The following is a 56,178-nucleotide window of genomic DNA, read 5'->3' on the forward strand; positions in this document are numbered from 1 at the left end:
GTTTGAGTTCGTCCAGCGTCAGCACGCGTTCGGCGACATAGGCGGCGTCGTTCCAGTACGGCGCCATCGGCCAGCCTTCTTCTTCGGCGGGCCGCGCCGTGTCCAGCGGGCCGCCCGCCCGCAGCAACTGGTCCAGCGCTTCGACATACTGGCCGCGCGACAGGGTCAGCACGCCCTGTTCGGCCCGCAGGCGTCCCGCGCTGTCGGCGTCGAGACTGCCATCGGCGCGCGGGAACGCGGCGGCGGCACGGGCATAGGCCTGCGCTGCCTGGACCGAGTCGCCCTGGCGCAGCGCCAGCTTGGCACGCACCCACCAGGCCAGCGCCGTGTCCAGCCGGCTGGCCAGCGATTGCGCCAGGTCGTAGCGGCCGATGCGATAGGCCAGGGCGGCGACGCGGTCGGCGTTCGCCACCTGCCGCACGTCCAGCGCCTGCAGCGCCGAGACCAGGGACTTGAGCGTGGGATTGGGTTCGACATTGGGCGCGCCGCGCGCCGAATCGGCCAAGCCGGGCTGGCCGGTGGCGTCGAAGTTGGCGTAGGCATCGAAAGCGCTGTCGGGCTGGCCGTCGACGATGTCGCCGAGCCGCGCCAGCGCATAGGACACCAGCAGCCCTTGCGCGACGGGATCGTCGATCAAGGCGCGGGCGCGTTCGGACGTGCCCAGCGCCCAGCTGGCCAGCAGGCGCAGCGACGCATGGCCGCTGGACGAGCCGCGCGCTGCCTGTTCGGCGTACAGGCGGATGGCCTGCTTGAGCGCGGCTGCGGGAACCGCGTCCATGCAGGGGGTGTCGTTCAGGAGATCAACATAGCTGCACTCGCCTTGAGCGCCGGTCAGCAGCAGGCGCGCCTGCTGGCCGTAGCTGGCGACGGCCAGGCCCAGCGGATCCGGTGCGCCGGCGCGCGCCAGTGCGCGGGCGTGTTCGTAGGCCTTGGCGGTTTGTGCCCGCGCGGCGGCATCGTCGTGGATGGCACTGGAGATGTCCCCGATATCAGCCAGCATGTACGACGCCCACACGCTGCGTGCGACAGCCTGCGCGGCCGGCAGCGCGAGGATGGCCTGGAAGCGTTGCTGCGCCCGCGCCAGCCGCTGTTCGCCGAGCTCGCCCGGTTCGCGCTGTGCCAGCAGGTAGTCCACCGCGCCGGCGGCATACAGGCGCGCGGCTTCCGGGACGCCGGCGCCGGCGGCGTAGGCCGCGTCGCCGTCGGCCTGCGCGCGCATCTTGCGGATGGCGTCGCGCTGGGCGGCGTTCAGTTCTGGATCGTCGTCTTCCGGTATGTACGCCTGCGGCGGCTGATAGTACGGATCGGTGTCGCGGGCCCGCAGCGCGTCGGTGGCTGGCGTCAGCCGCGCCGCCTCGTAGCGGAACGAGTTGGACGGCGTGGCGTGCAGCGTGCCGCCGCGGTCGTCCAGCAGTTGCGCGGGGAAGTCGGGGCCGCAGGCAATGACCACGCCGGCGCCGATGAGGCCGGCAAGCAGGAGCGCTTTTGCGAGTTTCTTAGGGTTGGACATGGAGGTTGGTCGGTTCGTGTTCACAGCGTATCCAGCCGATGTTGCGTTGGGCGCCGGCGTGCAGCAGGCCTTCCTGCGCGCGACGCAGGTAGATGCCTAGTCCGTCGCGTTCCAGCGTGTAGCCGTTGATGCCGTCGGCGGCGGCGCAGGCGCCGTCCAGCCGCACGGCGAAGGGGAGTGCGGCGTCGGCATCGCCGGCGTTCGCGAGTATGAGGTCGCGCGCGCCGCCGGCGGCGGCCTGCGCGCTGACGGACAGCGCCGGACGCAGCGGTTGGCGCGCCAGCACGGCGCGCCACGTCGGCAGGCTCCAGGCGCGAGCGTCGACGCGGGTCGGCAGCCGGAACCAGACTATGCCGGCCAGGCCGGGCGGGCGCCGGTCTTCGATGCGGGAGACGAAGGCCGCCATTTCGGCGGGCGTCACGAGCAGCTCCGCCGAGCGTCCGCCAGGCATGAGCGCGGGCTGCTCGCTTTCGACCGCTGCGATCCTGCCCTCGTCGTCCCAGGCGACGCGGCTGCCGTAGGCGGGCAGGGCCACGCGCCAGGGCTTGCGGGTCTGCACCGCATAGGCGTCCAGCCAGGCCTGCGCGCGCTTGGCATCGAACAGTCCGCGCGTCGGACTGAGCACGGCATGGACCTGCAGCACGCTTTCGTCGGGGATGGCGAGCAGGGCGGCGAGCGCGGGACTGTCCAGCCAGGTCGGCAGGGCGGTGATGGACAGGGAGATGGACGGATCCAGGCGCGCGCGCAGGCCGGCAAGGAAGCGCGTGTACGCCGGCAGCTTGGAGGTGGCGCAGTCGTAGTCGATTTCCACGCCCGCCAGCGCGATGCCGGCCCGTTGCCATGAATCGCGCAAGGCCGCGATGCGCGCATGGATCTCGGCGTCGCGCAAACCGTCCACGCGGCCGTCGAAGCGCAGCACCATGATGGCCGGCCGGCCGGCGGCGGCCAGGGCCGGCAGGGCGGGCGCCGCGTCGGACCATTTACCGTCCGGGGCCACGTCGGCGGCCAGCACTCGCCAGGTCCGCACCAGATCGGCGCTGTCGGACATTGCCGCGGTCACGGCCGGCGTCCAGCGGCGTTGCCAGACATAGGCATCGTTGTCCAAGGCCGGATCGGTCTTGCCGCAAGCCGCCACGAGGACGCTGCACAGGACGACGGCAACGCGTCCACGCGCCGCGAGGGCGGAAGACAGGTACCGGCGAACCACGTTTCGCAGGCGGGACGGCATGGGTGGCGGATGCGGCTTCGGAGGTGGGCGCGATTGCGCAAAGCCGTGATTCTAGCGCCGCAAGCAACCCTTGCGCGTGGCATGGGTATTAGCACTCCATCGGGCCGGCTGCCAGATGTCCGCGAATCATTCAGCATCCGCGCGCCTTGCATTTCTGACGCGTGCTTGAAGTGTTCTTGACGTGCTTTTCGCAGACGGCGTTTTATATTTTTTGCAGACTCGCGGCAAATGAATTGCCACAAAACGGTCAATTGGGCTTAGCATAGGTGCATGACTTGGCGCTACGCCCGCGGTTCGTACCGTTCTCAGCCACGCGCCCTCGTCACACCTAGGATTCGCGTGCTGTCTGGCTGGCGCTTTTTCACGCCGCATCAGCACGCCGCTGAACGAAGCCGCAGCGCGACGTTCAGGCCGCTCGCCGCGATCGCATGGCGAGCCTTGCGGGACCGACATCTCCCGCGCATAAGAATCCATGGGATATCGCTCATCCCTTCAAATCATTGCCGACCATTTCGTATACGGCCGCATTTTGCGCGCTCACTACGGCGATATGCTGAAGTCGATCGAGCGAACTTATTCACCGAAGTTGCATTCCCTGACGGAACTAGTGTCCAAAGGGTGCAGCCTAATTGGAAAGGACCCCGATACGCCTTATGGCCGATGTGTGGCGAAAGCAACATACGGCTACGCTGAAAATGCTTATCGCGAGTTTGTATTGCAATACGGAAGTATTGCGATGGCACTGAGGCACAATGGGGACAAGTCGGGACGTAATGGCTTTTTCGCGTGTTGTAGGAGGTTTCCGTGCAAAACATCGTCGAAGGCTTCAAGTCGCAGTATGCAAGAGAGCAGGAGTCAGAGCTTTCCCTTGAGGAATATCTGAGCCTGGCCAAGAGCGATCCCATGGCATACGCCAGTCCCGCCGAGCGCATGCTCGCGGCGATCGGCGAGCCCGAGGTCGTGGATACGCGCAACGACCCGCGCCTTTCCCGCTTGTTTTCCAACCGGACCATCCGGCGCTATCCAGCGTTCCAGGAGTTCTACGGCATGGAGGACGTGATCGGGCAGATCGTCGCGTTCTTCAAGCATGCCGCGCAGGGACTGGAAGAGCGCAAGCAGATCCTCTATCTGCTGGGCCCCGTGGGCGGCGGCAAGTCGTCCATCGCCGAACGGCTCAAGGTGCTGATGGAGCGTTTCCCCATCTACGCGCTCAAGGGCTCGCCCGTCAACGAATCGCCGCTGGGCCTGTTCCATCCGGAACGCTTCGGCGAGACGCTGGAAAAGGAATACGGCATTCCGCGCCGCTACCTCACCGGCATCATGTCGCCGTGGGCCATCAAGCGCCTGAAGGAATTCGACGGCGACATCTCGCAGTTCCGCGTCGTGCGCCTGAATCCCTCGGTGCTGCGCCAGGTGGCCATCGCCAAGACCGAGCCGGGCGACGAGAACAACCAGGACATCTCGTCCCTGGTCGGCAAGGTGGACATCCGCAAGCTCGATCGCCATTCGCAGGACGATCCCGACGCCTACAGCTACTCGGGCGGGTTGTGCCTGGCCAATCAGGGGCTGCTCGAGTTCGTGGAAATGTTCAAGGCGCCGATCAAGATGCTGCACCCGCTCTTGACCGCCACGCAGGAAGGCAACTTCAAGGGCACCGAGGGCTTTTCCGCGATTCCGTTCAACGGCAGCATCCTGGCGCACTCGAACGAATCGGAATGGCAGACCTTCCGCAACAACAAGCACAACGAGGCCTTCCTCGACCGTATCTACATCGTCAAGGTCCCGTACTGCCTGCAGGTGTCGGAAGAGGTTCGCATCTACGAGAAGCTGCTGCATCACAGCTCGCTGTCGACGGCGCCCTGCGCGCCGGGAACGCTGGACGTGATGGCGCAGTTCTCGGTGCTGACGCGCCTGAAGGAGCCGGAGAATTCCAGCATCTATTCGAAGCTGCGCGTCTATGACGGCGAGAGCCTGAAGGACGTGGATCCGAAGGCCAAGGCCTTGCAGGAATACAAGGACTACGCCGGCACCGACGAAGGCATGACCGGCGTGTCCACGCGCTTCGCCTACAAGATCCTGTCCAGCGTCTTCAACTACGACCAGACCGAGGTCGCCGCCAACCCGGTGCACCTGATGTATGTGCTCGAGCAGCGCATCGGCCGCGAGGACTATCCCGACGAGGTTCGCCGGCGCTATCTCGAATTCATCAAGGGCTACCTGGCGCCGCGCTACGCCGAGTTCATCGGCAAGGAGATCCAGACAGCGTACCTGGAGTCCTACTCCGAGTACGGCCAGAACATCTTCGACCGCTACGTGACCTTCGCCGACTGCTGGATCCAGGACGAGGAATTCCGCGACCCGGAAACCGGCGAGAGCTTCGATCGCAGCGCCTTGAACGATGAGCTGGAGAAGATCGAGAAGCCGGCCGGCATCGCCAACCCGAAGGACTTCCGCAACGAGATCGTCAACTTCGTGCTGCGCGCCCGCGCCAACAACAACGGTCGCAATCCGACCTGGACCAGCTATGAAAAGCTGCGCGAAGTGATCGAGAAGAAGATGTTCTCGAACACGGAAGATCTGCTGCCGGTGATCTCGTTCAACGCCAAGGCATCGGCCGAGGATAAGTCCAAGCACCAGAGTTTCGTCGACCGCATGGTCGAGAAGGGATACACGGAGAAGCAGGTCCGACTGCTGTGCGAGTGGTACCTCCGTGTAAGGAAGTCTTCCTGAGCGAGGTGAATCATGAATTCACTGATCGATCGCCGTCTTAACGGGCGCAACAAGAGCGCCGTCAACCGGGAACGTTTTCTCCGGCGCTACAAGGACCAGATCCGCAAGGCGGTGCATGGCATGATCCGCGACCGCTCGATCCAGGATATGGATCAGGGCGGTGAGGTCAACCTGCCCGCGCGCGACATCTCCGAGCCTACCTTCCATCACGGGCAGGGCGGCGACCGCGAGATGGTGCATCCCGGCAACCGCGAGTTTGCCAAGGGAGACACCTTCGACCGGCCGCAGGGAGGCGGGCAGGGGCAGGGCGGATCCGAGCCCGGCGAGGGCGAGGCGGTCGATCAGTTCACCTTCAGCCTGTCGCGCGCTGAATTCCTGAACCTGTTCTTCGAAGATCTGGAACTTCCCAACCTGGCGCGCAACCAATTGGGCGAGGTCAGCCAGCGCAAGTGGCAGCGCGCCGGCTACACCACCACGGGTTCGCCCAGCATGTTGAGCATCAGCCGCACGCTCAAGTCATCGCTGGCGCGCCGCGTGGCGCTGAGCGTCAAGGCGCGCGCGGACCTGGAAGACGCCGAGGAACGCCTGGCCAAGGCCCTGGCCGCCGGCGCGGGCGCCGACGAGATCCGCGCGCTGGAGCAGGACGTCGAGGACTGCCGCGAGCGCCTGGCGCGCGTGCCCTTCCTGGACGACCTGGATCTGCGCTACCGCAACCGGGTGTCGGTCTCCATCCCCATGGCGCGCGCCGTCATGTTCTGCCTGATGGACGTGTCCGGTTCGATGGACGAAGGCAAGAAGGACCTGGCCAAGCGTTTCTTCACGCTGCTGTACCTGTTCCTGTCGCGCAAGTACGAGCACGTCGATCTGGTGTTCATCCGCCATACCGACAACGCCGAGGAAGTGGACGAGCGCACCTTCTTCTACGACCCGAAGAGCGGCGGCACCATCGTGCTGTCGGCGCTGGAACTGATGCGGGAGATTCTGGAAAAGCGCTATCCGCCCAGCGCCTGGAACGTCTACGCGGCCCAGGCCAGCGACGGCGACTCGTTCGGCGCCGACGCGGGCAAGAGCGCGCGCTTCCTGGCCGAGCACCTGCTGCCGGCCACGCGCTACTTCGCCTACATCGAGGTGCCCGACTCGCAGGAGGCGCGCAAGAGCAGCCTGTGGGCCGAGTACGAACAGAAGCTGGAGCCGCATTTCGTGATGCGGCGGATCTGCGATCGCGGGGAGATCTACCCCGTGTTCCATGACCTGTTCAAGAAGGAAACGGTATGAATGCCATCGCGGGTGCACTCGTGGAGCCGGATGCGGCCGGAGGCTCTCGGCCGATCTCGCAGGGCTCCGAATGGACGTTCGAGTTGCTGCAGACCTACGACGACGCGATCTCGCAGGTCGCGCGCGAGTACGGGCTGGATACCTACCCGAACCAGATCGAGGTCATCACCTCGGAGCAGATGCTCGATGCCTATGCGTCGGCGGGCCTGCCTATCGGTTATCCGCACTGGTCCTACGGCAAGGAATTCATCCGCAACGAGCAGTTCTACCGGCGCGGCATGCAGGGGCTGGCCTACGAGATCGTGATCAACTCCAATCCCTGCATTTCGTATCTCATGGAAGAAAACTCCATGACGATGCAGGCGCTGGTGATCGCGCACGCCTGTTATGGCCACAACTCCTTCTTCAAGGGCAATTACCTGTTCCGCCAGTGGACCGACGCCGACGGCGTGCTGGACTACCTGGTGTTCGCGCGCAAGTACGTCATGTCCTGCGAGGACCGCTACGGCATCGATGCGGTCGAGGCCGTGCTGGACTCCTGCCATGCGCTGTCGCACCACGGGGTAGACCGCTACAAGCGGCCCACGCCGATCTCGTACAAGGAAGAGGCGGCGCGCCAGGCCGAGCGCCAGGAGCATGCGCGGCTGCAGTACAACGACCTCTGGCGCACGCTGCCGCGCCTGGAAGAGGGCAAGGACACGCACAGCCAGTCCTCGAACTTCCCGCCCGAGCCCGAAGAGAACCTGCTGTACTTCATCGAGAAGTACTCGCCCAAGCTCGCGCCGTGGCAGAAGGAGCTGGTGCGGATCGTGCGCAAGATCGCGCAGTACTTCTATCCGCAGACCCAGACCAAGGTCATGAACGAGGGCTGGGCCACGTTCTGGCACTACACCATCCTGAACCGCCTGCATGAGAAGGGGCTGGTCAACGACGGCTTCATGATGGAGTTCCTGCAGAGCCATACCAACGTGGTCAGCCAGCGCGGCTTCGACGAACGCGGCTACGGCGGCATCAATCCGTATGCGCTGGGATTCGCGATGATGTCGGACATCCGCCGCATCTGCGAGGCGCCCACGCCGGAAGACCGCCGCTGGTTCCCCGACATCGCCGGCGGCGACTGGCTGAAGACGCTGGACTTCGCCATGCGCAACTTCAAGGATGAGTCCTTCATCTCGCAGTACCTGTCGCCCAAGCTGATCCGCGAGTTCCGCTTCTTCGCCATCTCGGATCACCAGGCCAATCCCAAGCTGGAAGTGGCCGCGATCCATGACGACGAGGGCTACCGCGACATCCGCCGCCTGCTGGCCGCGCAGCACAACCGCGACAACCTGGTGCCCGATGTGCAGGTGGTGCGCTTCAACCGCGACACCGACCGCTCGCTGGTGTTGCGCCACCTGAAGAGCCGCGGCCGTCCCCTGGCCGGCGACGACGCGGAGCAGGTGATGAAGCACCTGGCCCGGCTGTGGGGTTTCAAGGTCAGGCTCGAAGAGACCGAGCCGGACGGCACGGTCAGCGCCTATCGCGAGCAGGAAGCGCCGCAAGCGGCGGCCTGAACCGGCTGGCCGGACGGGGGGACGCCTTTGGCGTCCCCTTTTTCTTTCCCGACGTGCGGCTTTCCCGGCAATCTGCTAGAATCGCGGATTCGCATTTTCAGCAATGCGGCGTCCCTAGGACGATCAGGACAGGTGGCCGAGTGGTTGAAGGCGCACGCCTGGAAAGCGTGTATACGTCAAAAGCGTATCGGGGGTTCGAATCCCCCTCTGTCCGCCAAGAATGCATCCCAAGCCCTTGAACTCAGCGCGAGTTCAGGGGCTTTTTGCTTGCGGCGCGCCTTGAAGGCCCGCATGAAAAATCCAGCGCCTGGGCGCAGGATCGACTCACGCCAGACCCATGCAAGCCCTATATTGGCGGGCAGGTCTGACCGTCAGGCTTGACCATCAACCTGACACAGACGCATCGGCGCTGCGGCCGGTTACCAGCCAACAGTTCCGCTTCCTCAGAACCCGGAGCCATCCTCATGCCCTTCACGCCCAAGCTCGCGCGCCTTGCCCTGTCGCTATGCGCCGCCGCCCTGACGGCCGGCTGCGTGACCAACCCCGCATCCCGCGCCTGCGCGCCCAACGAGACGAACATGGTCAACGACCAGATATTCCTGGGCACCGACACCCCGTCCGGCCCGGTGTCGCCGCAGGAATGGACGTCCTTCCTGGCCGAGTCCGTGACGCCGCGCTTTCCGCAGGGCCTGACGGTGTGGCAGGCCTCCGGCCAGTGGCGCGACAACGATGGCGCGATCGTGCGCGAGCCGTCCTATGTGCTGAACCTGGTGCATCCGGGCGACTCGGTCAGCGAGGCGGCGGTGCGCGATATCCGGACGGAGTATCAGACGCGTTTCCGGCAGGAGGCGACGTTGCGGGTGCGGCAGGCGGCCTGCGTGTCGTTCTGAGTTCCGGCGGTCCGCGTGGTGACAGGCCCGTGACGGCCTTGGCGCATGTCACGTCCGCGCAGCATGCGGCTGTCATCATCGCGGATCTCGTTCGATCTTCCTGTTGATACTCATGACCCCTACGCTGACTCGCCGGCTTTCCCTGTTTCCGTTTCCGGGCGCGCGCCTGATCGCCATGGCGTTGCTGCCGCTGGCCCTGGCCGCCTGCAATGGCAGCAGCGACGACGACGAACCGGTGGCGCAACCCGCGCCGGTGCCCGAGACGCCAGTGCCGCCCAAGCCGGAAACGCCGGCAAAGAACCAGGCGTACCTGAAGGCGAAGCCGGGCGATGTGATCAAGGTCCGCATCGAAGATCTGAATCCCACGCAGGCCGCCATCGGCTACGACCAGATCTACTACAAGCTGGGCCGTTGGCAAGGCGATTTCGCCCGTCCCACCTGGGCCGGCGATACCACCAACCAGATCGACTATCTGAACCGCACCGTCGGCAAGAAGTTCGACGACTATTGTGAGGACACCGGCGCGGGCAAGCGCGCGCAGCCGTTCGCCAGCATTGCCCAGGCGCAGGCGGCGCGGCTGGACAAGCCGGAGACCTTCAGCTGCCTGAACGCGCCGGGCGCGGACGCCACCGCGATGAAGACGGTGGTGGTGGGTTGGGACGGCAATCTGTATCTCACCGACGGCCATCACAGCTTTTCGGCGCTGCGCGAGATCTTCGATGGCGGGCCCAAGCTGCCGGTGTGGGTCAAGGTCGACGCCAACTACAGCGACATGGCCGACGCCAAGGCGTTCTGGCAGCGCCTGGTCGATGAGCGCAAGGCCTGGCTGCGCCGCGATGGCCAGAACCGTCCGATTACCGTGGAGCAGTTGCCGACGCGACTCGGGCTGGCGAATGCGACCGAGCCCGGGGGCATGGAGGAAGACCGGTATCGCTCACTGGTCTATTTCGCTCGCGACATCGCATACGACAACAGCAGGCTGCCCGAATTCGCGGAGTTCCTCTGGGGCGACTGGTTGCGCCGGCAAGTAAGCTCGGGGCAGCTGCGTTCGCTTGATTTCTATAAAATGGCAAAGCCCGCGCCGCTGCCGGAAATCCTGGCCGTGAGCACTCTGGACAAGGATCTTCAACCCAAGGGCTCCAGCGATGGCTATTCCGCAGCGGTGCGTGAAGCGGCGCTCAAGATGGCGGTGCTCGCAGATTCCGATGTTGTGTTCGACGACAAGACGGCGGTGCAGCTTGGTCGTATCAGGTTGGTTCCCAATGCGGGCAGCGGTACGCCGACCAAGAATGCGCGGGATGCACTGGAAGAACTATCGCGCAACGATCTCAAGGCTCCCGGTTCGCCGCCCCGCAATGGCGGAAAATTGTGGTATTCGGTGAAATATCGCGCATGTGGCGCGCCTGCCCCTCGGACGTGCTGGGATTGGTAAGACATCGGCGCGGCGGCTCCATGGCCTGACCGGCTGCGCGGCTGCAGTGCGCGAGTGCGCAAGATGTGCAGGGAATGTTTGCGATTGGTCGACGTAAGCAGAGGCTTCCGTCTGTGGGAAGACCCTGGTCCGATACTGGTTTTAGAGTAATATCATGGCCGCATCGGTCGGCCTCCATCTTGCTTTGTCGGCCCTGCGCTTTCATCTGATTTCCGGTTGCGGGCGCGATATGGCTGGACTGGACGATTCGGCGGATGACATTTCCTCGTCGGTATGTCCGGCATGGTTCGGAATCGCGCTCTCCAATCCATTCCACGAACGGGGGAAACATGAGCGAATACAATTTCGTTCGCTTGAATTCCGAGAATTTTTCCGACCTCATCGCGCTGATGGCGGTGGTGAACGGCAGTTCGCCAGATGTGCCGCGCATGAAGAAAAAATACGACACGGAAAGATTCGGCGCCCAGAACGTCGGATACCTGGCCTACAAGAATGGCGATACGACAGCCGCCGCCTACTATGGTGTTTTTCCCATGCGGTTGCTTGTCGAGGGCAGGCAGGTGCTGGCCGCACAGTCGGGGGATACCATGACGCATCCCGATCATAGAGGCAAGGGTCTTTTCATCGAGCTGGCAAAGAGGACCTATGCGCTCGCAAAGGACGAGGGTATTGCGTTCGTATTTGGATTTCCCAATGCGAATTCCTATCCCGGTTTTGTCAAGAAGCTCGCGTGGAAGCACCCCTACAGTACCGTGGCCATCAATATCTTTGCGGTCACGGCGCCAATCAACCTGCTTGCCAAGAAATCGGCCTTTGTCTCCCGCCTGCAGGAAAGGTGGCTATGGGTCATGTTTTCACTGTTCTTCAAGAAAGTGCAGTCTTGTCCGACTCGGGGATCTTCAGTGCTTGCCGCAGGAGCTTCAGGCGTGGTGCGGGATCAGGTTTTTTGGGACTACAAGGAAGGAAGTGGCGCGTTCTTTCAGTCCGGGAAGACCGTCATGTTCCTCAAGTATGACGGCGACGTTTGCATCGGTGACATTGTGAGCGATGGTTCCGATGGTGATCTGGCATCGGCGGTTCGCAAACTGCGTTGGGCGTCCGCGCTTGCCGGGGTGGCCAGAATAAAAACATATTGCTCCCCGGACTCGAAGCTGGCTGCCATGCTGGCCGGCCATGGGCATTCGCGGGAGAGCTCGGCCTATGGTTATGTAGCGTTTGGAGAAGGGAGCGGGGATTTGGACAAGCTTCAATTCACCTACGTTGACTATGACACTTTCTAGAAAATTCTTGCGGGACACGTTCCTGAGCGCCGTCGGGCCGCTCAAGCGGATCTCGCCCGCTGTCCATATCCTCAACGGACATATCATCGGCATGGACGAGCGGGCAGGCCAGGAGAAATTCCGATCGCTGCTGCGCAAACTCAGCAAGGTGGCGACCCTGGTGCGGGTGGAGGAGGCGTGCGACATGGTGCGGCAACGGCGCCAGCCTTCCCGGCCGATGATCGCGTTCACTTTCGATGACGGTTTTATTGACTGTTATCGGGATATCGCGCCTGTGCTGGAAGAGTTCGGAACGAACGCGCTTTTTTTCATCAATCCGAACTTCACCAACGGCAATAAGGAATACGTAGAGCGATTCCTAAAAAAGAATGTACCTGATCTGCCCCCGAGGCCGCCCATGAATGCGGCCATGGTCCGGGAGCTGGCGGATCGAGGGTTCGTCATCGGTGCGCACACAATGGACCACGAGCGAATGACGTCTGACGCGACGGATTTCCTGAAGGCGCAGATCGTCGATTGCAGGGCCGCCGTGGAAAACCTGTCCGGCAAGCCGTGCGACTATTTTGCCTGGACCTATGGCCGTTATTCCGACATTTCGGAAGCTGCAATCCAGGTTGCGACGCAGACATACAAATTCGTTTTCAGTTCGGAACGCTATGCGCAGTACACATCTCCCGACGGCAAAATTCTGAACCGGCGCCATTTCGAATGTGATTGGCCGTTTGCTCACTTGAAGTATTTCCTGTCGTCAGCCCGGCGCTTCTGTTAAGCCCGAGCGATGTCGCCCGCCTGCGTCATATTCTTGCGCCCGATACCGCCTTGACCGAATCCGTCGCGCGTTCCGTCCATGCCGAGCTAGTCGCCGTGCTGGTCGCCGTCACCAACGGCGAGCCCAGGGTGCTGACCACGGAAGACGCGCGCGCCTTGCCGGCCGGGCCGTTCGAGCTGTCGCACCGTTCGCTGCAGGCGGGGCTGCGGGCCTGGGTCGAGGCGCAGACGCATCATCCGCTAGGCTATGTCGAGCAGCTCTACACCTTCGCCGACGGCGACCGCTCCGACGAGTCGGGCGCGCGAGTCATGTCGGTGAGCTATCTGGGCCTGACGCGGGAGGCCGGCGAGACCGGCGTCGCGCAGGTCGGCTGGCAGGACTGGTATCGCTATTTCCCCTGGGAAGACCGGCGCGCCGGCGTGCCCGCGCTGCTGGACGAGGCCATCGCGCCGCGGCTGGCCGCCTGGTGCGAGGCGGGCGCGGATCAGGCCTCGCGCGCGCGTCGCCGCCAGCGAGCGGACATTACGTTCGGCCTGAATGGCGCGGCCTGGAACGAGGACATGGTGCTGCAGCGCTACGAACTGCTGTTCGAGGCGGGCCTGGTGCCCGAGGCCGCGCGGCGCGGGGCTGTCGGGGGCGAGGCCTTGCCGGGCGAGCCCATGCGCCATGACCATCGCCGCATCCTGGCCACCGGCATCGCGCGGCTGCGCGCCAAGATCAAGTACCGGCCCGTCGTGTTCGAGCTGATGCCGGCCCAGTTCACGCTGCTGCAATTGCAGCAGGCCGTGGAGGCGCTGGCGGGGCGCGGGCTGCACAAGCAGAATTTCCGGCGGCTGATCGAGCAGCAGGATCTGGTCGAGGAGACCGGCGACATGGCCTCGGGCACCGCCGGCAGGCCGGCCAAGCTGTTCCGGTTCCGCCGCGACGTGCTGCTGGAACGAGCCATCGCGGGCAGCAAGCTGCCGCTGTCCAGAGGGCCGCGCGAGGCTTGACAAAGATTATGCTCATGCTTAGCATAAGTGGCACGCGATCAGGCGTGCCTTTTTTTGACTCAAAAATACTCATTATGAGCATAAATACTGAAGCCCCCGCAGCGACCGACCGCCTGCCCGTTCCGCCGCTGCCGGACGTGATGCTGGAGCCTGTGGTGCGCGCCGCGCTGCTCGAGGACCTGGGCCGCGCGGGAGACTTGACGACGGATGCCATCGTGCCCGCCGACGCCCAGGCGGAAACCCGCCTGGTGGCGCGCCAGGAGGGCGTGCTGGCCGGGCTGGATCTGGCGCGGCTGGCGTTCCGCGCGCTGGATCCCGCGATCCGCTTCAGCGTGTCGCGAGCGGATGGCAGCCTGCTGGAACCCGGCGCGGAGATCGCGCGCATCCAGGGCGGCGCCCGCGCCATGCTGACGGCCGAACGCGTGGCGCTGAATTTCCTTTGCCACCTGAGCGGCGTCGCTACCGCCACCGCGTCGATCGCGCGGGCGGTGGCGCCCTATGGCGCGCGCGTGACCTGCACGCGCAAGACCATGCCGGGCCTGCGCGCCTTGCAGAAATACGCCGTGCGCGTGGGAGGCGGCAGCAATCATCGCTTCGGCCTGGACGACGCGGTGCTGATCAAGGACAACCACATTGCCTTCGCGGGTGGCATCCCCAATGCGGTGGCCCGGGCCCGAGCGGGCGTCGGCCACATGGTCAGGATCGAGCTGGAGGTCGACACGCTGGAGCAGCTGGAGATCGCGCTGGCGCTGGGCGTGGACGTGGTCCTACTGGACAACATGAGCCTGGATGATCTGCGCCGCGCCGTGGCGATGGCGCGGGGCCGGGCGGTCACGGAAGCCTCGGGCCGCATCACGCCCGAGACGGCCGCCGAGATCGCGGCGACCGGCGTGGACCAGATCGCCGTGGGCTGGCTGACGCACAGCGCCAAGGTGCTGGACATCGGCCTGGACGCTTGAGCGCGCAGGCGCCATTTACCTTTCCGCTTACCGGCCCGACATATTGCAGGCCCACACCATGATCCGCCTTCTCAGCCGCCTTTCCGCCCTGTCCGCGCTGGCCTTGGCCGCCTGCGGCAATTCGCCGTCAGGCGAACCGATGACCGATGCCTCGTACCCCGCGCACCCCATCACCATCGTGGTGACGTTTCCGCCGGGAGGCGGCACCGACCTGCTGGCCCGCCGTATCGGCGCCAGCCTGCAGGAACAGCTGGGTCAGCCCGTGGTCGTGGAAAACCGGCCCGGCGCCAGTGGCAATATCGGCGCGCGCGCCGTGGCCGAGGCCCCGCCGGACGGCTACACGCTGTTGATGGTGAACAGTTCCTTCGCCATCAATCCCGGCGTCTATCGCAACCTGGGTTTCGATCCCAAGCGCGATTTCGCCGCCGTCATCAACGTGGCCTTCGTGCCGTCGGTGTTCGTGACGCCGGCCGCGAGCGCGCTGCGCAACCTGGACGATGCGCTGGAGGCGGCGCAGCCGGGCAAGCCGCTGCCGTTCGCGTCCTGCGGCAACGGCACGCCGCAGCATCTGGCGGGCGAGATGCTGGCCCGGGCGACCGGCGCGGCCTTGCAGCAGGTGCCGTACAAGGGGTGTGGTCCGGCCTTGACCGATGTGATGGCGGGGCAGGTGCCGCTGGGCATCGTCACCGCGTCCAGCGCCGCGCCGTTGATCGCGGCGGGCAAGCTGCGGGCGCTGGCGGTGACCTCGCCCAAGCGTTCGCCGCTGTTGCAGCAAGTCGCCACGGTGGCCGAGCAGGGCGTGAAGGACTATGCGCTGGACCAGTGGCACGGCTTGCTGGCGCCCGCCGCCACGCCGCCGGCCGTGATTGACCGCATCAATGTCGCGGTGGCACGCATCATGCAGCGCCCGGACGTGCAGGTGGCATTGCGCGAACAGGGGTTCACGCCCGCCACCAGCACGCCGGCCGCCTTTCAGGCCATGATCCGCGCCGACATCGACCGCTACGCGGCGCTGACCGAGGCGATCGGCCTGCGCGCCGATTGACGCGCGGCCCCGGGCTTTACTTGAGGAAGCCCGTCGATATCCACGGCACGGTCGCGACGATCACGATGCCGACGGCGATCGAGGCCAGATAGCCCATGATCGGCCGCACGCCTTCCTCCGGCGCCACGCGGCCGATCGCGCAGGCCGCGTAGTAGCCCACGCCGAAGGGCGGCGCGAACAGGCCGATGCCCATGGACAGGATCACCACCATCGCATAGTGCACTTCGTGGATGCCCATCTGGTGCGCGATCGGAAAGAGCAGGGGGCCGAACAGCACGATGGCCGGGATGCCTTCCAGCACGCTGCCCAGGATGATGAAGGCGACGATGGATACCGCCATGAACGTCGTGGCGCCGCCGGGCAGGCCGGCCATGAGGGTCGCCAGCTGCGTCGAAAAGCCGGATTGCGTCAGGGCCCAGGCCATGGCGGTGGCCGTGCCAATGATCAGCAGGATGGCGCCCGACAGGCAGGCCGTGTCCACCAGCATGGGCATGAGCCGCTTCGCGTCGAAGCAGCGGTAGATCAGCAGCCCGACCAGCGTCGCGTAGACGATGCCGATGGTGGAGACCTCGGTGGCCGTGGCGATGCCCTCGACCACGGCGGCCCGGATCACGAAGGGCAGGGCCAGCGCGGGCAGGGCCACCACCAGCGCGCGACCGATCTCGCGGCCGGTGGCCTTGCGCGTGGCGAAGGGCGCGACATGGCGATGGCGCCACCACACCACCAGGCACAGCATCACGCCCAGCACCAGGCCGGGCAGCAGCCCGCCGATGAAGAGTGCCGTGATCGACACGCCGGTGACCGAGCCGATGGTGATCAGGACCAGGCTGGGCGGCACGGTTTCGGTCTGCGCGCCGGTGGCTGACAGCAGCGCCACCAGATCGCCGTCGCTGGCGCCACGCTTGCGCATTTCCGGGAACAGCACCGGCGCCACCGCGGCCATGTCGGCGGCCTTGGCGCCGGAGATGCCGGACACCACGTACATGGCGCCGATCAACACATAGGACAGGCCGCCGCGCACGTGTCCGAGCAGGCTGGCCAGGAACGCGACCATGCGCTGCGCCATGCCGGTCATTTCGATGAGCACGCCCAGGAACACGAACAGCGGCACGGCCAGCAGAATCAGGTGCGACATGCCTTCGTCCATGCGGCCCACCACCACCATCATGGGCAGGTCGGTGGTCAGCGACAGGTAGCCGAACGTCGCCAGGCCGAAGGCGAAGGCGATGGGCACGCCGGCGAACACGGACCCGGCGACGATGCCGACGAAGAAGATCAGCAGGTTGGCATTGCCCAGTCCGGCCAGCGCGGGCTGCAGCGCAAGCATCAGGGCGACCACACCGCCCACCAGCAGCAGCGCGAGGCCCGTGGTGCGCCACTGGCCATGCTCGACCAGCCGCAGCAGCGCGATCAGCATCATCAGCGCCGTGCCCACCGGCAGCGCGGCGGCGCGCCACACGTTGGGGATCTCCAGCGCGGCGGTGGTGACATAGCGTTCCTCGGACGCGTACTCGAAGCCCGGCCCTTGCAGCATCAGCAGGAAGGCCAGCGCCGCGGCCACCGCCACCATGTCCAGCATGGCCCGCGTCGCGGGCGAGGCGCGGTTGACCAGCGCGGCCATCCGCATGTGTTCGCCGCGCCGGAACGCAATGACCGAGCCCAGCATGGCCAGCCAGAGGAACAGGATGGACGCCAGTTCGTCGGACCACACCAGCGGCGTGTGCAGCACGTAACGGGCGACGATGCCGGAGAACAGGATGATGATCTCGGCGACCACCAGCAGGGCCGCCGGGATTTCGACCAGGTGGCCCAGCGCGCCGTCCAGCGCGACGGCCCAGGGCTGCCGGGCGCCGGCCGGCGGACTGTGGCCCGGCAGGTCCGCGGCGTGCGCCGCCGCTGCCTTCATGACAGCCTCCCGGCGGCCTGTTCGAGCAGGGCCCAGGCCTTGTCGCCGTACTTTTCCTTCCAGGATGCGTAGAAGCCGGCCTTGCGCAGCGCCTCGCGGATCGGTTCGGGCTGGGGCGTGTTGAAGGCCAGGCCCTGCTCCGCCAGCTTGGCCTGCAGCTGGTTGTTCAGCGCCAGCACGTCGGCGCGCTCGGCCATGCCGGCGGCGTTGATGTGCTTGGCCACGACCTCGCGGATGTCGGCCGGCAGCTTTTCCCAGGCACGGCGATTGCCCAGGAACCAGAAGCCGTCCCACATGTGGTTGGTCATGGAGCAGTACTTCTGCACCTCATACAGCTTGGCGGTCTGGATGATGGCCAGCGGGTTTTCCTGCGCGTCGACCACGCGGGTCTGCAGCGCGGAATAGGTTTCGTTGAAGTTGATGCTGGCCGGCGACGAGCCCAGCGCCTTGAACATCGAGGTCCACAGCGGGCTGACCGGCACGCGGATCTTCAGGTCGCGGAAATCGTCCGGACCCGCGATGGCGCGGTTGCTGGTCGTGACCTGGCGAAAGCCGCTGTCCCAGATGCGGTCCATCACGAACAGGCCCTTGCCGTTGATCTCGCGGCGCACGTGCGCGCCCAGTTCCCCGTCCATGGCCTTCCAGACGGCGTCGTAGTCTGGAAAGGCGAAGCCCACGCCGCTGATGGAGGCGGCGGGAACCAGCGTGGACAGGATCAGTCCGGACAAGGTGAAGAACTCGACGGCCCCCGCGCGCAGCTGGCTGAGGGTGTCCGTGTCGGAGCCCAGCTGGCTGCTGGGGAACACGGCCAGTTCGAAGCGTCCGCCCGTGTCGCGCGCGATGTTCTGCGCGGCTTCGTTGGCGCGCAGGTTCATGGGGTGCGACGGGGGCAGGTTGTTGGCGTACTTGTAGCGGAACTCAGGGGCCGCCAGCGCTTTCTGGAACGGCGCCAGCGCCAGCAGCGCGCCGCCTCCCGCGGCGCGCATCAGGTTGCGTCGAGTGGTATTCATGCTGTCTCCTTGGTTATGAGAGCCGGCCCGCTGTCGAGAGCGGGGCGGGTAAGGCGCCGTTTCCGGCTTCTTGCTTTATCTTTGCATGAGGTCCAAAATATGGACCTAGGTACAACTCTTAAATTCATTAAATCATATTGATTCTGCTGCGTAAACCAATAGAATGGGCGTGTGATGAAAAAGAAGACAGTTAATAATGGTCCACAAAATGGACCAAAGAATAATATCGAAGAACAAATCCACGGAGACGATGTGGCGGAAGTGTCGACCCAGGTGGGCGGAGCGCAGGCCATCGCGCGCGCCATGCAGGTGCTGCGCGGCGTGTCGCGCGCCCGTGGCGACGGCGCCGGCTTGCTGGCGCTGACGCGCGATACCGGCCTGAGCAAGCCCACCGTGCATCGCATCCTGGCCGCGCTCGCCGCCGAAGGCATGGTCGAGCAGGAGCCCGTCAGCCGGCGCTACTTCCTGGGACCGGAATGCCATGTGCTGGGCAATGTCGCCAGCGAGCGTTTCGGCATCAACCGCCTGGCGGCGCCGGTGGTGGCGCGGCTGGCGCATGAATGCGGTGATTCCGCCTTCTTTTCCATCCGGCGCGACGTGTTCGCCGTCTGCGTGCTGCGCGAGGACGGCGACTATCCGCTCAAGACCCACGTGCTGCTGCCGGGCGACCGCCATCCTCTGGGCGTGGGCGCGGGCAGCCTGGCGATCCTGGCCGCGCTGCCGGATGACGAGGTCGATGCCTGCCTGCAGGCCAACGCGGCGCTGATCGCGCGGCGCTATCCGCACTATTCGGTGCCGCTGATCCGCGCGCTGGTCGACGAGTCTCGCGAACGCGGCTACTCGTTGAACCAGGGGCTGGTGGTGCCCGGCTCCTGGGGCCTCGGCGTGCCGCTGCGCGACGAGCAGGGACAGGTGCTGGGCGCGCTCAGCATCGCCGCGGTGGAGTCGCGCATGGACGAGGAAAGACAGTTCCAGTTGGCCAAGCTGTTGTCGCGCGAGGCCCAACGCCTGCTGGCGCAGGCCAGTCCCGGGGGGAGGGAGGCGCGCGCGCGCCCGCCTGTCCCCAAGCCCAAGTCCTGATTCCGCCGCCGGCGGGAACGGGGCTGCATCCTGAGGAGACAGCAATGAGCAAGCGTGCCGTGATTGCGGGATGGTCGCACATCCCCTTCGGCAAACTCGACGATCCGGACACCGAGAGCCTGATGGCCCGGGTGTCCGGCGCGGCCCTGGACCATGCCGGCTTCGCCGCCGAGGAAGTCGACGGCATCTACGTCGGCGTCATGAACAGCGGCTTCCAGAAACAGGACTTCCAGGGCGCGCTGGTGGCGCTGGCGCATCCCGCCCTGGCGCACGTGCCGGCGACGCGGCTGGAGAACGCCTGCGCCACCGGATCCGCGGCCCTGTACACGGCCATGGATTTCATCGAATCGGGCCGTGGGCGCGTCGCCCTGGTGGTCGGCGCCGAGAAGATGAGCGCGCGCCCGACGTCCGAGGTTGGCGATATCCTGCTCAACGCCAGCTACCGCAAGGAGGAGGCCGACATCGAGGGCGGCTTCGCGGGCGTGTTCGGCCGCATCGCCTCTGCCTATTTCGAGCGCCATGGCGACCAGAGCGAGGCGCTGGCCCGCATCGCGGCGAAGAACCACCGCAACGGCGTGGACAACCCCTATGCGCAGATCCGCAAGGACCTGGGCTTTGAATTCTGCAACGCCGTGAGCGAGCGCAACCCCTACGTGGCCGCGCCGCTGCGCCGCACGGACTGCTCGCTGATTTCCGATGGCGCGGCCGCGCTGGTGCTGGCCGATGCGGATCTGCTGCCGGACTTGCGGCGCGCCATCGCGTTCCGCGCGCGGCAGCAAGTCAACGACATCCTGCCGCTCAGCCGCCGCGACCCCATCGCATTCGAGGGCGCGACGCGCGCGTGGCGCGCCGCGCTGGATCAGGCCGGGCTGGTGCTGGACGACCTGAGCCTGGTGGAAACGCACGACTGCTTCACCATCGCCGAACTTATCGAGTACGAGGCCATGGGCCTGACCCCGCGCGGGCAAGGCTACAAGGCGCTGCGCGAAGGCTGGGTGCAGAAGGATGGGCGCCTGCCGGTGAACCCGTCCGGCGGCCTCAAGGCCAAGGGGCATCCTGTGGGCGCCACGGGCGTGTCCATGCATGTGATGGCCTGCATGCAGCTGGCGGGCGAGGCCGCGGGCATGCAGATTCCCGGCGCGGCGCTGGCGGGCGTGTTCAACATGGGCGGCGCGGCCGTGGCCAACTACGTCAGCATCCTGGAGCGCGCCAAATGAGCGGACCTGCTGCACATCTGCCGGAAGGCGGCGTCGCGCCGGTGTCGCGCCGGGTGATGAACCTGGCCCATTTCCTGGTGCAGGCGGCGCGCCGGCATCCTGAGCGGCACGCGCTGATCTGCGGCGAGGCGACGCTCAGCTGGCGCGAGCTGGATGCCCGCAGCGCGGCGCTGGCCCGGGCGTTGGCAGCGCATGGCGTGGGCAAGGGCGACCGCGTATTGGTGCATTCGCGCAATAGCTTTGAATTCGTCGAGACGCTCTTTGCCACGCTGCGTCTGGGCGCCGTCTGGGTGCCGACGAACTTCCGCATCGCGCCGGACGAGGCAGCCTATCTGGCGCAGGCATCTGGCGCCAAGGTCTTCCTGTGTCAGGGCGACTATGCCGACCACGCCGAGGCCGTGGCGCGGGCCATGCCGCAGCTGGCGCTGCTGGCAAGGCTGGGGCCGGAAGGCTTCGCCGCGCCCGAGGTCGCGGACCTGATCGCGGCGCAGCGGGGCGCCGCGCCGGCCTGCGTCGATGTGGAGCATGACGATCCCTGCTGGTTCTTCTTCACGTCCGGCACCACCGGGCGGCCGAAAGCGGCGGTGCTGACGCATGGGCAGATGGCCTTCGTGGTCACCAATCATCTGTGCGACCTCATGCCGGGCACGACCGAGCAGGACGTCAGCCTGGCCGTGGCGCCGCTGTCGCACGGCGCCGGCATCCATCTGCTGACCCAGGTGGCGCGCGCCGCCTGCACCGTGCTGCCGGCGTCCACGCGCTTCGACGCCGAGGAGATCTGGCAGCTGGTGGAGCGCCATCGGGTGAGCAACATGTTCACCGTGCCCACCATCGTCAAGATGCTGGTCGAGCATCCGGCCGTCGACGCCTGGGATCACTCCAGCCTGCGCTACGTGATCTATGCCGGCGCGCCCATGTACCGCGAAGACCAGAAGCGCGCGCTGGAAAAGCTGGGGCCGGTGTTGGTGCAGTACTTCGGCCTGGGCGAGGTCACCGGCAATATCACCGTGCTGCCGCCGGCCCTGCATGAGGCGGCGGACGCGCCCGGCGCGCGCCTGGGCACGTGCGGCATCGAGCGCACGGGCATGCAGGTCAGCATCCAGGACGACAGCGGCCGGCAGCTGGAGCCCGGCCAGCCGGGCGAGATCTGCGTCTGCGGTCCGGCGGTGTTCGCGGGCTACTACGCCAATCCGCAGGCCAACGAAAAGGCCTTCCGCGATGGCTGGTTCCGCACCGGGGACCTGGGCTACATGGATGCGGAGGGCTTCGTCTACATCACCGGCCGGCAATCCGATATGTACATCTCGGGCGGCTCGAACATCTATCCGCGCGAGGTCGAGGAAAAGGTGCTGACACACCCGGCCGTTGCTGAAAGCGCGGTGCTGGGCGTGCCCGATCCGACCTGGGGCGAGGCCGGCGTCATGGTCTGCGTGCTGCGGGCCGGGCACGACCTGAGCGAGGACGAGCTGCTGGCCTGGATGGCGCCGCGCATGGCGCGCTACAAGCTGCCGCGCCACATCTTTTTCTGGGACGAGTTGCCGCGCTCGGGCTACGGCAAGGTCACGAAGAAGCTGGTGCGCGATGCGCTGTACGAGCGCGGCTGCCTGGACCGCGCGCCGGAGCTGGCGCGCTGATGCGTGGAAGTACGGACAAGGAATTACTACAGGCAAGGAAGTGCAGATAAAAAAAGCCCTCGCGGGCAAGGAGACGCAATCATGGAGACGACGCAGGAGGCAGTGCTGGTAACAGGAGGAGCGTCGGGCATCGGCCTGGCGGTGGTTCGGGGTCTGCTGGACGCCGGACGCAGGGTGCTGGCGGCCGACCTGTCGCAGGAGCGGCTGGACGGCATGGGCGATATCGCGCCGCCCGAGAAGTTGGCGCGCGTGCGCCTGGATGTGTCGGACGAAGCGCAGGTCGTGGATGCGCTGGCGCGGCAGGAGAGCGCTTTCGGACCGATAGGCGGGCTGGTCAACAGCGCCGGCATCGGCCAGGATCTGCCGTTCCTGGACACCGAGACCGCGGCGCTGCGCCGCATGCTGGAGGTGAACCTGGTGGGGTCCTTCGTCGTGGCGCGCGAGGTCGCGCGCCGCATGCGCAAGCGCGGCCATGGCTCCATCGTCAACATCACCTCGGTGTCGGGCATACGCGGCAATGCCGGACGCGCGGCCTACGGCGCGTCCAAGGGCGGGGTGGTGACGCTGACGCGGGTGATGGCGGTCGAACTGGCTGAATACGGCATCCGCGTCAACGCGGTGGCGCCGGGGCCGATCGAAACGCCGCTGGTGGGGCAGATGCATACCGAGCAGGCGCGCGCCGCCTGGCGCCGGGTGGTGCCACAGCATCGTTATGCCGCGCCCGAAGAGCTGAATGGGACCATCGGCTGGTTGCTCGACGAGTCCAAATCCAGCTATGTTACCGGGCAGGTCATCTGCGTGGACGGCGGCTTCACCGCGGCCGGCATGTTGCCCGCCATGCACTGAGTTTGTCATTGCCCAGGTTTCATTCATTGCGCCACAAGCGCACGGAGACCAGACCATGCGATACACCACCGTGGATCGTTCGTTGCGGGGAGTACAAGCGCCGCCCCGTCCCAGAACGCTGATACACCCGGGTGCCTTCAACCCGGTCCGCATACACAGCCGCTGCGCCGGACATGGCCGCCACGTGCGGCTGCTGCTCAGGCCGGGGGCTTCCCTGTTCGACGCCATGGTCGACACGCTGGCCGAGGCCGGCATCGCCAATGCGTCCATGACCATCCTGGGCGGGGGCTTCCGCCACCTGGACTATTGCACCGCGCCGCCCGATCCGCAGCACCGGATGGTGGTGGCCTATACCGCGCCCATCTCGGCCGGCGCCGCCTATCTCATTTTCGGCAACGCCACGCTGGGCAAGACCGATGCCGGCGCGCCGCTGGTGCATTGCCACGCGGCCTTCTGCGACGAGACGGGCGCGCCGCTGGGCGGACACATCGTGCCCCAGACCACCATCGTCGGCGAGCGGCCGGTGCCGGTGCTGGTGACGTCACTGGAAGGCTTCGAGCTGCGCGCCACCTATGACGCCGAAACCAATCTGCGGCTATTGCAGCCCCAAGGGACGGGTGACCATGGACATGCCTGATGTCGAAAGCGGCAGCATGGGCCGCGTGGCCTACGCCCGCATCGGACCCAACGAAGATCTGGTGCAGGGTGTGGAAAAACTCTGCCTGGCCGAGGGCTTTCGCAACGCCTTCGTGCGCGGCGCGCTGGGCAGCCTGGTGGATGCCTGCCTGTACACCCGCGATGGCGGATATCGCCATGTGTCCGGGCCGGCGGTCGAGATCGTCAGTCTCGCCGGCGAGGTGCGGGCGCAGCCGGACGGCTCGTTGACGGCGTCGCTGTCGGGCGTGGTCGCCGATCCGCAGGGGCAAGTGCACGGCGGGCCGTTCGTGCCGGGCGCCAATCCCATCTGCATGACCTTCGAGGTCACGCTCGAGGAATGGCTGCCGGCAGAGGATGCGGCGGCCTAGAACCAGTAACGCGCCGCGTAGATGATCGTCATCACGGCGCCTGTCACGATGACGAACAGGCGCACGGCCTGGGCGGGGAGCACGCGGATCAGGTAGCCGCCCAGGTATCCGCCCAGCAACGCGCCCGCCAGCATGCAGAGGGTAGCGGGCCAGTGGACCGATCCCTGCGCGATGAAGATGACGATGGCCGCCGCGGTGACGAAGGTGGCCAGCAGGTTCTTCAGTGACTTGATGGCGCGCAGGTTGCCGGGGTCGGTGATCGATATCACCGCGGTCAGGATGACGCCGAGCCCGGCGCCGAAGAAGCCTCCATACACCGATGCCAGCGCGATCGGCAGCACGCCGCGCGCGGCGCGCTCCTGCGCCTGCGCGCCGCGCCGGCGCGCGCTCCAGGCTTGTACTTGCGGCGCAAAGGCGAACAGCAGCGTGGCGAAGGCAATGAGCGCCGGCACGGGCAGGATGAAATAGGCCGGCGGGATCGCCAGCAGGACGAAGGCGCCCAGCGCGCCGCCCGCCGTCGTCGCCACGGACAGCAGCCAGAAGCGGCGATCGGGCGCGGGCAGGTTTTCGCGGTCGGCCAGCGCGGCCAGGATGTGGCCCGGCGATATCGCCACCGCGCTGGAGGCGTTGGCGATGACGGGCGGCAGTCCGGCCGCGACCATGGCGGGGAAGGTGATGAGGGTCGCGCCGCCCGCCAGCGCGTTGATGGCTCCGCCCAGTACGCCCGCGCCCGCCAGCAGCGCCGCCATGCTCCAGTCCATGCACGCCTCCTGTTCAAACAACGTATTGGTCCATGTAATGGACTTAAATATGTCATGTGAAATTTATTATTGCCTATTATCTGCGAGGGTATAGAATGCGATCAAACAAAATATAAATTAATGGTCCATAAAATGGACCTTATTAAAGAGACTCCGGCGACGCCTTTTAGTCGCCACCGCTGTATCGCTGTCACTCCCGGGACGGCGTTCGCGGCCCAATCTCTATCCGGCCTTCCGCGTTCGCGTCCTGACCACTGGCGCGCGGCTCGTACCCGAGCCGCCGCGTATTCATCCGCATGGCCTTACCGGCCGCCGTTGAATCAGGAGGGAATCGATGGATGTGAGTTTCATGGCGTTTTCCCGTTTGGCGTTCGGGCACTGGGAAGGACAGCCGCTCTATGCGCTGGCCGACTTGGGCATCCCGCAGCGCCTGGCCCAGGCGCGCAGCTGCGCCGATCTGGCCGCCGAGCTGGGATGTCCCGCCGAAGCCTTGGAGCGCTTGCTGGATTGCGCGGTTGCGCAGAAGCTGCTGGTTTGCGAAGCCGGCCGCTACGGCAACAGTGAACTGAGCGCGCGCTTCCTGACCGAGGACAGTTCCGAGTCGCTGCTCAGCTGGATCCGCATCATGGACCGCTGGAAACGGCCCTGGGCGCAGCTGGCCGAGGCGGTGCGGCAGGGGGCGGCGGTCGACAATCAGGCCAAGTGGCTGGGCGAGGATCCGCAGTTCATGCGCGACTTCATCCTGGGCATGCACCAATTCGCCGCGCGTTCCGGACCGCAATTCGCCGAGGCGCTGAAGGACCTGCCCGTGCGCCGGCTGATCGACGTGGGCGGCGGCGCGGGCACGTACTCGATCGCGCTGTGCGCCGCGCGTCCCGAGGCGCGGGCGGAGATCCTGGACCTGGCGCCGGTGGTGGACATCACGCGCGAGACGGCGCGCGCCGCCGGCCTGGCCGAGCGCGTCACGGCGCGGGTGGCGGACTACCGCCACGACGAGTTCGGCGCGGATGCCGACGCGCTGCTGTTCTCCAACGTGCTGCATCAGGAAAGCGCCGGGGTCTGCCGTTCGATGCTGGCGCGCGCGCTGCGGGCGCTGCGCGCCGGCGGCACGTTGCTGGTACAGGGCTACTTCCTGTCGGAAGACCGGCGCGCGCCGCAGTTCACCACCCTGCACAACCTGTCGGCGCTGGCGCTGTGGGACGGCGGCCGCAGCTGGACCGTGGGCGACATGCAGGCGCTGATCGCCGCGGCCGGCTTCGAGCGACAGGCCGTGCTGCGGCAGGAGAGCAGCGGCTTCTGCCTGCTGTCCGCCGCGAAGCTGTGACGCCGTTCCCATCCCCAAATCACGGAGCCAACATGTCCACGTTGACGCTGAACAATACCGAGTCCGAGGTGATCGCCTGGCTGAAGGAGAACCGCAATGCGGCCGTCGATGGCATCAAGGAAAAGAACCTGATCGAGGAACGCATCCTGGACAGCATGCAGTTTCTGGACTTCATCATGTTCCTGGGCGAGCTGACCGGGCGCGACGTGTCGGGCGCGATCACCGTGGACGACCTGAAGACGGTGGACGCGATCGTGCGCTTCGTCCACGCGCAGAGCTAGCCGGGAGCGTCATGCCATGGATATCGACTACGCCAGAATCGGCCGCCTCATGACGCTGTCCAAGGGGCGCACGCACGACCCCTACGAGCGTTTCACCTGGCCCGAGCGCATCCCCGAGGACCAGCCCTGGTGCAGCGAGGACCTGCTGACCACTTACGGCACGCCCTACCAGGACCAGCTGGACGCCGGCCAGCGGGTGCGCCTGAGCAAATGGGAGGCGGTCAATTTCTTCAGCCTCAATGTGCACGGCATCAAGGGCGTGCTGGGCTTCGTCAGCCGCTGCATCTACGAGCCGCGCTACGCCGACGTGTCGGAGTACCTGCACGTCTTCATGGGCGAAGAGAACTTCCACATGTGGTACTTCGCCAAGGCCTGCCTGGACTACGCGGGCAAGATCTATCCGGCGATCCAGCTGCAAGGACCGGAGCAGGCGGACAGCCCCGAGCTGGAGGACCTGTATATGTTCGCCAGCACGCTGATCTTCGAAGAATTCGTCGACTACTACAACCACAAGGTCGGCACCACCGAAGGCATCACCGACATCCTCAAGCAGGTCAACTACGAGCACCACGTCGACGAATCGCGGCATGTCTCGTTCGGCCGCGAGATGGTGCCCAGGCTCTACCGGCTGGCGCTGGAACGCAGCGCCGACCCTGAAGCCACGCGCGCCGACGTAGACCGCATGGTGACCAGCATGTTCCGCTATTTCATCAGCCTGATGTACAACCCGGCCGTGTATGACGACGCGGATGTCCACGGACCGCTGGGCTTTCGCAACGGGCATGCGATGCGCAACGCGCTGCGCGCGCACCCGGCGCGCAAGGCCGTGCACGAGCAGTGGTTCAAGCGCAGCGCGGCCTTCTTTGGCAAGCAGGGCCTGGTCGCCGGCCTGGACCTGGCCGCGCTGTAGGAGGATGGCGATGGCAAGCGTCCTGAGCGGACCGGAGGTTCAAGCCCTGTTCGGCGCCCGCCTGCCCGTGCTGCAGGCGGGCATGGGCGGCGTGGCGCAGCCCGAGCTGGCCGCGGCGGTCTGCGAGGCCGGCGGGTTCGGCATGATCGGCCTGTACCGCCATGAAGAAGGCGAGATCCGCGAACTGCTGGCGCGGACCGCGACGCTCACGTCGGCGCGTTTCGGCGTGAACTTCGTGCCCTTCGTTCTGGATGCCGAGCAACTGCTCGGTCGCTTGGCCTGCCTGGCCGACCGGCCGGAACGCCCGGTGGTGACCTTCTTCGGCCTGCCGGAGGCGCGCGTGCTGCGCAGCCTGCCCGCCGGCATGGACTATGGCGCTCAGGTCGGCACGCGCGATGATCTGGACGCCGCGTTCGATGCGGGGCTGCGCTTTGGCGTGTTGCAGACCGTGGAGGCGGGCGGTCACCACCTGGGCGCGCTGACGCGGACGCAGGCGCTGGATCAGGCGGCGCAGTTGCTGGCGGGCGGCCGGATGGGGTTCCTGAGCGGCGGCATCAGCAATGCCGCCGAGCTTCGGCTGGCGCTGGACGCCGGCTATGCCGGCGCCTTGTGCGGCACAGTGTTCGCCGCCACCGAGGAATCGGCGGCGCACGCGCGCTACAAGCAGGCGATCGTCGACGCCCGGCCGGACGACACCGTGGTCACCGACCGCTTCAGCATCGGCTGGCACACGCACCGCCACCGGGTCATCCGCAACCGCAGCTGTGACGGCGAGCTGTCGGCCGGCGTCATTGGATTTGCCCACTATTTCGGAAAACGCTACCCCATCCTGCGCTACAGCGTCGCCGTGCCCACTGCCCAGACCGAAGGGCAGATCGAGGACATGGCGCTGTATTGCGGGACGTCCTGCAAGGACACGCACGCCGTCCGCACCGTGAGGCAGGTGCTGGCGGACCTGACGTCCTGAGCGCATCCACCCGAAGGAGATCGCATCGTGATTATCGAGAAGCAGTGGCACCAGGTGAAGAACGTCCTGCAGGCCAAGCTGGACAGCATATTCTCGGTCGCGCCGGACGCGACCACCGAATTCGACAGCCTGCTGGCCTTGGACGAGATCAACGCGCTCGGCTATGTGCGCAATTTCCCGCACCTGACCTGCGTCATGTGTTCGATCGAGCAAGGCGAACTGCTGGGCTTCGCGCGCGGCCAGCGCAAGCTCGATCCCGACTTCAAGCAGCTGAATGCGGACGTGGCCCTGTTGCCCGCCACCTGCTACAAGATCTACCTGGGCCTGAAGGGCCAGCAGCTGGACGGCGCGCGGGTGGAGTCCTGCATCGCGCGCTGCTTCCGCCATGAGGACAAGGCGCTGGACAGCTATCGCGCCTTCAACTTCACCATGAAGGAATACGTGTACCTGGGCACGGCCGAGGGTGCGCAGGCGCATCTGGAGGCCGGCTACGATCGCGTGTTCTCGCTGTTCGCGCAGCTGGGCATCCGCGCCGATTGCGAGGAAGCCAACGATCCCTTCTTCGATTCCGGCAGCCCGGTGGCCCGGCTATCGGCGTTGACGCCCACCAAGCGCGAGCTGGTGTTCGACGGACATGCCGTGTCTTCGCTGAACTATCACCGCAACTATTTCGGCGAGAAGTTCGAGATCCGCCTGAACGGCGAATTCGCGCATACGAGCTGCGTGGCCTTCGGGCTGGAGCGCTGGATCTCCATGCTGAAGGACCATTTCGGCGACGCGCGCCGCGCGCTGGCCGCGTTGGAACAGGCTTAGGGGCGAGCCATGACGCAGGCGCAGGCCTTGTTTCGCGCGGGGCAGCAGTTCGAGAAGACCTGGGAGGTGGACGCGGCCGCCCTGTCCTTGAACTACGGCGGCGATATGGATGTGCTGGCCACGCCGGTCATCGTCTATTGGATCGAGTCCTATGCGACCGAGTGCATACGCCGAGCGGGCGACGGCAGTTGCCGTTCGGTCGGCCAGGCCGTGAGCGTCAAGCACGTCGCGCCCGCGCATCCGGGCAGCGCCGTGCGCCTGACGCTCACGGTGCAGGCCATGTTCGGCAACGCGCTGCGCTTCGATGCCCGCGCGGTGGCGGCGCGGGACGGCAGCCTGATCGCCACCGGCACCCATGACCGCGCCCTCATCGGGACTTGATCTCACCGTGGTGCTCGGCGCCCGGCCGGCGCAGGCGCCGGCCCGCACGCGCCTGGGCAAGCCCTATCTGCCCGGCACGGCCGGGTTCGGCCTGAGCGACAGCGGCGGCGTGCAGGCCGCGCTGTACGCCAACCGCAAGTACGTGGGCATCGATATCGAACGGCTCGACCGGCCGGATCTGGCGGCGCGGCGGCACAGGCTGGGCGCCTGGGTGGCGCGGCGGGACCATGTGCCGGTGGAGTTCCTGGCGGGCTGGGTCGCGCGCGAGGCTTGCGCCAAGTGCGTGGGGCTGGGCTTGCTGCATGCCCTGCCGCGCATGGCGATCGCCTGGACGCGGCAGGTCGCCGAAGAGGGCGGGGCCGTGGACATCGGGCTGGACTTCGCCGGCCGGGGCTTCGTGGCGCGCTGCGCCCGGCTGGATGGCCTGATGCTGGGGCTGTGCTATCGCGAGGACTACGGTCCGCCGAGAATCGTGCTGCTGCGCGGATAGGCGGTGGCAGCGCTCATGTGGCGGCAAGCAGCAGGCGTGTCGAGTGCTGCGCGGGCGGGGACAGGTCCTCGTTGCGGAAGACCGACATGGATTCGCGAAGCGCGTGCGCCTGGTCCGACATGCTGCGCGTGGCCTCGGCGGCCTGTTCCACCAGCGCCGCGTTCTGTTGCGTGACGCCATCCATCTGCGAGATCGCGACGTTGACCTGGTCGATGCCCGTGCTTTGCTCGCGCGAGGCCGACGCGATTTCTCCCATGATGTCCGCGACATGACGCACCGAGGCCAGGACTTCCTCCATGGTGTCGCCGGTGCCGGCGGCCAGCTCGGATCCCGTCGTCACATGCTGGCTGGATGTTTCGATCAAGGCCTTGATCTCCCTGGCCGCCGTGGCGCTGCGCTGCGCCAGCGTGCGCACTTCCGCCGCCACGACCGCGAAGCCGCGGCCCTGTTCGCCCGCCCTCGCGGCTTCCACCGCCGCGTTCAGCGCCAGGATATTGGTCTGGAAGGCAATGCCCTCGATGACCGAGATGATTTCATGGACCTTGGCGGAACTGGCCGCAATGTCCTGCATGGTGGCGATCATGCGCCGCATGGCCTGGCCGCCGGCCTCGGCCGTCTGCGAGGCGGCCAGCGCCATCGCGCTGCCTTGCTGCGCGCTTTCGGTGTTCTGTTTCACGGCGGACGTCAGCTGTTCCATGCTGGCGGCGGTCTGCTCCAGCGATGCGGCCTGCTCTTCGGTGCGGCCCGAGAGATCGGCATTGCCGCTCGCGAGCTGGGACGACGCGGTGGAAATGGCGTCGGCGGCGGTCTGTATGCGGGACACGGTCGCGCTCAGTTGCACGCGCATGGTCTCCAGCGAGGCGATCAGGCTGTTCGCGTCGCCGGCGGTGGGACGCAGGCTCAGCGTCAGATTGCCATTGGCGATCTCGCGTGCCATTTCCTGGGCCTGCCGCGGCTCGCCGCCGAGCTGGCGCAGCACGCTGCGCGTGATCAGCCATGCTGCCAGTCCGCCCAGGGCCAGCGCCAGCACGGTCGCGACCAGGGTCGCCGTCTGCAGCGTGGCCGAGGCTCGCAGCGCCTCGTCGGCCGCCTCGTCGCTCAGGCGCGTTTCCAGCGCGGTCAGCGCGGCCAGCTCCTTGAGCCATGACGCCTGTGGCGCGCGGGCCTCCTGGACCAGCACGACGATGGCGCCCGCGGGGTCGCCGGCCAGTCCCAGGCTGGCGGCCTTGTCGATCAGCGGCATGGCCTTGAGCTCATCGCGCTTGACCGCTTGAAGCAGCGCCAGCTCCTCAGGCTGCGTGGTGGGATTGGACGTGAGCATCTGCTCCAGCTTGGCGTAGTCCTCGCGGTAGATCTGCTCCTGTGTCTTCAACCGCTGCGCCTCGAAGTCTATGGCCTTGGGATCGCGCAGCAGCGCGATGTTGCGCACGGCGACCGCGCGGTCCGTCACGGCGGCGCGCATCTCGGCCGCCAGCCTGGCCTGCTCGTTGTTGACCTCGACGATGTCGATCATGCCGTCGCGCAGGATGCGCGTGTTGTGGGACTCGAGCACGGCGATGGCGCACAGCAGCGCCAGCAGCATGCCGAAGCCGCCGAACAGGCGGGTGGATACCTTCAGGTCTTTCATCGTTTTCTCCGGGGCGGACGCGAGCCGCCGTCATGAGAGATAACGACAGGAGAGCCGGTGCAGTTGAGGGCTGAAGAGCTGAGACTAGTCTGATATTGAGGGCGGTCCTAGGCACTCAGGACGCGGCGGACCGGACGGGGCGCGAGGGGATGCCGGCATGCGGAAGGGGCCGCCTTGCGCGGCCCTTCGGGTTCAGACGGTCTGGGCGTGAGCCTTGGCGTGCTGTTCGAGTTGCAGCTTGAGATCGGGCGGCAGCTTCAGCTGGCGCGCGAGTTCGTCCAGGTAGGCGCGCTCCATGAAGCTTTCTTCGTCGACCACCAGCAGGCTGGCCAGGTACATCTCGGCGGCCATTTCGGGCGTGGAGGCGGCCTGGGCGATGGCCGCAGGATCCAGCGGGCGCGCCAGTTCGGCTTCGAGCCAGCCGCGGTCGCGGGCATCGGAAGAGAGCTTGGCGAGTTCGGTTTCGAGCAGGCCGCGTTCTTCGGGGCCGATATGGCCGTCGGCCTTGGCGGCGCCGATCATCGCGGTCAGCACGGCGCTGCTGTGCTGTTCGGCTTGCGGCGCGGGCAGGCGGTCCAGTGTCTGCGGCGGCGTCGCGGCGGCTTCGGCGCCCTGCTTGCGCTGCCAGTCGCCATAGGCGCGGTAGGCCAGCGCGCCCAGCGCGGCCATGCCGCCGTACATGGCGACCTTGCCGCCGATCTTGCGGGCCTTCTTGCTGCCCAGCAGCAGCCCCAGGGCGCCCGCGCCCAGCGCGCCGCCGCCCAGGCCGGTCAGGAAGGACGACCCCTTGCCCCCGGTGGCGTTCTGGACGCGCGAGCCGGCGTCGGAAAGCAGTCCCTGGCCGGACTGCAGCAGTTGATCGAGTAATTGTCTGGCGCTCATGCGGCCCCCTTCGTAGGCAGGAGAACTTGCGGAATCTGATCCGACCGGCGCGGGGCAAGGAAGTTCAGCTTGCAGTCAGTAACATGGCGCGTCGCCGGTTATCCGGAAAGGTAGTGCTACAACGTGGCAAGAGCCGGCCCAGTCGCGCCGGCCGCCTTCAGGAGATGTGTCCATGACGATCCGCGTGCGCCAGAATGCGCCCCAGACCCTGCAATTCACCGCCACGGCCGAAGGCCATGAACTGCCGCTGGCCATGCCGCAGCCGCAAGGCGAGGGCCCCGACCCGCACGATTATTTCGATACCGCGCTGGGCGGCTGCAAGGCGCTGACGCTGATGGTGTACGCGCAGCGCAAGGGGTTGCCGCTGGAATCGGTGGGCGTGGACGTGGTGCGAGATGCCAGCGAGGAACGCAAGGGGGTCTACCGCCTGACCGCCAAGCTGACGCTGCATGGCGAACTGACGGATGCCCAGATCGACGAATTGCTGGCGGTGGCGGAAAAATGCCCGATCCACAAGCTGATGACGGCGGTGGATGTGCAGGTGTCGACGCTGGTGGTGCGGCCGGAGTGATGGTCGGCGGTGCCAGGCACCGCGCGGAACCGGCCTTGCCGGTCCGCGGCTGCGCCCCGTTGAGGGGCGTTTCCGTTCAGTCTTCCATGCCCGGGACGACGGTCGAGAAACCGGCGTCCACATGGGTGATCTCGCCGGTCACGCCGGCGGCCAGGTCCGACAGCAGGAAGGCGGCGACGTTGCCCACGTCCTCGATGGTGACGTTGCGGCGCAGCGGCGCCTGGGCCTCGACGAACTTCAGGATGGCCGAGAAGTCCTTGATGCCGCTGGCGGCCAGGGTCTTGATCGGACCGGCCGAGATGCCGTTGGCGCGGATGCCGCGCGGGCCCAGGGCGGTGGCCAGGTAGCGCACGCTGGCTTCGAGCGAGGCCTTGGCCAGGCCCATGGTGTTGTAGTTGGGAACCACGCGCTCGGCGCCCAGGTAGGTCAGCGTCAGGACCGAACCGTTGCGTCCCTGCATCAGCGGCAGGGCGGCCTTGGCCATGGCGGGGAAGCTGTAGGCCGAAATGTCGTGCGCCACGCGGAAGGCTTCGCGCGACAGGCCGTCCAGGAAGTCGCCGGCGATGGCTTCGCGCGGGGCGAAACCGATGGAGTGCACCAGGCCGTCCAGGCCGTCCCAATGGGCGCCCAGTTCGGCGAAGGTCGCCTCGATCTGGCTGTCCGCGGCCACGTCGCAGGGCAGCACGATTTTGCTGCCGAACTCCGCGGCGAACTCCGCCACGCGTTCCTTGAACCGGTCGCCCACATAGGTGAAGGCGAGCTCGGCGCCCTGCTGATGACAGGCGCGCGCGATGCCGTAGGCGATGGAACGGTTCGAGAGCACCCCGGTGACCAGAATGCGTTTGCCGGCGAGAAAGCCCATATTCAATCCTTTGATTTTGTCCTTCCGAAGGCCGCCATTTTAGTGGCACGCATCACGCCCAGCCAGCCACGCCCAACCGGAGCCACGTAAGCGCGGAACCGCACCAACCCGGGGACGCGCCAGACCAGGGCCGCGCGGAGCCGGCTTTGCCGGTCCGCAGCGGCGCCCCCTTGAGGGGGGAGCGCGCAGCGCTCGGGGGGTGGGCCCCTCTACCCCCGGGCGTTGGTGCCCGGCACGCGCAGCTGGCCGCCCACCTTCAGGGCGTTGCCCTTCAGGTTGTTGAGCGCGCGCAGCGCGTCGACCGTGGTGCCGTACTGCTTGGCCAGCGAGAACAGGGTGTCGCCCTGGCGGATCTTGTGGGTGCGGACGTTGGGGCGGGCGCTGGAGACGCGGGCCGGAGGCGTCGGCGTCGCACGGCCATGTGGCGCGGCCTTGCTGCTGCTTGCCGGCGCGGAATCGAGCGCGCCGACGGCGGGGGCCAGCGAGGCCACCTGGATGCCGCCGGGGCCGGGGTCGCCCGGCACCAGCATGGACTGGCCGGCCGCGACCTTCTGGCGCGAGCCGATGTCATTGGTTTCGCGCAGCTTGGCCTCGCTGACGCCGAAGCGCTTGGCGATGGACGCGTAGGATTCGCCGCGGCGCGAGTGGTAGACCTTCCAGGCGCTCAGGTCGCCCTTGTAGTTGGTCAGGTTGGCGTTGAAGATCTCGACGCGGTCGGCCGGCAGCAGCAGGGTGGGCGCGTGGTCGCCGCGGATGACCGGGCGGTTGAAGGAGGGATTGAGCGCCTTGAACTCGTCCAGCGGCATCTCGGCCAGCTTGGCGGCGATTTCCAGGTCGATGTCGCTGTTCTTGCGCACCGTGACGAAGTAGGGCGTGTTGCCGACCGGCGGCAGCGCCACCGCGTAGCGCTGCGGGTCGGCGATGATGTTCTTGATGGCCTGCAGCTTGGGGACGTAGTTGCGGGTCTCGTCCGGCATGGACAGGGACAGGTAGTCGGTGGGCTGGCCGGCGGCCTCGTTCTTGGCCATGGCGCGCTGCACCGAGCCTTCGCCCCAGTTGTACGAGGCCAGGGCCAGGTACCAGTCGCCCTGCATTTCGAACAGCTTTTCCAGGTAGTCCAGCGCCGCGTTGGTCGAGGCGATGGGATCGCGGCGCTCGTCGCGCCACCAGTCCTGCTTCAGGTTGAAGTGCTGGCCCGTGGCCGGCACGAACTGCCACAGGCCGGAGGCCTGGGCGCGCGACAGGGCGGTGGGGTTGTAGGCGCTTTCGACGAAGGGCAGCAGCGCCAGCTCGGTCGGCAGGCCGCGGCGGTTGATCTCGTCGACGATGAAATACAGGTACTTGCCGGCGCGCTCGGCCATGCGCTGAACCGATTCGGGGTGGGACGCGTAATAGTCCGTCCACTGCTGCGACAGCTCGGTGTTCAGGTTGGGGATGGCGAAGCCGCGGCGGATGCGGTCCCAGGCGTCCGAGGGCGGATTGGTCAGGTCGACCGTGCGGGACGTGTCGCGGGCGATGTAGCGCCCTTGGGAGTTGGTGGTGAGGTTCTTGCTGTCGTGGGATTTGGTTCCTGCGCAACCGGCGAGGACTGCCAGCATCAGTGGCAGAAGGAGTCGGGATAGATTCATCGGGCGGTCACTTGAAATCGTTCTTCCATTCACGAAGGGAGGCAAAAACCTCTACCGGCGTAGGGTGGCCGTGTCCGGCCCAGCTTGCTGCGGCACGCACGACATCGACTTGCTGGGTGCGCAGGAAAGGATTGACCTCGCGTTCCTGGCCAATGGTGGAAGGAAGCGTGGGAAGACCTGCCGCGCGGAGATGCTGGGCCCGCTGATAGCACTGTTGAAGGCTGCGGTTGGCCGGATCTACTGCCAAGGCCCAGCGCAAGTTCGCTAGAGTGTACTCGTGCGCACAGAAAACCTGTGTATCTGGCGGTAAAACGGAAAATTTTTCCAAGGAATCAAGCATTTGCGCAGGAGTTCCCTCGAACAGGCGGCCGCAGCCCCCCGCGAACAGGGTATCGCCACAGAATAGGACGGGTCCTATTCCCGCCGCGCGGCCGGTGTAGGCAATATGTCCGGCGGTATGGCCGGGCACGTCCAGCACGCGCAGGTCCAGGTCCAGCTCCGGCAACGTCACCCGGTCGCCTTCGGCCAGCGGCACGTCGCAGCGCGGCAGGCGTTCGCGGGCGGGGCCGTATACGGTCAGGTCCGCGTTGCGGGACAATTCCAGCACGCCGCCGACATGGTCGCCATGGTGGTGCGTGAGTAGAATGGCGCGCAGCGTCAGGCCCTGCTGCTCCAGGAAGCGCAGCACCGGGCCGGCCTCGCCGGGGTCGACCACGGCGGCCTGGCCGCCGCGGACGATGGCCCATATATAGTTGTCGTTGAAGGCGGGTAGCGGCAAGACCGCGGCAGTAGGCTCGCGGCCGCCTGCGGGGGCGGTCTGGGCTTGCATGGGATAGAAGGATAGCGAACGTGGCAGAAGAGACTCCGCCGATTGTAGAACTGGCCGAATGGTTCCAGACGCCGCCGGGGCAATATGTCCTGGCCTGGGAGCGCGCGCAGTTCGACGCGGCCGTGGCGGACGTGTTCGGCTACTACGCCTGGCAGGTGGGGCTGGCCGACTGGAACCTGCTGCGGGCGAACCGCATGCCCTTCAAGGGTTGCGTGGGCACCGAGGCGCCAGCGCCCGAGCATGCCGAGTCCTGGCAATCCCGCGTGGTGCTGGCCCAGCCCGAGGCGCTGCCGTTCGAATCGCAGAGCGTGGACCTGCTGGTCCTGCCCCATGCCTTTGAATGCGCGGCCGAGCCGCACAACGTGCTGCGCGAGGTCGAGCGGGTCCTGGTGCCCGAGGGCCGCGTGGTGATTTCCGGTTTCAATCCCTGGAGCATGTGGGGCGCGCGCACGCGCATGCCCGGCATGGAACCCTGGCTGCCGCAGCCGCCGTCGTCTCAGGTGTCGCTGCCGCGGCTCAAGGACTGGTTCAAGCTGCTGTCGCTGGAGGTCAAACAAAGCCATTTCGGCTGCTACGCGCCGGCCTGCCGCAGCGAGAAATGGCTGCGCCGCTGGGGCTTCCTGGAGTCGGCCGGGGCGCGCTGGTGGAGCCTGGGCGGCGCCGTGTATCTGGTGTCGGCCGTCAAGCGGGTGCCCGGGATGCGTATCATTGGGCCTGCCTGGAAAACCCGCCGCAAGCGCGCCCGCGCCGCTTCCGTGGTGGTCAACCGCCAGGCCGACCAAGACTGGCCGCGCTCCTGAGCCGGCCGCTTTCGCGTATCGCATCAACAGGAATTCCAGCCAGCCCTATGCAGGACAGCAAGCCGATAGAACAGAAAGTGGAAATGTGGACCGACGGAGCCTGCAAGGGCAATCCGGGGCCGGGCGGCTGGGGCGTGCTGATGCGCGCCGGCGCCCACGAAAAAACGCTGCACGGCGGCGAGCGCCAGACCACCAACAACCGGATGGAGCTGCTGGCCGTCATCGAGGGCCTGCGGGCGCTGAAGCGCTCCTGCGTCGTCACCATCCACACGGACTCCCAGTACGTGATGAAGGGCATGACCGAATGGCTGGCCAACTGGAAGCGTCGCGGCTGGATGACGGCGGACAAGAAGCCGGTGAAGAATGCCGAACTCTGGCAGGCGCTGGACGAGCAGGTGGGGCGCCACCAGGTGTCCTGGCGCTGGGTCAAGGGGCATGCCGGCGACCCTGGCAACGAGCGCGCGGATCAGCTGGCCAACCAGGGCGTGGAAGTGGCGCGGCGCTCCTGAATGGCGCGTCGCGCCCGGGGTGGCATTGGGAAATACCCTGAAATCCAGGGAATCGGGTCGATTTAGTTCTTTCATCGCGCTTCCGGATTGTTCCAGTATGTAAATCCGGGTGCTACAGTGCCTACCCTCTAATCTGTTCCCGCGGCGCCCGAACGGGCGGGGTCGACCGGCCGGCGCCGCCACGACGCCATCTCCATCGTGATGAAAAATATCTCTTGTGCCGCGGACGCCGCGCGCGCCGGCCGCGTCTCGATTGGACGCGGGGCATCCGTACAGGACCGGGCGCGCGATGCCGCGCCCTTGGCGCAGGCCTGGTCCGGACCTGCCGCGGCGGGGCAGGGCGCCGTCCACGGAGCGTCGCGCGATGAATAAGCCGGCGTTGTTGGCCGCCGTGACGGCGGGCCTGGTCGTCGGGGCTGCGCTGGGCGTCTATGCGCCGCGCTGGTTCGCGTCTGGCGCGGGGGCGCCGCAGGCGGTTGCGTCCACGCAGGCGCCCACCAAGCCGGCGGCGCAACGGGTGCAGGTCGCCGCGGTCAGGCAGGTGCCTTTCGCGCGCGGCATCTCGGCCGTGGGCAGCCTGCGCTCGGACGAGTCCGTGGTGCTGCGGCCGGAAGTGGCCGGTCGCATCCAGAGCATCGATTTCAAGGAAGGGCAGCCCGTGGCGCGCGGGCAGGCGCTGGTGCGCCTGGATGACTCCGTGCCGCGCGCCGAGCTGGCGCAGGCGCGGGCCAATCTGACGCTGGCCCAGACGCATTACCGGCGCGCGGTCGAGCTGCAGGGCAAGGGCTTCGTCAGCCAGAAGGCGCGGGACGAGTCCGCCAGCTCGCTAAAGGTACAGGAAGCAGCCGTGGCGCTGGCGCAGGCGCGCCTGGACAAGATGACCATCACCGCGCCCTTTTCCGGCATCGCCGGCCTGCGCAGCGTGTCGGTAGGCGATTACGTCAACCAGGGGCAGGACCTGGCGCCGCTGGAAGCCATCGACCCGCTCAAGGTGGATTTCCGCGTGCCGGAAATGTATCTGAACAAGGTGGGCGTGGGCCAGCAGCTGACCTTGCGCATGGACGCGCTGCCCGGCGAGGATCGGCCCGGGCTGGTCTATGCCGTGAGTCCGCTGGTCGATGCCGGCGGCCGTTCCATCCTGCTGCGGGCCACGGTGGCCAACCGCGACGCGGTGCTGCGTCCCGGCATGTTCGCCCGCGTCCAGCTGCAGTTCGCGCAGGACCAGGCGCTGGTCGCGCCGGAGGCCGCGCTGACGCCCTCGGGCCAGGCGCAGTACGTCTATCGGGTGCGCGACGGCGTGGCCGAGCGGCGCGCCGTGACCATCGGCGAGCGCCGCGAAGGCCTGGTCGAGATCCTGACGGGCGTGGGCGAGGGCGACCAGCTGGTCGTGGCCGGCCTGCAGCGCGTGACCGACGGCGCGCCCGTCCAGATCGTGGGCGACGGCGCCTGAGGCGCCGGTCCCAGCCATTCTTCAAGGCGGTTCGCCATGCGCATTTCCGAAACCTGCATCCAGCGGCCGGTGTTCGCATCGGTCCTGTCGCTGATCATCGTGCTGATCGGCCTGATCTCGTATTCCCGCCTCACGGTGCGCGAGTACCCCAAGATCGACGAGCCCATCGTGTCGGTGGACACCACCTACAAGGGCGCCTCGCCGGAGGTGATCGAGTCCCAGGTGACCAAGCCGCTGGAAGACCAGCTGGCCGGCATCGAGGGCGTGGACGTGATGACCTCGCGCAGCCGCTCCGAGCGCAGCCTGATCAACATCAAGTTCAACCTGAAGCGCGATCCGGACGCGGCGGCGGCCGAGGTGCGCGACAAGGTCTCGCGCGCGCGGCGCTTCCTGCCCGACGAGATCGACGAGCCCATCATCGGCAAGGTCGAGGCCGATTCCCAGCCCATCATCTACATCGCCGTCGAATCGGGCTCGCTGTCCGCCATCCAGACCTCCGACTACATCAACCGCTACATCAAGACGCGCCTGTCGGTGCTGCCCGGCGCGGCCGAGGTGCGCGTGTTCGGCGAGCGGCTGCCGTCCATGCGCATCTATGTGGACCGAGACAAGCTGGCGGCCTACGGGCTGACGGTGCAGGACGTCGAGGCCTCGCTGCGCAGCCAGAACGTCGAGATCCCGGCCGGCCGCATCGAGTCGCGGGCGCGCGAGTTCTCGGTGGTGTCGTCCACCGACCTGCAAACGCCGAAGCAGTTCGAGAATGTGATCGTCGCCAACGTCAAGGGCTATCCGGTGCGGCTGCGCGACGTGGCCAGGATCGAGATCGGCGCGGCCAACGACCGCGTGCTGTCGCGCTTCAATGGCAAGCCCGCCATCAATATCGGCGTCACCCGGCAGTCCACCGCCAATCCGCTGGAGCTGTCCAAGGCGGCGCGCGAGGAAGTCGAACGGCTGAACCTGAACCTGCCGCCCGGCATGAAGCTGAACATCGCCTATGACTCGTCGGTGTTCATCGAGCGTTCCATCGATTCGGTGTTCCGCACCATCGTCGAGGCCATCATCCTGGTGGTGCTGGTGATCTTCTTCTTCCTGCGCAACCTGCGCGCCAGCATCATCCCCATCGTCACCATCCCGGTGTCGCTGGTGGGCGCCTGCGCGCTGATGTACCTGTTCGGCTTTTCGATCAACACGCTGACGCTGCTGGCCATGGTGCTGGCCATCGGCCTGGTGGTGGACGACGCCATCGTGGTGCTGGAGAACATCTTCCGCCACATCGAGGACGGCATGCCGCGCAAGCAGGCTGCGCTACAGGGCTCGCGCGAGATCGGCTTCGCCGTGGTCGCGATGACGCTGACGCTGGTGACGGTGTACGCGCCGCTGGCCTTCGCCACCGGCCGGACCGGCCGGCTGTTCATCGAGTTCGCGCTGGCCCTGGCCGGCGCGGTGCTGGTGTCGGGCTTCGTCGCGCTCACGCTCACGCCGATGATGTGCTCGGTGCTGTTGCGCCACCAGAGCAGCCACAGCCGCTGGTACAACCTGATCGAAGGCTGGCTCGAAGCCCTGGGCAAGGGCTACCGCAAGGCGCTGGGCGTGTCGCTGCGGCACCGCTGGGCGGTGGTCGCGGTGGGCGTGGCCGTGGCGGCGGCCAGCGGCGTGCTGTTCAAGGTGGTCAAGAGCGAGCTGGCGCCGATCGAGGATCGCGGCGTGGTGTTCGGCATCGTCAGCGCGCCAGAGGGCGCCACGCTGAACTACACGCTGGAGAGCATGCTGGGCATCGAGCAGTTCTACGCCGACATCGGCGAAGCCAGCGGCAGCCAGGTCACGGTGGGCTTTCCCACGGTCACCGACGGCACGGCCATCCTGCGACTCAAGCCCTGGGAAGAGCGCAACCGCAAGCAGCAGGCCATCACCCAGGAGCTGCAGCCGAAGTTCGCCTCGCTGCCGGGCGTGCGCGCCTTCCCGACCAACCCGCCGTCGCTGGGCCAGTCGGCCCGTTCCAAGCCGGTCGAGTTCATCATCATGAGCCAGGCCTCGTATGCCGAGCTGGCGCGCCTGACCGAGGTGTTCCTGACGGAGCTGCGCAAGTATCCGGGCCTGATGAACCTGGACACCGACCTGCGCCTGAATACGCCCGAACTGCGGGTGCGGGTGGACCGCGACAAGATGGCCGACGTGGGCGCCAACGTGGACACCGTTGGCCGGACGCTGGAATCCATGCTGGGCGGGCGCCAGGTGACGCGCTACAAGGACGAGGGCGAGCAGTACGACGTGATCGTGCAGGTGACGCCGCGCGACCGCGCCAATCCCACGGACATCTCCGGCATCTACGTGCGGGCGCGCGACGGCAGCATGGTGCAGCTGGACAATCTGCTGGGCGTGCACGAGGGCGTGTCGCCGCAGTCGCTCAACCACTTCAACCGCCTGCGCGCCGTGAAGATCGACGGCGCGGTGGCGCCCGGCTATGCGCTGGGCGAGGTGCTGACGCACATGCACCAGGTGGCGCGCGAGGTGCTGCCGACCACGGTGGTGACGGACCTGGACGGCCAGTCGCGCGAGTTCCGCGATTCCTCGGGCAGCATCTATCTGGTGTTCGCCATGGCGCTGGCCTTCATCTACCTGGTGCTGGCGGCGCAGTTCGAAAGCTGGCGCAATCCCTTCATCATCATGCTGTCGGTGCCGCTGTCCATGACCGGCGCGCTGCTGGCGCTGTGGCTGAGCGGCGGCACGCTGTCGATCTACAGCCAGATCGGGCTCATCACGCTGGTGGGCCTGATCACCAAGCACGGCATCCTGATCGTCGAATTCACCAATCAGCTGCGCGACGAGGGCAGGGAACTGTTCGAGGCCGTGACCGAGGCCAGCGTGCTGCGCCTGCGTCCCATCCTGATGACCACGGGCGCCATGGTGCTGGGCACCGTGCCGCTGGCCCTGTCGCACGGCGCCGGCGCCGAATCGCGCCAGCAGATCGGCTGGGTCCTGGTGGGTGGGCTGATGCTGGGTACACTATTGACCTTGTTCGTCGTGCCGGTGGCCTATACCTTGATCGCCACCGCGCGGCAGAAACCCGGCCATGCCGGCGGCACGCAACCGCAAGCCCCGGCACAGCCGCCGGCCGCTCCCGCGTCCGCGGCGTCGGCCCCAGCGTCGGAATAGCTTTACACATATGCGCCAGATCATCTTTGACTCGGAAACCACCGGACTGGACCCCGCGCAGGGCCATCGCATCGTCGAAATCGGCTGCGTGGAACTGGTCAACCGGATGTCCACCGGCAACAACCTGCACATCTACCTGAACCCGGACCGCGACAGCGATCCCGAGGCCTTGGCGGTGCACGGGCTGACCACCGAGTTCCTGTCGGACAAGCCGCGCTTCGCCGACGTGGCCGACGAGTTCGTGAAGTTCATCGCCGGCGCCGAGCTGATCGCGCACAACGCCGCGTTCGACGTGAAGTTCTTCAACGCCGAACTGGCCAAGACCGGCCGCAAGCCGATCACCGACTACTGCGAGACCGTCACCGATTCGCTGCTGCACGCGCGCTCGCTGTTCCCCGGCAAGCGCAACTCGCTGGACGCGCTGTGCGACCGCTACGGCATTTCCAACGCGCATCGCACGCTGCACGGCGCCTTGCTGGACGCGCAGTTGCTGGCCGAGGTCTGGCTGGCCATGACGCGCGGCCAGGACGCGCTGCTGATCGATGTCGAGGAAGACGCCTCGGCCGGCGGCGCGGGCGTGGTGCTGACCAAGTTCGATGCGTCCGGGCTGCCGGTGCTGCGCGCGGATGCCGCCGAGCTGTCCGAGCACGAAGGATATCTGGCGGCCCTGGACAAGTCCGTGGGCGGCGAGTGCCTGTGGCGCAAGGTGGAACCGGCGGCGGGCTGAATTCGCGCTGCAAACAAATTAATTGGCGACCGATTTGCACACCCAGAAAAAAACGTGCTAATATTTCGCCTCTTTCGGGGTGGTTAGCTCAGTGGTAGAGCACTGCCTTCACACGGCAGGGGTCACAAGTTCGAAACTTGTACCACCCACCAATTTCACCAGATGCCGCTTGCGGCGCCTGGCATCCCGAAGCGAAAACCCGGCATCAGCCAGTTTGTTCGCTCAGCGGGATCAAAAAAAGCCAACCTTCGCGGGTTGGCTTTTTTCTTTGCGCCGGCTGGGCGGGTCGCCGATTGTGCAGCGCGCGGTTTCCATTTTTTCACGCCTCATGCCGCCGCGCGATTGCGCGGCCGCGCATGCGCCTGGCTGCCGAGCGACGGCAGGCATTCTTGATCTACCTCAATCATCGTTCCTGGGCTTGTCGTTGCCACGGCCCGCGCATGCCTATCATGAAAGCGCGGCCCCGACGGGCCGCCGGCCGGGCCGGCAGCCTCGGCCTGGCGGCGCGATGAGGCGGCGCCGGTCCGCAGCCTCGGACCGGACACGAAAACAGGAGAACGCCATGCACCCCGACACCAACACCATGTTGATCATCATCGTGGCGGGCGTGGCGCTCATGCTGCTGGGCTTTGGCCTGCGCGACCGCAACATCGGCATGGGGTTGATGGGCATCGGCCTGGTGACCGCGCTGGGCACCATCATCTACAAGGCCTACATCACGTTCAATTGACGGGGCGAGGACGCCCTGGCGCCGCCTGCGCGCGATACGCGTGGGCGTGAGTCAAGCGCCGGATTTCGCGGCCGCGCGGGCGGCGCGCGCCAGGATGGCATCGAGCTGGCTGGCGAAGGCGCGGCGATCCGCCTGGCTGAGGGCCGGCGGGCCGCCGATGTCCACGCCGCTGGAACGCAGTTCTTCCATCATGTCGCGCATCGCCAGCCGTTCACGGATCGTGCCGGCGTCGTAACGTTCGCCGCGCGGGCTGAGCGCCATCGCGCCCTTGGCCAGCACGTCGGCCGCCAGCGGGATATCCGCCGTGATGACCAGGTCGCCGGCCTGGGCGTGCTGCGTGATGTGGGCGTCGGCGACATCGAAGCCACGCGGCACCTGGACCGCGCGGATCAGGGGCGAGGGCGGCGTGCGCAGCGGCTGGTTGGCCACCAGGGTCAAGGGCAGGCCCGCGCGCTGGGCGGCGCGGAACAGGATGTCCTTGACCACCACCGGGCAGGCGTCGGCATCGACCCAGATGTGCATGCTCAGGCGTCCAGCGCTTTCTGTAGCAGTTCGGCCACGATCTCGTTGGTCGAGACGCCGCGCGCCACGGCCATGGCGCGGATCTGGTCGGCGTGGGCCTGGGACAGCTTGAGCGGGAAGGGCACCAGGCCGGCGGCCTGGTCCAGCTTGCGCTGTTCGCGCCGGTCGGGCAGCTGGGAGGCCGTGCCGAAGCGGTCCGGCGTGCCGGATTGCTTGAGTTGGCCGGCCAGTTTCAGGGCCTGGTTCTTTTGCAGATCGAATTTGTTCATCGCGATTTCCTGTGAGGGAGCGCCATCATATACGCAGGCCGCCTAGGGCCGCGTTGGCGTTTTGGGGTTTTCCAGGGCGCTGAGGCCTTCCTCCGCGCCGTCATGCAGCGGCACGCTCAGGCCGCGCCGGGCGGTCGCCACGCCCACCTGAGCGCCCTGGGGCGAGCCGCCTGCCAGCAGGTCCTGGCCGGTCTGGTACACGGCTCGCACGATGCTCAGCGCCTCGTCGCGGGTCAGCTCGGACGTGGTCAGCAGCAGGGCGGCCGTGCCGACCGTCGCCACCGCTACGGGCTGGTCCGGATAGGTGCCGGCGGCGATGTCGATCGGCATCAGCACGCCGTCCTCGCCGGCAGTCAGCGCCTTGATGGCGGCGGGATCGAGCGGCAGCAGCTGGAGCTTGGCCTGGGCCAGGGCGTCGCGCAGCGGCGTGGCCGGCACGCCGATCACCTGGGCGGCGGCGTCGAGGTCGCCGGCATTCAGCGCCGGCAGCGAGGCGCTGAATGGCGTGTCGACCACCGTGTAGTCGCGGCCGGCCTGCATGCCATGTGCGGCCAGTACGCGTTCCAGCGTCGCGCGCACGGCCGAGCCTTGCGGACCGAGGGCGATGCGCTTGCCTTTCAGGTCGCGCACGTTGCGCAGCCCGGCGTCCCGGCGCACCACGATGTGCACCATTTCCGGATACAGGCTGCCCAGCGCGCGCAGCGACGAGAACGGCGCCTGGTCGGCGAAGGGGCCCTTGCCTTCGTAGGCCAGGCGGGCGGTGTCGGCCTGGGCCAGTGCCACGGTTACGTCGCCTGCGCGCAGCAGCGCGATGTTCTCCGCGCCGCCGCCGGTGATGAGCGGGGTGATGCGGATCTGTTGCAAGCGGCTGGCGCCGGCAAGGGCGCGGGCAAAGGCCACGTACTCGCCTCGGTCCGGCCCGCCGGCCAGCGGATAGCCGTGCTGCAGCCGGCTCAGTCGGCCGTTGATGCGCGACACCGAGCGTTCCAGCTCCTGCTGTACGACATGCTGCGCGGTGCTGGAGGCGCTGTAGGCGACTGAGTGCGTGATCTGGTCCAGCGTGTCCAGCAACTGGCGCGTGACGGTGGGCGGCGTGCCGCTATCCAGCGTGGGCGCTTCGGCGGCCTTGAAGCCGGCGGGCGTGACCAGGGTCCAGGCGTCGCCGTCCTTGCGGTAGATCGCGCTGGCGTGCGCGACGATGCGGTCGCCAGCCTGGTTGCCGCTGGATTTGACGCCGCTGATGCTGCGCGGGCCCGCGCCCAGCAGCGTCACCAGCGAGGCGGCGCCGGGCTTGTCCCAGGCGCCGAGCGTGATGTCGCGGTCCAGCCGCAGTTCCACGTCGTAATAGACCACGCGTCGGGTTTCGCCGGCCGGCGCGGTGCTGTCCGCGGCCGAGCCGCGCCGCTTGAGGTCGGCGATCTTGAATTGGTCTGCGCCGTAGGTGGCGGTCAGGCCGCGCTCGACGTCGGCGCGCAACGCGTCGGTATCGGGGGCGCGGCCGCAGGCGGCCAGCGTCAGGCAAAGGGCGATGAGGGCGATGCGCTTGAGCATGCTTACATCCCTCCCACGAACGGCAGCGAGATCAGCGAGGTCAGCACGATCACGTTGAGGATGTCGACCAGGAAGGCGCCGGTCACCGGCACCACGATGAAGGCTTCGGGCGCGGGGCCGTGGCGGCGCGTCAACGCCTGCATGTTGGCGATGGCGGTCGCCGTCGCGCCCAGCGCGAAGCCGCAGAAGGCGGCCGACATGATGCTGGCCTCGTAGTCGCGCTTGAGCGCGCGGAACATGACCAGGGAGGCGTAAAGCGCGCAGAACAACGTCTGCACCGCCAGCATCAGCGCCAGCGGTCCGGCCAGGCGCGCCACGCTGGACAGGTCCAGCGTCATCATGGTCATGCCCAGGAACAGCGACAGCGCGACGGTGCCGATGATTTCCGTGGCGCGGTCGTCCAGCTTCAGCCCCAGGCGCGCGCCGCCGTTGCGGATGAGCACGCCGGTGGCCAGGCACCACAGGAAGTTGGGCAGGCTGACCGGCGCATTCTCGACCAGCGTGGCGAGATAGCCGCCCAGCGCTAGGCAGATGAAGGCCGCGGTCAGCGACACGATGAACGAGCCGGACGTGGACGGCGCCTGTTCCTCGCTCAGGTCCGGCGCGTCATGGCTGGCCGCGGCATGGTCCAGGCTGCCGGCCAGCTTGTGGCGGCGCATGAGCCATTCGGCGACCGGGCCGCCGACCACGCCGCCCAGCACCAGGCCCAGCGTGGCGGAAGTCATGGCCAGCGCCATCACGTCCTGGATGTTGTTGAAGTCGGCGAAGCGCGTGGCGTAGGCCGCGCCGGTGCCGTGTCCGCCGACCAGCGTGATGGTGCCGCCCAGCAGGCCCATGAGCGGGTGCATGTCCAGCAGCCAGGCCATGCCCAGTCCCACCGCGTTCTGCAGCACCAGGAAAGGGATCAGGGCCAGCAGGAAGGCGATCAATCGCGGGCCTCCCTTGGCGAGCAGCTTGAGGTTGGCGGTCAAGCCGATGCAGCCGAAGAACAGCAGCAGCAGCGTGGGCCGGATGCTGGTGTCCAGCGAGACGCTGACGCCGCCCCAGTTCGACAGCAGGTAGGCGGCGATGGCGAACAGCAGGCCGCCGACGATGGGATCGGGGATGCTGTAGCGCGCCAGCACGCCGATGCGGGAGGTCAGGACGCGGCCGATGACGAGCACCAGGCAGCAGGCCAGCAGGGATTGGACGGGCGTGAGAGAAATCATGGAATCCTTCGCGCCCTGTCTGGGCGCAGCAAATTCAGGCTGTCGGAGCCGTCGCCGCCGTATCGCAAAGCTGCGTCCTATCTTAATAGGTCACGCGGCCATGTCGTGGCCGCCGGCGGCATACGGGCGTGGGCAGGGGCAGGCGGCGCGCCTGCCGGAAGGGGGGCGGGGCCCCCGGATTCAGAACGGGAAGGCGCGCGCCATGTAACTGGCGTTCGGCCCATAGCCGGCCAGCTTTTCGGCCAGTCCGGCGGCGCCGGCGTCCACGGGCGCGTAGCCGTGGCGGCGCCAGTAGCTCACCGCGCCTTGCAGCGACACCAGGCTGGCGCGCAACAGGCCCTGCGAGGCGGCCTGGCCGGCCGCCTGCCGCAGCAGCGCCTGGCCCACGCCCAAGCCTTGGGCCGCCGGCGACACCGCGCAATCATGCAGGAACCAGTGGTCGGCGCCGTCGGGCAGGACGTCAAGCTCGACATCCAGCACGGGCGGCAGGCCCGCGTCCCAGGGATACGAGATCAGATAGCCGAGCGTGCCGGATTCCGCGCCGTCGGCGATCCAGCAGTGTCCGGGCGCGAGCGCGAGCCGGTTCAGGAAGAATCCGGCGCTCTCCAGTAGGAAACCGGGGTAGGCCAGGGCCTGGACGGCAAGAATGCCGTCCACGTCGCCGGGCCGCATCGGGCGGACTTGGTAATGCATAACAACCTGTGAAAACAAAGACTTCCGCGCATTTTACCGGTGGGCGGGGAAGTGCTGCTTTTACGCGGCTTTACAAATTGGGGACATAGTTTTACGGGAACTGAACGCGAGTTTATTCATTGCGGCGCCGGGATCCCTAGACTGGTTCACACGTGAATTTCCGCAGCCAGGCGCTCGGCGGCATTTCATGAAAATTCAACGAGGCCCTGCTCATACTGCCCGCCACAGTACCCCCGTATTACGAGCTACGACAGAGAGCCCATGCATAGCCAATTCCGGTCTGCTTCCGTGCCACCCCAAATATTGCCCAACGTGTTTCCGCTTGGGGCCGCCCGGTCCGTGGCGGCCGCGCGGGTGCCTTATGACGCCAGGGTGAGCTGCGTCATCCCCTGTCTGAACGAAAGCGCCAACCTGGGTATTCTGCTGCCTTTGCTGCGCAACCGGCTGTCTGCCTTGTGCACGAGCTGGGAGATCATCGTCGCCGACGATGGCAGCACCGACGGCACCGAGGCGCTGATGCAGGAATGGACCGAGCATCCGGGCTTCCGCTACGTGCAGCTGTCGCGCAATTTTGGCAAGGAGGCGGCGCTGAGCGCGGGCCTGGAATCGGCCACCGGCGATGCCGTGATCTGCCTGGATGCCGACCTGCAACACCCGCCCGCGCTGATCGAGCAGATGCTGGCCCGTTGGGCCGCCGGCGCCGAGATGGTCTACGCCGTGCGCGAGACCCGCGCCGATGAATCCTGGGCCAAGCGCGCTGGCGCGCGCTGGTTCTACAAGCTGCTGAGCGGCGCGCGCGGCGTCGATGTGCCCGCGCACGCCGGCGATTTCCGCTTGATGGATCGCAGCGTGGTGGACGCGCTCAACGCCCTGCCCGAACGCACCCGTTTCATGAAGGGGCTGTACGCCTGGGTCGGATTCAAGGGCGAAGCCCTGCCTTATACGCCGGACGAACGCCTGCACGGCAGCAGCCGCTTCAGCGGATTGCGCCTGTTCCGTCTGGCCCTGGACGGCCTGACCGCCTTCACGACCTGGCCGCTGCGCATGGTCAGCCTGGCCGGCGTGGTCATGGCCTTGGTGGGCCTGTGCTACGCCGCGTACCTGGTGGGTGAATACCTGTTGCTGGGCAACCCGGTCTCCGGCTGGACCACCATCGTTACGGCCGTGCTGTTCTTCGCAGGCGTCAACCTGATCTCGCTGGGCGTGGTGGGCGAATACGTCGCCCGCATTTTCGATGAGGTCAAAGGGCGGCCGCTCTATGTCGTGCGCCGCAGACAGGGGCGCCCCGCCGCCAGCGACGAGGCGACGGACTGATGGCCAAGATCATGCAACAGCCGGCCCGCTCCGAATGGACGCCGCCGGCGGGATGGTTCTTGCTTGCCATCGGCGCCTGGCTGGCCGCCTTGATCTGGTACCGGCCGTTGACGCTGCCCGACGAGGGGCGCTACGCGGGCGTGGCCTGGGACATGCTGCGCGCCGGTTCGCATGGGGTGCCCTTGCTGGACGGCATGCCCTATTTCCACAAGCCGCCGCTGTACTACTGGCTGTCGGAATTCTTTTTCGCGCTGTTCGGGCCGCATCCGTGGCTGGCCCGCCTGCCGTCCTGGATGGCCGCCTGGGGCACGTCGATCGCGCTGTATTTCTTCGTGTTGCGCCATCGCGATCGCGCCACCGCCACCATGACCACGCTGATCCTGGCTTGCATGCCGTTCTTCTACGGCGGCGCGCAGTTCGCCAACCTGGACATGCTGGTGGCAGGCATGATTTCGTTGTGCGTGCTGGCCGCGGCCGAGACCGCGCTGCGGGCCGAGCGGGGCCAGGCCTATCGCGCCATGTCGCTGGCCGCTGCGGCGCTGGCCGGCCTGGCCGTGCTCGCCAAGGGCCTGATCGGGCTGGTGCTGCCTGGCGCCGTCCTGTTCATCTGGCTGGTGGCCGGCAAGCGCTGGCGCGGCCTGAAGGCGCTGGTCTGGCCGCCCGCGCTGCTGCTGTTCGCAGCGGTCGCGGTGCCGTGGTTCTGGCTGATGCAGACGCGCTTCTCGGGCTTCTACGATTATTTCTTCGTCTACCAGCACTTCCAGCGCTTTGCCGCGACCGGGTTCAACAACGCCCAGCCATTCTGGTTCTACCTGCCGGTGATCGTCGGCCTGGCGCTGCCCTGGTCCCTGTGGGGCGGCGGCATCCTGCGCAAGACCTTCTGGACCGGGCCGACGCGCGAGCTGCGCCTGCTGGCGGCCATCTGGGCGGTGGTCATCCTGGCGTTCTTTTCGCTGCCGGCGTCCAAGCTGGTTGGTTATGTGCTGCCGACCCTGCCGCCGCTGGCCTTCCTGCTGGCCGAGGTGGTGGTGGCCGCCTGGCGCAACGAGCACGACACGATCACGCCCAGGCTGGTGCGCATCAGCGCCGGCGCCGGCGCCTTCATCTGCGTGCTGGCGGTGGGCATCGCCGGACACAACGCCCGGGGCAGCGCGGAACCCCTGGCCAATGTGATCCGGCCGCAGCTGCAGGCGGACGATACCTTCGTGTCCCTGCATGCCTATCCCTTCGACCTGGCGCTCTACATGCGCGCGCCCAAGCCGTCGTGGGTGGTGGATGACTGGCTCAATCCCGAAATTCCCACGCGCGACAACTGGCGCAAGGAGCTGTACGACGCCGCCAAGTTCGATCCGGTGGTGGGCAAGCAGGTGTTGATCAGCAACGAGGAGTTCAACGCCAGGCTGTGCGCCGCGCCGGATGGCGCTCGCTACTGGGTCTGGGGCACGAATTCGGACGGGGCGGACTACCCGGCGCTGCAAGGCCTGACGCCGGCAGCGACCAGCGTCAAGTTCCTGATCTGGAAGGTCGAGGGCGGGCCGGCGCTCAGGCAGCGGGTTTGTGGCGGAACGCCCAAAGCCGGCTGACCACGAATGTGAGCACGGCCAGTCCGATCAGGATCAAGGCGAGCAGCACGTCATAGCGGACCGCCGTGGCGTGCAGCAGCCAGGCATAGGCGCTCTCGTTGACCAGAAAGCCCGCGGCGGACACGAGGAAGAAACGTCGGATGGCTATCGTCCAGGGTATGCGACTATGGCGGAACGTGAGCCGGTAGTGTCCAATGAAGGACACCGCGAATGCGACCAGCCAGCCGAGCAGGTTGGCGACCAGTGGCGCCGCGCCGGCGAGTTCGACGCAGCCCACGGCCACCGCCCAGTGCGTGGCGGCGGCAGCGCATCCGACGGCGACAAAAAAAACGAGTTGTTTGAACAGGGCGCGCATGCGGGGCGTGCAGATATGGAAGTACGGGGTGAGTTCTTGATCAAGAACGTGATTGTGTGCGGCGATGATTTTGGCATGAACGCCGACATCGATGAAGCCATGATTTCGTTGGCCGGGCTGGGGCGCATGAGCGCGGTCAGCTGCCTGACGCTGGGGCCGACGTTCCAGGCGAACGCGGCGCGCCTGGCCATGTGCGACATCGATCTCGGGCTGCACCTGAACCTGACCGAAACGCTGTCGGACGGCGCCGAGATCATGCCGCCCCTGTCCCGCCTGATCATGCGCGCCTATGCCGGACGGCTGGACGCCGCCTGGGTCGATGCGCAGCTCGAACGCCAGTTCGACGCTTTCGAGGCCGCGTTCGGGCGCATGCCCGACTATGTCGACGGTCACCAGCATGTGCATCAGTTGCCGGTCGTCCGTCAGCGCCTGCTGGCCTTGCTCAAGCGTCGCTACGGCGCACGCATGCCCTGGCTTCGGCAGACCGCGCCTGGCGTGCTCAGCGGCATTCCGCTCAAGGAATCGTTCAAGGCCCGCGTGATCGGCGCGCTAGGAGCTGCCGCGCTGGGACGGGACGCCGCCAGGGATGGCCTGCGCACCAATCGGCGCATGCTGGGCGTCTATGGATTCGAGGGCGGCAAGCGGCATTATGCAGAGCTGCTGCAGAACTGGCTTTTCAATGCCTGCGACGGCGATCTGCTGATGTGCCATCCCGCCAAGGACAGCAGCGGCGATTGCGCCATGTCGCGCCAGCGCCGCGCGGAATACGAAGTGCTGGCCTGCCCGAAGATGGGCGAATGGCTGCGCACCAACGGCGTGCGCATCGCGCGCCTGGACGCCGCGCCGCACTGATCCCGCGCGGTCTCACGCCTCGATCAGGCTCTGCAACAGCCAGGCGCCGGCGGGACCCAGCGCGCGCCGCATGGACCAGACGGCGTCCACCCGGGTGTGCCGAGGCCAGCCCGGCACGGGCAGCTCCACCAGCTGATCGGCGCCGTAGCGCTGCACCATCCAGCGCGGCAGCTCGGTCCAGCCATATCCCTGGCTGGCCATTTCGCACAGCATCAGATAACCCGGCGCCGACCAGGTCGATTGCGCCGGACTATCGTCCTTGTTGTCCAGTTCGTAGGTGCTGAGCCGCAATTCGCGTTCCGCGCGCAGCTGCTCGCTGGACACGTGCGGCAAGGCGGCCAGCGGGTGGCCACGGCCCACGCACAGCACCAGCTCCGATTTTTCCTTCAACGCTGAATAGCCCACGTCCGGCGGATAGCTGTCCTGCGCCGCCATCAGGCCCAGGTGCGCGCGGCCCTGCTGCACCAGGGCCACGACGTCCTCGTATTCCGCGATCAGGCATTCGAACCGCAGCGTGGGATAGCGCCGGTCGATCTGGCGGAGCATGGTGGCGAAGGTCTCGGACTGGAAGGTATCGGACAGCACCACGGTCAGCCGGGGTTCCTGTCCTTCGGACAATTGGCTCGCGCAGCGGTTGAGCCGGTCATTGGCCGCCAGCACCTGTTGCGCCTGCGCCAACAGGGCCTGGCCGGCTTCGGTCAGCGACGGCTGCCGCTGGCGGCGGTCGAACAGGGACACATTCAGGTCCACCTCCAGGTTGGCGATGGTCTCGCTGATGGTGGACTGGCTCTTGCCCAGCTTGCGGGCGGCGGCGGAGAACGAGCCTTCGGCGGCGACCAGCGCGAAGGCGGCCAGCGATTCCAGGGAGTGGCGCATGATGAGGGCTTATGGTGTTATCGGTTTTTCCGATGGAAACCATCTTTATGGTACCGGAATAGTCGTGGACAATCTGCCCCGTTGATGAAACAAACGACCTCAGGTGGGTCCATGACGCAAGCCAAGAAAACCCTCAAAGAACGATTCCTGCACGCTTTCCTGTTCGAAATCCTGGCCATCGGCCTGTGCGCGCCCGTCGCCGCATGGGCCATGGGCAAATCGCTGTTCGAAATGGGCGTGTTGACCGCCGTGATCGCCTGGATCGCGCTGGTCTGGAACATGATCTACAACGCCGGTTTCGACCGCTTGGAAAACCGCTATGGCCTGACGCGCAATCTTCGGCTGCGCGTCATCCACGCCTTCGGCTTCGAACTGGGCCTGATCCTGATGGTGATCCCGCTGGCCGCGTGGTGGTTGGAAATCACCCTGTGGCAGGCCTTCGTGCTGGATATCGCGCTGGTGCTGTTCTACCTGCCCTACGCGTTTTTCTACAACCTGGCCTACGACAAATCCCGTTCGCGGGTGATTCGCTGGCTGGAGCGCCGCCGTGGCGACGCGTGCGAGGCGGCCGCGGTCACGCCCCGATGACCTTGCGCGTGAACGTTTCCAGGTAGTCCATCAGCGCGTCCGCGCCCCGGATGGCCGCGGATTCGTCGCCGGTGGCGATGCCCTCGGCCATCAGCATGTGCCGGCGCGCGCCCTCGGCGATATCGCCCTCGTGCTGGTAGGCATACCAGAAGCGACGGCACTGGATGATCAGGGGCGACACCGCGTTCACCGCGGAGGCATTGCGGCAGGCGGCATGGCAGACGTGGTCCAGCAGCTGGTCGGCGCGCATGTAGTCGTCCAGGTTGCCGCCTTGTTCGGCGGCGCGGATCATCTGCGCCGCGCAGTCCACGATCTGGCTGCGTTGGGCCGGCGTGGCGCGCCGGGCGGCGTGGGCCGCGATCAACTGCTCAAGCGCCCGGCGGGTCTGGATCAGGTCCATGTGATCGGCCAGCTGGATCATCGACACGCGCAGGCCGCGTCGCGGCTCCTGGCGGATCAGGCCGGCCGCCACCATGCGCAGCAGCGCCTCGCGCAGCGGCGTGCGCCCGAGGCCGGTCATTTCCACCAGGTCGGCTTCCACGACCGCGCTGCCCGGCTGCAGCTGCAGGGTGGCGATCATGCTTTCGATCCGGTCGTAGGCGATGTCCGCCGCGCGCCGTTTGGGTTCTGCTACAGCCATCAGTTATTACTTTCCTTCGTTCTGCGCCATTGCGTGTAAGCCAGCCATTCGCCGACGAATCCGCGCCGGAAGAACGACACGCACAGCACGAATATCAGCCCGATGACGATGGTGACGACATCGCCCAGCGTGGCCAGGTAGTTCTGCAGGCTGACCACCAGCGTGGCGCCCACGACCGGCCCCCACACCGTGCCGATGCCGCCCAGCAGCGTCATGAGCAGCACTTCGGTGGAAGTCGCCAGCGAGACATCGTTCAGCGCCACCAGTTGCAGCACCAGCGCCTTGAGCGAGCCGGCCAGGCCGGCCACCGCGGCCGACAGCACGAAGGCCAGCAGCTTGCACCGGTCAGTATCGTAACCTAGCGAAATCGCGCGCGGCGCGTTGTCCCGTATGGTCTTGAGCACCTGGCCGAAGGGGGAGTGGATGACCCTGTAGACGAACAGGAACCCTAGCGCGAAGACGCCCAGCGTGAAGTAGTACATGTGCGTGTCCACGCTCAGGTCCACCAGGCCCAGGAAGCGTCCGCGCGGGATGCCCTGCATGCCGTCCTCGCCGCGCGTCCAGCCGACCTGCACCGCCATGAAGTAGGCGACCTGGGACAGCGCCAGCGTGATCATGGCGAAATAGATGCCGGTGCGGCGGATGGCCAGCCAGCCGATGGCATAGCCGATCGCCGCCGCCATGGCCACGCCGCACAGCATGGCGATTTCCGGGGGCAGGCCGCGGGCGCCATACAGGATCATCATCTGGCCGGCGGCGTAGCCGGCCCAGCCGAAGAAGGCGGCGTGGCCGAAGGACACCAGTCCCGTGAAACCCGTCAGCAGGTTGAAGGCCAGCGCGAACAGCGCGAAGCACAGCACCTTCATCACGAACACGGGGTACACGATCTGCGGGAACAGCGGCACCAGCAGCGCCGGCACCAGCAGCAGCGCGAGGATGCGGATCGAAAGCGGAAGGCGCGACACTTACTTCTCCTTGCCGAACAGGCCCGCGGGGCGCGTCAGCAGAACGACAGCCATGACGATGAACACCACCACGGTGGAAGCCTCGGGATAGAACACCTTGGCCAGTCCTTCCAGCAGGCCCAGCGCGAGCCCGGTGACGATGGCGCCCATGATGGATCCCAGCCCGCCGATCACGACCACGGCGAACACGATGTTCAACAGGTTCGAACCCATCAGCGGATTGATCTGCATCACCGGCGCCGCCAGCACGCCCGCGACGCCCGCCAGGGCCACGCCGAAGCCATAGGTCAGCGTGATCATGACGGGCACGTTCACGCCGAAGGCCTGCAGCAGCCTGGCGTTCTCGGTGCCGGCGCGCAGCAGGGCGCCCAGCCGGGTGCGCTCGAACAGATACCAGGTGACCAGGCACAACGAGAGCGAAGCCACCACCACGAAGGCGCGGTAGGCCGGCAGGAACATGAAGCCCAGGTCGAAGCCTCCCTGCAGGCTATCGGGCGGCTCGTAGCCCACGCCGGAAATGCCGTAGAAGTAGCGGAAGCCGCCCTCCATCATCAGCGCGATGCCGAAGGTGAGCAGCAGGCCGTAAAGATGGTCCAGATGGTAGAGGCGCTTGAGCAGCGTGCGCTCGATCACGACGCCGACCGCGCCCACGATCAATGGCGCCAGCACCAGCGCGGCCCAGAAAT

53 protein-coding genes, 2 tRNA genes and 1 pseudogene (1 of these 56 only partly in view) are annotated in these 56,178 nt (G+C 67.0%); 36 read left to right on the forward strand and 20 right to left on the reverse strand.

The annotated features are described in order from the left end of the window. Together KDH83_RS01315 and KDH83_RS01320 are read right to left on the reverse strand one after the other, a co-directional pair. Positions 1-1,510, reverse strand: a pseudogene (locus KDH83_RS01315) (hypothetical protein); the annotation flags it as partial. Continuing rightward, the gene (locus KDH83_RS01320) at positions 1,497-2,615 is read right to left on the reverse strand and encodes a DUF3142 domain-containing protein (protein WP_249204752.1); all 1,119 of its coding nucleotides are present in this window, start codon (positions 2,613-2,615) and stop codon (positions 1,497-1,499) included. The pseudogene KDH83_RS01315 and the gene KDH83_RS01320, both read right to left, overlap by 14 nt. A gap of 927 nt (positions 2,616-3,542) precedes the next feature. Between KDH83_RS01320 and KDH83_RS01325 the strand changes: the two genes are divergently transcribed. From KDH83_RS01325 to KDH83_RS01375, 11 genes are all read left to right on the forward strand, one after another. Then, entirely contained in the window at positions 3,543-5,468 is a 1,926-nt protein-coding gene (locus tag KDH83_RS01325; protein WP_212312300.1) for a PrkA family serine protein kinase, read from the forward strand. A gap of 12 nt (positions 5,469-5,480) precedes the next feature. After that, a complete protein-coding gene (locus KDH83_RS01330) occupies positions 5,481-6,743 on the forward strand; it encodes a YeaH/YhbH family protein (protein ID WP_212312301.1) in 1,263 nt (420 codons plus the stop codon). Beyond that, complete coding sequence (locus KDH83_RS01335; protein ID WP_212312302.1) at positions 6,740-8,296, forward strand: SpoVR family protein; 1,557 nt, start codon at positions 6,740-6,742, stop codon at positions 8,294-8,296. Before KDH83_RS01330 ends, KDH83_RS01335 begins: the two co-directional genes overlap by 4 nt. A 126-nt stretch (positions 8,297-8,422) precedes the next feature. Then, positions 8,423-8,513, forward strand: a tRNA-Ser gene (locus KDH83_RS01340). 247 nt (positions 8,514-8,760) lie between these two features. Then, positions 8,761-9,186, forward strand: coding sequence for a DUF3574 domain-containing protein (locus tag KDH83_RS01345; protein WP_212312303.1), 426 nt, complete (start codon positions 8,761-8,763; stop codon positions 9,184-9,186). A 112-nt stretch (positions 9,187-9,298) separates the two neighbouring features. Then, entirely contained in the window at positions 9,299-10,618 is a 1,320-nt protein-coding gene (locus tag KDH83_RS01350) for a ParB-like protein (RefSeq protein WP_212312305.1), read from the forward strand. Positions 10,619-10,947: 329 nt separating this feature from the next. Then, a complete protein-coding gene (locus tag KDH83_RS01355; RefSeq protein WP_212312307.1) occupies positions 10,948-11,898 on the forward strand; it encodes a GNAT family N-acetyltransferase in 951 nt (316 codons plus the stop codon). A gap of 7 nt (positions 11,899-11,905) precedes the next feature. Beyond that, positions 11,906-12,667, forward strand: a complete 762-nt coding sequence (locus KDH83_RS01360) for a polysaccharide deacetylase family protein (RefSeq protein WP_212312309.1) — start codon at positions 11,906-11,908, stop codon at positions 12,665-12,667. A gap of 50 nt (positions 12,668-12,717) precedes the next feature. Further along, on the forward strand, positions 12,718-13,659 hold the full coding sequence (locus KDH83_RS01365; protein WP_212312311.1) for a hypothetical protein: 942 nt from the start codon (positions 12,718-12,720) through the stop codon (positions 13,657-13,659). 74 nt (positions 13,660-13,733) lie between these two features. After that, entirely contained in the window at positions 13,734-14,618 is an 885-nt protein-coding gene (nadC, locus tag KDH83_RS01370; protein WP_212312313.1) for a carboxylating nicotinate-nucleotide diphosphorylase, read from the forward strand. Between the two features lie 58 nt (positions 14,619-14,676). Then, the gene (locus KDH83_RS01375) at positions 14,677-15,663 is read left to right on the forward strand and encodes a tripartite tricarboxylate transporter substrate binding protein (protein ID WP_212312314.1); all 987 of its coding nucleotides are present in this window, start codon (positions 14,677-14,679) and stop codon (positions 15,661-15,663) included. Between the two features lie 16 nt (positions 15,664-15,679). On the opposite strand, the gene KDH83_RS01380 is transcribed toward KDH83_RS01375, so the two are convergent. Together KDH83_RS01380 and KDH83_RS01385 are read right to left on the reverse strand one after the other, a co-directional pair. Beyond that, positions 15,680-17,569, reverse strand: a complete 1,890-nt coding sequence (locus tag KDH83_RS01380; protein WP_212312315.1) for a TRAP transporter large permease subunit — start codon at positions 17,567-17,569, stop codon at positions 15,680-15,682. Next, positions 17,566-18,579 carry a TRAP transporter substrate-binding protein gene (locus KDH83_RS01385; RefSeq protein WP_103272398.1) on the reverse strand — a complete coding sequence of 338 codons (1,014 nt, stop codon included), beginning with the start codon at positions 18,577-18,579 and terminating at the stop codon, positions 17,566-17,568. The genes KDH83_RS01380 and KDH83_RS01385 overlap by 4 nt, the downstream gene beginning before the upstream one ends. 252 nt (positions 18,580-18,831) lie before the next feature. Here KDH83_RS01385 and KDH83_RS01390 point away from each other — a divergent pair, with 252 nt between their 5' ends. From KDH83_RS01390 to KDH83_RS01415, 6 genes are all read left to right on the forward strand, one after another. Beyond that, positions 18,832-19,659, forward strand: coding sequence for an IclR family transcriptional regulator (locus KDH83_RS01390; RefSeq protein WP_349291589.1), 828 nt, complete (start codon positions 18,832-18,834; stop codon positions 19,657-19,659). A 44-nt stretch (positions 19,660-19,703) separates the two neighbouring features. Continuing rightward, positions 19,704-20,876, forward strand: coding sequence for an acetyl-CoA acetyltransferase (locus KDH83_RS01395; protein WP_212312317.1), 1,173 nt, complete (start codon positions 19,704-19,706; stop codon positions 20,874-20,876). Then, positions 20,873-22,510 (forward strand): acyl-CoA synthetase, encoded by a 1,638-nt coding sequence (locus KDH83_RS01400; RefSeq protein ID WP_212312318.1) that lies wholly within the window; start codon positions 20,873-20,875, stop codon positions 22,508-22,510. Before KDH83_RS01395 ends, KDH83_RS01400 begins: the two co-directional genes overlap by 4 nt. A gap of 81 nt (positions 22,511-22,591) precedes the next feature. Beyond that, complete coding sequence (locus tag KDH83_RS01405) at positions 22,592-23,356, forward strand: SDR family oxidoreductase (protein ID WP_212312319.1); 765 nt, start codon at positions 22,592-22,594, stop codon at positions 23,354-23,356. Between the two features lie 55 nt (positions 23,357-23,411). Continuing rightward, complete coding sequence (locus tag KDH83_RS01410) at positions 23,412-23,993, forward strand: DNA-binding protein (RefSeq protein WP_249204753.1); 582 nt, start codon at positions 23,412-23,414, stop codon at positions 23,991-23,993. Beyond that, a complete protein-coding gene (locus KDH83_RS01415; RefSeq protein ID WP_199770970.1) occupies positions 23,980-24,381 on the forward strand; it encodes a PPC domain-containing DNA-binding protein in 402 nt (133 codons plus the stop codon). The genes KDH83_RS01410 and KDH83_RS01415 overlap by 14 nt, the downstream gene beginning before the upstream one ends. Here KDH83_RS01415 and KDH83_RS01420 read toward each other — a convergent pair. After that, entirely contained in the window at positions 24,378-25,142 is a 765-nt protein-coding gene (locus tag KDH83_RS01420) for a sulfite exporter TauE/SafE family protein (RefSeq protein WP_212312321.1), read from the reverse strand. The genes KDH83_RS01415 and KDH83_RS01420 overlap by 4 nt on opposite strands. A 334-nt stretch (positions 25,143-25,476) precedes the next feature. On the opposite strand from KDH83_RS01420, the gene KDH83_RS01425 reads away from it, so the two are divergent. The 7 genes from KDH83_RS01425 to KDH83_RS01455 are packed head-to-tail and all read left to right on the forward strand — an operon-like array spanning position 25,477 to position 30,308. Next, positions 25,477-26,466 carry a methyltransferase gene (locus KDH83_RS01425; RefSeq protein WP_212312323.1) on the forward strand — a complete coding sequence of 330 codons (990 nt, stop codon included), beginning with the start codon at positions 25,477-25,479 and terminating at the stop codon, positions 26,464-26,466. Between the two features lie 32 nt (positions 26,467-26,498). Continuing rightward, a complete protein-coding gene (locus KDH83_RS01430) occupies positions 26,499-26,747 on the forward strand; it encodes an acyl carrier protein (protein WP_212312325.1) in 249 nt (82 codons plus the stop codon). Between the two features lie 16 nt (positions 26,748-26,763). Continuing rightward, entirely contained in the window at positions 26,764-27,657 is an 894-nt protein-coding gene (locus KDH83_RS01435; protein WP_212312327.1) for a diiron oxygenase, read from the forward strand. A gap of 10 nt (positions 27,658-27,667) precedes the next feature. Next, a complete protein-coding gene (locus KDH83_RS01440; protein WP_212312329.1) occupies positions 27,668-28,624 on the forward strand; it encodes a nitronate monooxygenase in 957 nt (318 codons plus the stop codon). Between the two features lie 27 nt (positions 28,625-28,651). Beyond that, positions 28,652-29,437: a hypothetical protein gene (locus KDH83_RS01445; RefSeq protein WP_212312331.1), complete on the forward strand. Its 786-nt coding sequence runs from the start codon at positions 28,652-28,654 to the stop codon at positions 29,435-29,437. Positions 29,438-29,446: 9 nt separating this feature from the next. Beyond that, the gene (locus KDH83_RS01450) at positions 29,447-29,818 is read left to right on the forward strand and encodes a hotdog domain-containing protein (protein ID WP_212312333.1); all 372 of its coding nucleotides are present in this window, start codon (positions 29,447-29,449) and stop codon (positions 29,816-29,818) included. Continuing rightward, positions 29,793-30,308: a hypothetical protein gene (locus tag KDH83_RS01455; protein ID WP_212312335.1), complete on the forward strand. Its 516-nt coding sequence runs from the start codon at positions 29,793-29,795 to the stop codon at positions 30,306-30,308. Before KDH83_RS01450 ends, KDH83_RS01455 begins: the two co-directional genes overlap by 26 nt. A gap of 13 nt (positions 30,309-30,321) precedes the next feature. On the opposite strand, the gene KDH83_RS32825 is transcribed toward KDH83_RS01455, so the two are convergent. Then, positions 30,322-31,935 (reverse strand): methyl-accepting chemotaxis protein, encoded by a 1,614-nt coding sequence (locus tag KDH83_RS32825; RefSeq protein WP_212312338.1) that lies wholly within the window; start codon positions 31,933-31,935, stop codon positions 30,322-30,324. Between the two features lie 192 nt (positions 31,936-32,127). Then, on the reverse strand, positions 32,128-32,817 hold the full coding sequence (locus tag KDH83_RS01465; RefSeq protein WP_212312340.1) for a tellurite resistance TerB family protein: 690 nt from the start codon (positions 32,815-32,817) through the stop codon (positions 32,128-32,130). Positions 32,818-32,989: 172 nt separating this feature from the next. Here KDH83_RS01465 and KDH83_RS01470 point away from each other — a divergent pair, with 172 nt between their 5' ends. Beyond that, positions 32,990-33,388: an OsmC family protein gene (locus KDH83_RS01470; RefSeq protein ID WP_212312342.1), complete on the forward strand. Its 399-nt coding sequence runs from the start codon at positions 32,990-32,992 to the stop codon at positions 33,386-33,388. Between the two features lie 76 nt (positions 33,389-33,464). On the opposite strand, the gene fabI is transcribed toward KDH83_RS01470, so the two are convergent. The 3 genes from fabI to gloB all read right to left on the reverse strand — a co-directional run bounded on the left by fabI (position 33,465) and on the right by gloB (position 36,707). Continuing rightward, complete coding sequence (gene fabI / locus KDH83_RS01475; RefSeq protein WP_212312344.1) at positions 33,465-34,250, reverse strand: enoyl-ACP reductase FabI; 786 nt, start codon at positions 34,248-34,250, stop codon at positions 33,465-33,467. A 209-nt stretch (positions 34,251-34,459) separates the two neighbouring features. After that, positions 34,460-35,878 carry a transglycosylase SLT domain-containing protein gene (locus tag KDH83_RS01480; RefSeq protein WP_103272417.1) on the reverse strand — a complete coding sequence of 473 codons (1,419 nt, stop codon included), beginning with the start codon at positions 35,876-35,878 and terminating at the stop codon, positions 34,460-34,462. A 7-nt stretch (positions 35,879-35,885) separates the two neighbouring features. After that, positions 35,886-36,707, reverse strand: coding sequence for a hydroxyacylglutathione hydrolase (gloB, locus tag KDH83_RS01485; RefSeq protein ID WP_212312346.1), 822 nt, complete (start codon positions 36,705-36,707; stop codon positions 35,886-35,888). A gap of 20 nt (positions 36,708-36,727) precedes the next feature. On the opposite strand from gloB, the gene KDH83_RS01490 reads away from it, so the two are divergent. From KDH83_RS01490 to KDH83_RS01520, 7 genes are all read left to right on the forward strand, one after another. Continuing rightward, positions 36,728-37,507, forward strand: coding sequence for a methyltransferase domain-containing protein (locus KDH83_RS01490; RefSeq protein WP_212312347.1), 780 nt, complete (start codon positions 36,728-36,730; stop codon positions 37,505-37,507). A 47-nt stretch (positions 37,508-37,554) separates the two neighbouring features. After that, on the forward strand, positions 37,555-38,016 hold the full coding sequence (rnhA, locus tag KDH83_RS01495) for a ribonuclease HI (protein WP_212312348.1): 462 nt from the start codon (positions 37,555-37,557) through the stop codon (positions 38,014-38,016). Between the two features lie 364 nt (positions 38,017-38,380). Then, positions 38,381-39,466: an efflux RND transporter periplasmic adaptor subunit gene (locus tag KDH83_RS01500; protein WP_212312349.1), complete on the forward strand. Its 1,086-nt coding sequence runs from the start codon at positions 38,381-38,383 to the stop codon at positions 39,464-39,466. 36 nt (positions 39,467-39,502) lie between these two features. Further along, entirely contained in the window at positions 39,503-42,619 is a 3,117-nt protein-coding gene (locus tag KDH83_RS01505; RefSeq protein ID WP_212312350.1) for an efflux RND transporter permease subunit, read from the forward strand. 10 nt (positions 42,620-42,629) lie between these two features. Next, positions 42,630-43,346, forward strand: a complete 717-nt coding sequence (dnaQ, locus tag KDH83_RS01510; protein WP_212312351.1) for a DNA polymerase III subunit epsilon — start codon at positions 42,630-42,632, stop codon at positions 43,344-43,346. Between the two features lie 77 nt (positions 43,347-43,423). Then, a tRNA-Val gene (locus KDH83_RS01515) sits at positions 43,424-43,498 on the forward strand. 410 nt (positions 43,499-43,908) lie between these two features. Next, positions 43,909-44,076, forward strand: coding sequence for a hypothetical protein (locus tag KDH83_RS01520; protein ID WP_103272424.1), 168 nt, complete (start codon positions 43,909-43,911; stop codon positions 44,074-44,076). A gap of 51 nt (positions 44,077-44,127) precedes the next feature. On the opposite strand, the gene KDH83_RS01525 is transcribed toward KDH83_RS01520, so the two are convergent. The 5 genes from KDH83_RS01525 to KDH83_RS01545 form a co-directional block, all read right to left on the reverse strand. Then, positions 44,128-44,598 carry a YaiI/YqxD family protein gene (locus KDH83_RS01525; protein ID WP_212312352.1) on the reverse strand — a complete coding sequence of 157 codons (471 nt, stop codon included), beginning with the start codon at positions 44,596-44,598 and terminating at the stop codon, positions 44,128-44,130. A gap of 2 nt (positions 44,599-44,600) precedes the next feature. Beyond that, entirely contained in the window at positions 44,601-44,867 is a 267-nt protein-coding gene (locus KDH83_RS01530) for a hypothetical protein (RefSeq protein WP_103272426.1), read from the reverse strand. A 42-nt stretch (positions 44,868-44,909) separates the two neighbouring features. Next, positions 44,910-46,418: a TAXI family TRAP transporter solute-binding subunit gene (locus tag KDH83_RS01535; protein ID WP_212312354.1), complete on the reverse strand. Its 1,509-nt coding sequence runs from the start codon at positions 46,416-46,418 to the stop codon at positions 44,910-44,912. Between the two features lie 2 nt (positions 46,419-46,420). After that, entirely contained in the window at positions 46,421-47,626 is a 1,206-nt protein-coding gene (gltS, locus tag KDH83_RS01540) for a sodium/glutamate symporter (RefSeq protein ID WP_212312355.1), read from the reverse strand. 180 nt (positions 47,627-47,806) lie between these two features. Beyond that, a complete protein-coding gene (locus tag KDH83_RS01545) occupies positions 47,807-48,298 on the reverse strand; it encodes a GNAT family N-acetyltransferase (protein WP_212312425.1) in 492 nt (163 codons plus the stop codon). Between the two features lie 282 nt (positions 48,299-48,580). Here KDH83_RS01545 and KDH83_RS01550 point away from each other — a divergent pair, with 282 nt between their 5' ends. Beyond that, the gene (locus KDH83_RS01550) at positions 48,581-49,633 is read left to right on the forward strand and encodes a glycosyltransferase family 2 protein (protein WP_212312356.1); all 1,053 of its coding nucleotides are present in this window, start codon (positions 48,581-48,583) and stop codon (positions 49,631-49,633) included. Further along, entirely contained in the window at positions 49,633-51,216 is a 1,584-nt protein-coding gene (locus KDH83_RS01555; RefSeq protein WP_212312357.1) for a glycosyltransferase family 39 protein, read from the forward strand. The genes KDH83_RS01550 and KDH83_RS01555 overlap by 1 nt, the downstream gene beginning before the upstream one ends. Here the strand turns inward: KDH83_RS01555 and KDH83_RS01560 are convergent. Continuing rightward, the gene (locus KDH83_RS01560) at positions 51,176-51,571 is read right to left on the reverse strand and encodes a GtrA family protein (protein WP_212312358.1); all 396 of its coding nucleotides are present in this window, start codon (positions 51,569-51,571) and stop codon (positions 51,176-51,178) included. The two genes, KDH83_RS01555 and KDH83_RS01560, sit on opposite strands and share 41 nt — an antisense overlap. Positions 51,572-51,586: 15 nt before the next feature. Here KDH83_RS01560 and KDH83_RS01565 point away from each other — a divergent pair, with 15 nt between their 5' ends. Further along, positions 51,587-52,423 (forward strand): ChbG/HpnK family deacetylase, encoded by an 837-nt coding sequence (locus tag KDH83_RS01565; protein WP_349291590.1) that lies wholly within the window; start codon positions 51,587-51,589, stop codon positions 52,421-52,423. A 12-nt stretch (positions 52,424-52,435) separates the two neighbouring features. On the opposite strand, the gene KDH83_RS01570 is transcribed toward KDH83_RS01565, so the two are convergent. Then, a complete protein-coding gene (locus tag KDH83_RS01570; protein ID WP_212312360.1) occupies positions 52,436-53,299 on the reverse strand; it encodes a LysR family transcriptional regulator in 864 nt (287 codons plus the stop codon). Positions 53,300-53,410: 111 nt separating this feature from the next. Between KDH83_RS01570 and KDH83_RS01575 the strand changes: the two genes are divergently transcribed. Continuing rightward, on the forward strand, positions 53,411-53,887 hold the full coding sequence (locus KDH83_RS01575) for a multidrug/biocide efflux PACE transporter (RefSeq protein WP_212312362.1): 477 nt from the start codon (positions 53,411-53,413) through the stop codon (positions 53,885-53,887). Here the strand turns inward: KDH83_RS01575 and KDH83_RS01580 are convergent. The 3 genes in view from KDH83_RS01580 to KDH83_RS01590 are tightly spaced (each overlapping or abutting the next) and all read right to left on the reverse strand, a layout consistent with a single transcriptional unit that may run on beyond the window. Beyond that, a complete protein-coding gene (locus KDH83_RS01580) occupies positions 53,874-54,527 on the reverse strand; it encodes a GntR family transcriptional regulator (protein ID WP_212312364.1) in 654 nt (217 codons plus the stop codon). The genes KDH83_RS01575 and KDH83_RS01580 overlap by 14 nt on opposite strands. Further along, positions 54,527-55,492 carry a branched-chain amino acid ABC transporter permease gene (locus KDH83_RS01585; RefSeq protein ID WP_212312365.1) on the reverse strand — a complete coding sequence of 322 codons (966 nt, stop codon included), beginning with the start codon at positions 55,490-55,492 and terminating at the stop codon, positions 54,527-54,529. The genes KDH83_RS01580 and KDH83_RS01585 overlap by 1 nt, the downstream gene beginning before the upstream one ends. Next, on the reverse strand, positions 55,493-56,178 hold the 3' portion of the coding sequence (locus tag KDH83_RS01590) for a branched-chain amino acid ABC transporter permease (protein ID WP_212312366.1). It continues 217 nt past the right edge of the window; only the last 686 of its 903 coding nucleotides appear in the window; its start codon lies beyond the right edge, outside the window; its stop codon occupies positions 55,493-55,495.

Source organism: Achromobacter sp. Marseille-Q0513 (assembly GCF_018195695.1).
In the GTDB taxonomy this organism is placed as follows: Bacteria; Pseudomonadota; Gammaproteobacteria; order Burkholderiales; family Burkholderiaceae_B; genus Achromobacter.

Bases quoted from the DNA above. Each gene is read 5' to 3' on its own strand.
- KDH83_RS01330 (WP_212312301.1), top strand. From the start codon at position 5,481: ATGAATTCACTGATCGATCGCCGTCTTAACGGGCGCAACAAGAGCGCC.
- KDH83_RS01335 (WP_212312302.1), top strand. From the start codon at position 6,740: ATGAATGCCATCGCGGGTGCACTCGTGGAGCCGGATGCGGCCGGAGGC.
- KDH83_RS01345 (WP_212312303.1), top strand. From the start codon at position 8,761: ATGCCCTTCACGCCCAAGCTCGCGCGCCTTGCCCTGTCGCTATGCGCC.
- KDH83_RS01350 (WP_212312305.1), top strand. From the start codon at position 9,299: ATGACCCCTACGCTGACTCGCCGGCTTTCCCTGTTTCCGTTTCCGGGC.
- KDH83_RS01355 (WP_212312307.1), top strand. From the start codon at position 10,948: ATGAGCGAATACAATTTCGTTCGCTTGAATTCCGAGAATTTTTCCGAC.
- nadC (WP_212312313.1), top strand. From the start codon at position 13,734: ATGAGCATAAATACTGAAGCCCCCGCAGCGACCGACCGCCTGCCCGTT.
- KDH83_RS01375 (WP_212312314.1), top strand. From the start codon at position 14,677: ATGATCCGCCTTCTCAGCCGCCTTTCCGCCCTGTCCGCGCTGGCCTTG.
- KDH83_RS01380 (WP_212312315.1), bottom strand. From the start codon at position 17,569: ATGAAGGCAGCGGCGGCGCACGCCGCGGACCTGCCGGGCCACAGTCCG.
- KDH83_RS01385 (WP_103272398.1), bottom strand. From the start codon at position 18,579: ATGAATACCACTCGACGCAACCTGATGCGCGCCGCGGGAGGCGGCGCG.
- KDH83_RS01395 (WP_212312317.1), top strand. From the start codon at position 19,704: ATGAGCAAGCGTGCCGTGATTGCGGGATGGTCGCACATCCCCTTCGGC.
- KDH83_RS01400 (WP_212312318.1), top strand. From the start codon at position 20,873: ATGAGCGGACCTGCTGCACATCTGCCGGAAGGCGGCGTCGCGCCGGTG.
- KDH83_RS01405 (WP_212312319.1), top strand. From the start codon at position 22,592: ATGGAGACGACGCAGGAGGCAGTGCTGGTAACAGGAGGAGCGTCGGGC.
- KDH83_RS01410 (WP_249204753.1), top strand. From the start codon at position 23,412: ATGCGATACACCACCGTGGATCGTTCGTTGCGGGGAGTACAAGCGCCG.
- KDH83_RS01415 (WP_199770970.1), top strand. From the start codon at position 23,980: ATGGACATGCCTGATGTCGAAAGCGGCAGCATGGGCCGCGTGGCCTAC.
- KDH83_RS01420 (WP_212312321.1), bottom strand. From the start codon at position 25,142: ATGGACTGGAGCATGGCGGCGCTGCTGGCGGGCGCGGGCGTACTGGGC.
- KDH83_RS01425 (WP_212312323.1), top strand. From the start codon at position 25,477: ATGGATGTGAGTTTCATGGCGTTTTCCCGTTTGGCGTTCGGGCACTGG.
- KDH83_RS01430 (WP_212312325.1), top strand. From the start codon at position 26,499: ATGTCCACGTTGACGCTGAACAATACCGAGTCCGAGGTGATCGCCTGG.
- KDH83_RS01435 (WP_212312327.1), top strand. From the start codon at position 26,764: ATGGATATCGACTACGCCAGAATCGGCCGCCTCATGACGCTGTCCAAG.
- KDH83_RS01440 (WP_212312329.1), top strand. From the start codon at position 27,668: ATGGCAAGCGTCCTGAGCGGACCGGAGGTTCAAGCCCTGTTCGGCGCC.
- KDH83_RS01450 (WP_212312333.1), top strand. From the start codon at position 29,447: ATGACGCAGGCGCAGGCCTTGTTTCGCGCGGGGCAGCAGTTCGAGAAG.
- KDH83_RS01455 (WP_212312335.1), top strand. From the start codon at position 29,793: ATGACCGCGCCCTCATCGGGACTTGATCTCACCGTGGTGCTCGGCGCC.
- KDH83_RS32825 (WP_212312338.1), bottom strand. From the start codon at position 31,935: ATGAAAGACCTGAAGGTATCCACCCGCCTGTTCGGCGGCTTCGGCATG.
- KDH83_RS01465 (WP_212312340.1), bottom strand. From the start codon at position 32,817: ATGAGCGCCAGACAATTACTCGATCAACTGCTGCAGTCCGGCCAGGGA.
- KDH83_RS01470 (WP_212312342.1), top strand. From the start codon at position 32,990: ATGACGATCCGCGTGCGCCAGAATGCGCCCCAGACCCTGCAATTCACC.
- fabI (WP_212312344.1), bottom strand. From the start codon at position 34,250: ATGGGCTTTCTCGCCGGCAAACGCATTCTGGTCACCGGGGTGCTCTCG.
- KDH83_RS01480 (WP_103272417.1), bottom strand. From the start codon at position 35,878: ATGAATCTATCCCGACTCCTTCTGCCACTGATGCTGGCAGTCCTCGCC.
- gloB (WP_212312346.1), bottom strand. From the start codon at position 36,707: ATGCAAGCCCAGACCGCCCCCGCAGGCGGCCGCGAGCCTACTGCCGCG.
- rnhA (WP_212312348.1), top strand. From the start codon at position 37,555: ATGCAGGACAGCAAGCCGATAGAACAGAAAGTGGAAATGTGGACCGAC.
- KDH83_RS01500 (WP_212312349.1), top strand. From the start codon at position 38,381: ATGAATAAGCCGGCGTTGTTGGCCGCCGTGACGGCGGGCCTGGTCGTC.
- KDH83_RS01505 (WP_212312350.1), top strand. From the start codon at position 39,503: ATGCGCATTTCCGAAACCTGCATCCAGCGGCCGGTGTTCGCATCGGTC.
- dnaQ (WP_212312351.1), top strand. From the start codon at position 42,630: ATGCGCCAGATCATCTTTGACTCGGAAACCACCGGACTGGACCCCGCG.
- KDH83_RS01520 (WP_103272424.1), top strand. From the start codon at position 43,909: ATGCACCCCGACACCAACACCATGTTGATCATCATCGTGGCGGGCGTG.
- KDH83_RS01525 (WP_212312352.1), bottom strand. From the start codon at position 44,598: ATGCACATCTGGGTCGATGCCGACGCCTGCCCGGTGGTGGTCAAGGAC.
- KDH83_RS01530 (WP_103272426.1), bottom strand. From the start codon at position 44,867: ATGAACAAATTCGATCTGCAAAAGAACCAGGCCCTGAAACTGGCCGGC.
- KDH83_RS01535 (WP_212312354.1), bottom strand. From the start codon at position 46,418: ATGCTCAAGCGCATCGCCCTCATCGCCCTTTGCCTGACGCTGGCCGCC.
- gltS (WP_212312355.1), bottom strand. From the start codon at position 47,626: ATGATTTCTCTCACGCCCGTCCAATCCCTGCTGGCCTGCTGCCTGGTG.
- KDH83_RS01545 (WP_212312425.1), bottom strand. From the start codon at position 48,298: ATGCGGCCCGGCGACGTGGACGGCATTCTTGCCGTCCAGGCCCTGGCC.
- KDH83_RS01550 (WP_212312356.1), top strand. From the start codon at position 48,581: ATGCATAGCCAATTCCGGTCTGCTTCCGTGCCACCCCAAATATTGCCC.
- KDH83_RS01555 (WP_212312357.1), top strand. From the start codon at position 49,633: ATGGCCAAGATCATGCAACAGCCGGCCCGCTCCGAATGGACGCCGCCG.
- KDH83_RS01560 (WP_212312358.1), bottom strand. From the start codon at position 51,571: ATGCGCGCCCTGTTCAAACAACTCGTTTTTTTTGTCGCCGTCGGATGC.
- KDH83_RS01565 (WP_349291590.1), top strand. From the start codon at position 51,587: ATGGAAGTACGGGGTGAGTTCTTGATCAAGAACGTGATTGTGTGCGGC.
- KDH83_RS01570 (WP_212312360.1), bottom strand. From the start codon at position 53,299: ATGCGCCACTCCCTGGAATCGCTGGCCGCCTTCGCGCTGGTCGCCGCC.
- KDH83_RS01575 (WP_212312362.1), top strand. From the start codon at position 53,411: ATGACGCAAGCCAAGAAAACCCTCAAAGAACGATTCCTGCACGCTTTC.
- KDH83_RS01580 (WP_212312364.1), bottom strand. From the start codon at position 54,527: ATGGCTGTAGCAGAACCCAAACGGCGCGCGGCGGACATCGCCTACGAC.